Origin of the sequence: Bacillus thermozeamaize (assembly GCA_002159075.1) — a bacterium.
Taxonomy (GTDB): Bacteria; Bacillota; Bacilli; order ZCTH02-B2; family ZCTH02-B2; genus Bacillus_BB; species Bacillus_BB thermozeamaize.
In genome coordinates this window covers 1-57,671 of record LZRT01000070.1, presented here as the reverse complement: position 1 = coordinate 57,671, position 57,671 = coordinate 1, and the positions used below count along the sequence as shown (strand labels likewise).

The 57,671-nt window shown below is 55.1% G+C and carries 57 protein-coding genes (1 of these 57 running past the window's edge); 54 read left to right on the top strand and 3 right to left on the bottom strand.

The genetic code is table 11. The features are described from left to right. From BAA01_13210 to BAA01_13095, 24 genes are all read left to right on the top strand, one after another. Window positions 1–1,291, top strand: partial view of a UDP-N-acetylmuramoylalanine--D-glutamate ligase gene (locus BAA01_13210; protein OUM87759.1) — the 3' portion only. 89 nt of this gene lie to the left of the window's left edge; only the last 1,291 of its 1,380 coding nucleotides appear in the window; the start codon falls outside the window, past its left edge; it ends in the stop codon at window positions 1,289–1,291. A gap of 44 nt (window positions 1,292–1,335) precedes the next feature. Next, window positions 1,336–2,451 carry a stage V sporulation protein E gene (locus BAA01_13205; GenBank protein OUM87758.1) on the top strand — a complete coding sequence of 372 codons (1,116 nt, stop codon included), beginning with the start codon at window positions 1,336–1,338 and terminating at the stop codon, window positions 2,449–2,451. Window positions 2,452–2,521: 70 nt separating this feature from the next. Next, window positions 2,522–3,637 carry an undecaprenyldiphospho-muramoylpentapeptide beta-N-acetylglucosaminyltransferase gene (locus BAA01_13200; GenBank protein OUM87757.1) on the top strand — a complete coding sequence of 372 codons (1,116 nt, stop codon included), beginning with the start codon at window positions 2,522–2,524 and terminating at the stop codon, window positions 3,635–3,637. A 116-nt stretch (window positions 3,638–3,753) separates the two neighbouring features. Further along, window positions 3,754–4,653 carry a UDP-N-acetylenolpyruvoylglucosamine reductase gene (locus tag BAA01_13195; GenBank protein ID OUM87756.1) on the top strand — a complete coding sequence of 300 codons (900 nt, stop codon included), beginning with the start codon at window positions 3,754–3,756 and terminating at the stop codon, window positions 4,651–4,653. A gap of 17 nt (window positions 4,654–4,670) precedes the next feature. Continuing rightward, on the top strand, window positions 4,671–5,927 hold the full coding sequence (locus BAA01_13190; protein ID OUM87755.1) for a UDP-N-acetylglucosamine 1-carboxyvinyltransferase: 1,257 nt from the start codon (window positions 4,671–4,673) through the stop codon (window positions 5,925–5,927). A gap of 130 nt (window positions 5,928–6,057) precedes the next feature. Beyond that, the gene (locus BAA01_13185) at window positions 6,058–6,852 is read left to right on the top strand and encodes a hypothetical protein (GenBank protein ID OUM87754.1); all 795 of its coding nucleotides are present in this window, start codon (window positions 6,058–6,060) and stop codon (window positions 6,850–6,852) included. Continuing rightward, on the top strand, window positions 6,800–7,624 hold the full coding sequence (locus BAA01_13180) for a hypothetical protein (protein OUM87753.1): 825 nt from the start codon (window positions 6,800–6,802) through the stop codon (window positions 7,622–7,624). Before BAA01_13185 ends, BAA01_13180 begins: the two co-directional genes overlap by 53 nt. A gap of 21 nt (window positions 7,625–7,645) precedes the next feature. Further along, window positions 7,646–8,383, top strand: a complete 738-nt coding sequence (locus BAA01_13175; protein ID OUM87752.1) for a hypothetical protein — start codon at window positions 7,646–7,648, stop codon at window positions 8,381–8,383. Between the two features lie 7 nt (window positions 8,384–8,390). Further along, window positions 8,391–8,765: a small basic protein gene (locus BAA01_13170; GenBank protein ID OUM87751.1), complete on the top strand. Its 375-nt coding sequence runs from the start codon at window positions 8,391–8,393 to the stop codon at window positions 8,763–8,765. Between the two features lie 114 nt (window positions 8,766–8,879). Beyond that, on the top strand, window positions 8,880–10,124 hold the full coding sequence (locus BAA01_13165) for a cell division protein FtsA (GenBank protein ID OUM87750.1): 1,245 nt from the start codon (window positions 8,880–8,882) through the stop codon (window positions 10,122–10,124). A 52-nt stretch (window positions 10,125–10,176) separates the two neighbouring features. Continuing rightward, the gene (locus BAA01_13160; GenBank protein OUM87749.1) at window positions 10,177–11,253 is read left to right on the top strand and encodes a cell division protein FtsZ; all 1,077 of its coding nucleotides are present in this window, start codon (window positions 10,177–10,179) and stop codon (window positions 11,251–11,253) included. Window positions 11,254–11,406: 153 nt separating this feature from the next. Further along, window positions 11,407–12,321: a sigma-E processing peptidase SpoIIGA gene (locus BAA01_13155; GenBank protein OUM87748.1), complete on the top strand. Its 915-nt coding sequence runs from the start codon at window positions 11,407–11,409 to the stop codon at window positions 12,319–12,321. A gap of 15 nt (window positions 12,322–12,336) precedes the next feature. Next, window positions 12,337–13,059, top strand: a complete 723-nt coding sequence (locus tag BAA01_13150; protein OUM87786.1) for a sporulation sigma factor SigE — start codon at window positions 12,337–12,339, stop codon at window positions 13,057–13,059. Window positions 13,060–13,135: 76 nt separating this feature from the next. Continuing rightward, window positions 13,136–13,915 (top strand): sporulation sigma factor SigG, encoded by a 780-nt coding sequence (locus tag BAA01_13145; protein ID OUM87747.1) that lies wholly within the window; start codon window positions 13,136–13,138, stop codon window positions 13,913–13,915. 102 nt (window positions 13,916–14,017) lie between these two features. Continuing rightward, a complete protein-coding gene (locus BAA01_13140) occupies window positions 14,018–14,305 on the top strand; it encodes a YlmC/YmxH family sporulation protein (GenBank protein OUM87746.1) in 288 nt (95 codons plus the stop codon). Between the two features lie 68 nt (window positions 14,306–14,373). After that, window positions 14,374–15,186 (top strand): hypothetical protein, encoded by an 813-nt coding sequence (locus BAA01_13135; GenBank protein ID OUM87745.1) that lies wholly within the window; start codon window positions 14,374–14,376, stop codon window positions 15,184–15,186. Then, window positions 15,183–15,890 carry a YggS family pyridoxal phosphate enzyme gene (locus tag BAA01_13130; protein OUM87744.1) on the top strand — a complete coding sequence of 236 codons (708 nt, stop codon included), beginning with the start codon at window positions 15,183–15,185 and terminating at the stop codon, window positions 15,888–15,890. Before BAA01_13135 ends, BAA01_13130 begins: the two co-directional genes overlap by 4 nt. A 4-nt stretch (window positions 15,891–15,894) precedes the next feature. Next, a complete protein-coding gene (locus BAA01_13125; protein OUM87743.1) occupies window positions 15,895–16,296 on the top strand; it encodes a cell division protein SepF in 402 nt (133 codons plus the stop codon). A 30-nt stretch (window positions 16,297–16,326) separates the two neighbouring features. Then, entirely contained in the window at window positions 16,327–16,590 is a 264-nt protein-coding gene (locus BAA01_13120) for a cell division protein (GenBank protein ID OUM87742.1), read from the top strand. 46 nt (window positions 16,591–16,636) lie between these two features. After that, entirely contained in the window at window positions 16,637–17,434 is a 798-nt protein-coding gene (locus BAA01_13115) for a hypothetical protein (GenBank protein OUM87785.1), read from the top strand. Between the two features lie 149 nt (window positions 17,435–17,583). Further along, window positions 17,584–18,075: a hypothetical protein gene (locus BAA01_13110; protein ID OUM87741.1), complete on the top strand. Its 492-nt coding sequence runs from the start codon at window positions 17,584–17,586 to the stop codon at window positions 18,073–18,075. 114 nt (window positions 18,076–18,189) lie between these two features. Further along, window positions 18,190–20,967 (top strand): isoleucine--tRNA ligase, encoded by a 2,778-nt coding sequence (locus BAA01_13105; protein OUM87740.1) that lies wholly within the window; start codon window positions 18,190–18,192, stop codon window positions 20,965–20,967. A 107-nt stretch (window positions 20,968–21,074) separates the two neighbouring features. Beyond that, a complete protein-coding gene (locus BAA01_13100; GenBank protein OUM87739.1) occupies window positions 21,075–21,581 on the top strand; it encodes a signal peptidase II in 507 nt (168 codons plus the stop codon). Next, window positions 21,578–22,513 (top strand): pseudouridine synthase, encoded by a 936-nt coding sequence (locus tag BAA01_13095; protein ID OUM87738.1) that lies wholly within the window; start codon window positions 21,578–21,580, stop codon window positions 22,511–22,513. The genes BAA01_13100 and BAA01_13095 overlap by 4 nt, the downstream gene beginning before the upstream one ends. 15 nt (window positions 22,514–22,528) lie before the next feature. Here the strand turns inward: BAA01_13095 and BAA01_13090 are convergent, their stop codons facing one another. Further along, window positions 22,529–23,296: a hypothetical protein gene (locus BAA01_13090; protein ID OUM87737.1), complete on the bottom strand. Its 768-nt coding sequence runs from the start codon at window positions 23,294–23,296 to the stop codon at window positions 22,529–22,531. Between the two features lie 212 nt (window positions 23,297–23,508). Here BAA01_13090 and BAA01_13085 point away from each other — a divergent pair, with 212 nt between their 5' ends. From BAA01_13085 to BAA01_13030, 12 genes are all read left to right on the top strand, one after another. Continuing rightward, entirely contained in the window at window positions 23,509–23,949 is a 441-nt protein-coding gene (locus tag BAA01_13085) for a transcriptional regulator (protein ID OUM87736.1), read from the top strand. A gap of 320 nt (window positions 23,950–24,269) precedes the next feature. After that, window positions 24,270–24,815 carry a bifunctional pyr operon transcriptional regulator/uracil phosphoribosyltransferase gene (locus BAA01_13080; GenBank protein OUM87784.1) on the top strand — a complete coding sequence of 182 codons (546 nt, stop codon included), beginning with the start codon at window positions 24,270–24,272 and terminating at the stop codon, window positions 24,813–24,815. 186 nt (window positions 24,816–25,001) lie between these two features. Further along, a complete protein-coding gene (locus tag BAA01_13075; GenBank protein ID OUM87735.1) occupies window positions 25,002–25,922 on the top strand; it encodes an aspartate carbamoyltransferase in 921 nt (306 codons plus the stop codon). 82 nt (window positions 25,923–26,004) lie between these two features. Continuing rightward, a complete protein-coding gene (locus BAA01_13070; protein OUM87734.1) occupies window positions 26,005–27,105 on the top strand; it encodes a carbamoyl phosphate synthase small subunit in 1,101 nt (366 codons plus the stop codon). Next, window positions 27,105–30,338: a carbamoyl phosphate synthase large subunit gene (locus BAA01_13065; protein ID OUM87733.1), complete on the top strand. Its 3,234-nt coding sequence runs from the start codon at window positions 27,105–27,107 to the stop codon at window positions 30,336–30,338. Before BAA01_13070 ends, BAA01_13065 begins: the two co-directional genes overlap by 1 nt. 53 nt (window positions 30,339–30,391) lie before the next feature. Continuing rightward, complete coding sequence (locus BAA01_13060) at window positions 30,392–31,228, top strand: hypothetical protein (GenBank protein ID OUM87732.1); 837 nt, start codon at window positions 30,392–30,394, stop codon at window positions 31,226–31,228. Window positions 31,229–31,263: 35 nt separating this feature from the next. Next, a complete protein-coding gene (locus BAA01_13055) occupies window positions 31,264–32,223 on the top strand; it encodes a dihydroorotate dehydrogenase B catalytic subunit (GenBank protein OUM87783.1) in 960 nt (319 codons plus the stop codon). Beyond that, complete coding sequence (locus tag BAA01_13050; GenBank protein OUM87731.1) at window positions 32,223–32,963, top strand: orotidine 5'-phosphate decarboxylase; 741 nt, start codon at window positions 32,223–32,225, stop codon at window positions 32,961–32,963. Before BAA01_13055 ends, BAA01_13050 begins: the two co-directional genes overlap by 1 nt. Window positions 32,964–33,148: 185 nt before the next feature. Beyond that, window positions 33,149–33,718 (top strand): orotate phosphoribosyltransferase, encoded by a 570-nt coding sequence (locus BAA01_13045; GenBank protein ID OUM87782.1) that lies wholly within the window; start codon window positions 33,149–33,151, stop codon window positions 33,716–33,718. Window positions 33,719–33,733: 15 nt separating this feature from the next. Further along, window positions 33,734–35,014, top strand: coding sequence for a dihydroorotase (locus BAA01_13040; GenBank protein OUM87730.1), 1,281 nt, complete (start codon window positions 33,734–33,736; stop codon window positions 35,012–35,014). 246 nt (window positions 35,015–35,260) lie between these two features. Next, complete coding sequence (locus BAA01_13035; protein OUM87729.1) at window positions 35,261–36,247, top strand: sporulation integral membrane protein YtvI; 987 nt, start codon at window positions 35,261–35,263, stop codon at window positions 36,245–36,247. Between the two features lie 78 nt (window positions 36,248–36,325). Further along, window positions 36,326–37,171: a hypothetical protein gene (locus BAA01_13030; GenBank protein ID OUM87781.1), complete on the top strand. Its 846-nt coding sequence runs from the start codon at window positions 36,326–36,328 to the stop codon at window positions 37,169–37,171. Here BAA01_13030 and BAA01_13025 read toward each other — a convergent pair. Further along, complete coding sequence (locus tag BAA01_13025) at window positions 37,162–38,877, bottom strand: hypothetical protein (GenBank protein OUM87728.1); 1,716 nt, start codon at window positions 38,875–38,877, stop codon at window positions 37,162–37,164. The two genes, BAA01_13030 and BAA01_13025, sit on opposite strands and share 10 nt — an antisense overlap. Before the next feature lie 129 nt (window positions 38,878–39,006). Here BAA01_13025 and BAA01_13020 point away from each other — a divergent pair, with 129 nt between their 5' ends. From BAA01_13020 to BAA01_12935, 18 genes are all read left to right on the top strand, one after another. Further along, a complete protein-coding gene (locus BAA01_13020; GenBank protein OUM87727.1) occupies window positions 39,007–41,778 on the top strand; it encodes an ATPase in 2,772 nt (923 codons plus the stop codon). 65 nt (window positions 41,779–41,843) lie between these two features. After that, on the top strand, window positions 41,844–42,704 hold the full coding sequence (locus BAA01_13015; GenBank protein OUM87726.1) for a YicC family protein: 861 nt from the start codon (window positions 41,844–41,846) through the stop codon (window positions 42,702–42,704). Between the two features lie 64 nt (window positions 42,705–42,768). Further along, a complete protein-coding gene (locus tag BAA01_13010; GenBank protein OUM87725.1) occupies window positions 42,769–43,038 on the top strand; it encodes a hypothetical protein in 270 nt (89 codons plus the stop codon). Between the two features lies 1 nt (window position 43,039). Continuing rightward, window positions 43,040–43,666 carry a guanylate kinase gene (locus BAA01_13005; GenBank protein ID OUM87780.1) on the top strand — a complete coding sequence of 209 codons (627 nt, stop codon included), beginning with the start codon at window positions 43,040–43,042 and terminating at the stop codon, window positions 43,664–43,666. Then, the gene (locus BAA01_13000; GenBank protein OUM87724.1) at window positions 43,666–43,890 is read left to right on the top strand and encodes a DNA-directed RNA polymerase subunit omega; all 225 of its coding nucleotides are present in this window, start codon (window positions 43,666–43,668) and stop codon (window positions 43,888–43,890) included. Before BAA01_13005 ends, BAA01_13000 begins: the two co-directional genes overlap by 1 nt. A 32-nt stretch (window positions 43,891–43,922) precedes the next feature. Then, window positions 43,923–45,134, top strand: a complete 1,212-nt coding sequence (locus BAA01_12995; GenBank protein OUM87723.1) for a phosphopantothenoylcysteine decarboxylase — start codon at window positions 43,923–43,925, stop codon at window positions 45,132–45,134. Further along, on the top strand, window positions 45,131–47,587 hold the full coding sequence (locus BAA01_12990) for a primosomal protein N' (GenBank protein ID OUM87722.1): 2,457 nt from the start codon (window positions 45,131–45,133) through the stop codon (window positions 47,585–47,587). The genes BAA01_12995 and BAA01_12990 overlap by 4 nt, the downstream gene beginning before the upstream one ends. A 29-nt stretch (window positions 47,588–47,616) precedes the next feature. After that, window positions 47,617–48,084, top strand: coding sequence for a peptide deformylase (locus BAA01_12985; protein ID OUM87721.1), 468 nt, complete (start codon window positions 47,617–47,619; stop codon window positions 48,082–48,084). Next, window positions 48,084–49,028 (top strand): methionyl-tRNA formyltransferase, encoded by a 945-nt coding sequence (locus BAA01_12980; protein OUM87720.1) that lies wholly within the window; start codon window positions 48,084–48,086, stop codon window positions 49,026–49,028. Before BAA01_12985 ends, BAA01_12980 begins: the two co-directional genes overlap by 1 nt. 41 nt (window positions 49,029–49,069) lie before the next feature. Further along, window positions 49,070–50,392, top strand: a complete 1,323-nt coding sequence (locus BAA01_12975; protein OUM87779.1) for a 16S rRNA (cytosine(967)-C(5))-methyltransferase — start codon at window positions 49,070–49,072, stop codon at window positions 50,390–50,392. Between the two features lie 60 nt (window positions 50,393–50,452). Then, entirely contained in the window at window positions 50,453–51,217 is a 765-nt protein-coding gene (locus tag BAA01_12970; protein ID OUM87719.1) for a hypothetical protein, read from the top strand. A 14-nt stretch (window positions 51,218–51,231) separates the two neighbouring features. After that, complete coding sequence (locus BAA01_12965; protein OUM87718.1) at window positions 51,232–52,935, top strand: hypothetical protein; 1,704 nt, start codon at window positions 51,232–51,234, stop codon at window positions 52,933–52,935. A gap of 75 nt (window positions 52,936–53,010) precedes the next feature. Next, entirely contained in the window at window positions 53,011–53,913 is a 903-nt protein-coding gene (locus BAA01_12960; protein OUM87717.1) for a ribosome small subunit-dependent GTPase A, read from the top strand. Between the two features lie 17 nt (window positions 53,914–53,930). Continuing rightward, the gene (locus BAA01_12955; protein OUM87716.1) at window positions 53,931–55,256 is read left to right on the top strand and encodes a glucose-6-phosphate isomerase; all 1,326 of its coding nucleotides are present in this window, start codon (window positions 53,931–53,933) and stop codon (window positions 55,254–55,256) included. A gap of 5 nt (window positions 55,257–55,261) precedes the next feature. Next, window positions 55,262–56,218, top strand: a complete 957-nt coding sequence (locus tag BAA01_12950) for a hypothetical protein (GenBank protein OUM87778.1) — start codon at window positions 55,262–55,264, stop codon at window positions 56,216–56,218. Further along, on the top strand, window positions 56,215–56,862 hold the full coding sequence (locus BAA01_12945) for a ribulose-phosphate 3-epimerase (protein ID OUM87715.1): 648 nt from the start codon (window positions 56,215–56,217) through the stop codon (window positions 56,860–56,862). The genes BAA01_12950 and BAA01_12945 overlap by 4 nt, the downstream gene beginning before the upstream one ends. A 76-nt stretch (window positions 56,863–56,938) precedes the next feature. Next, window positions 56,939–57,124: a hypothetical protein gene (locus tag BAA01_12940; GenBank protein OUM87714.1), complete on the top strand. Its 186-nt coding sequence runs from the start codon at window positions 56,939–56,941 to the stop codon at window positions 57,122–57,124. Between the two features lie 35 nt (window positions 57,125–57,159). After that, window positions 57,160–57,243: a stage V sporulation protein M gene (locus tag BAA01_12935; GenBank protein ID OUM87713.1), complete on the top strand. Its 84-nt coding sequence runs from the start codon at window positions 57,160–57,162 to the stop codon at window positions 57,241–57,243. Window positions 57,244–57,279: 36 nt separating this feature from the next. On the opposite strand, the gene BAA01_12930 is transcribed toward BAA01_12935, so the two are convergent. Continuing rightward, window positions 57,280–57,468, bottom strand: a complete 189-nt coding sequence (locus BAA01_12930; protein OUM87712.1) for a 50S ribosomal protein L28 — start codon at window positions 57,466–57,468, stop codon at window positions 57,280–57,282. Window positions 57,469–57,671: the final 203 nt, after the last annotated feature.

Genomic DNA, 57,671 nt, shown 5'->3' with positions numbered 1-57,671 from the left:
TTGGGAACTGGGCGCACAAGTGACGGTGAATGACCGGCAAGAGGCCTGGCAAATTCCGCCGGAAGCCAAGCGGAAGTTGGAAGAGCGGGGAATCGTTTGTCGGTGGGGCGGCCATCCTGACGATTTGATCGATCCGGGCGTCGATTTGGTGGTCAAAAATCCGGGCATCCCGTACCGGATTCTTCCAATCCAGCAGGCGATAAAGTATCAGATTCCTGTCATCACCGAAGTAGAGCTGGGATGGCAGTGGACGGTTTCGCCGATGATCGGCATCACCGGTTCGAACGGGAAAACCACAACCACTTCGTTGATTGGCGAGATGTTTCGTCAAGCGGAACGAAAGGCTCATGTTGTGGGAAATATCGGGATGGTGATGTCCGAAGTTGCGTTTCATTCCCGGCCAGACGAGACGCTGGTGGTGGAACTGAGCAGTTTCCAATTGCTGGGGACGCTGGATTTTCGGCCTGATGTCGCTGTTTTGACCAATATTTATCCCGCTCACTTGGATTATCACGGGACGCTGGAAGAATACACGCGTGCCAAGTTGAAGTTGTTTGCCAATCAAAGGGCGGATGATGTGGCTGTATTGAACGCCGATCAGGAGGTCAGTGTTCGTCTGGCGCCGGAAATTGGCGCCCAAATTTGGTGGTTCAGCATCCGATCTGCGGTCTCACCCGGCGTGTATTTGGAAGACGGGGAGGTTTATTGGCAGCCGCCCGACGGACAACGCAGGCGCCTGTTTTCCCGGAGTGACGTGGCGCTGAAAGGGGATCATAACCTCGAAAATCTGCTGGCCGCCTCTTGTGCCGCTGTGGCTTACGGGCTGCCGGTTGAGGCTGTTCGACGCGTCGCAAGCACCTTTACAGGCGTTGAACACCGGTTGGAATTTGTCCGGAAGGTGAACGGTGTCGCCTATTACAACGATTCAAAGGCGACCAATACCACCGCGGCCATCACCGCTTTGCGTTCTTTCAAGGAAGGGATTACCTGGATTGCAGGCGGATTGGATCGCGGCCATTCCTTTGATGAGATGATCCCGATTGTGCAAAAACATGTCAAAAGGGTCATCGCTTATGGAGAAACCTCGGAGCGGATCATTGAGATGTGCCGGCGGGCAGGTGTCAGTCTTTGTTCAACGGTTGGCAGTGTTGAGGAAGCGGTCGATTTGGCAGCCGTGATCACCCCTCCGGGCGACGTGGTGCTGCTTTCACCGGCATGCGCAAGTTGGGATATGTACCGTTCCTTTGAAGAACGCGGGAATATCTTCAAACAAGCCGTGCATAAGCTCTAGTAGTTTCCCAGGCGGGACATGTCTGTGAAAGCGGGGTGGGGATCATGGCAGGCCGCAAAAAAGCACCTGATTTTTTGTTAATGGCCAGCGTATTGGGCCTTCTGGCTATCGGCGTGATCATGGTGTACAGTTCCAGCGCCATCTTGTCGGAATACCAGTTTGGCGACTCTTTTTATTACGTCAAGCGACAATTATTGTTTGCGATTTTAGGGGTCGCGGCCATGTATACGATGATGAACATCGATTACTGGGTCTGGAAGCGCTGGGCCGGCTGGCTTTTGTTGATTTGTTTCTTGCTGCTTCTTGTGGTTTTGGTTCCTGGGGTTGGCCTGGTTCGCGGAGGAGCGCGAAGCTGGCTGGGGGTGGGAGCCTTTAGCATTCAGCCGGCGGAGTTTGTCAAGCTGGGCCTGATCCTGTTCCTGGCCAAGATGTTGTCGGATAGACCGGAATGGATTCCCAGTTTTTTTCGCGGCATGGTTCCCGCATTGCTCTTGTCGGGATTGGCTTTTGCTTTGGTGATGATGCAGCCCGATCTGGGCACGGGGACGGTCTTGATGGGGACAACCGTGGTGATCCTGTTTGCTGCCGGAAGCCGGCTCGCGCATCTTGGCGGACTGGCGGTTTTGGGCGTTGCTGCCTTTATCGCCTTAATTGCTGCGGCGCCATATCGCATGCAACGGATCATCGCCTTTCTGGACCCGTGGCAGGATCCGCTCGGTTCAGGCTATCAGCTGCTTCAATCGCTTTATGCGATTGGCCCAGGCGGACTGATGGGACTGGGTCTGGGGAAGAGCATTCAAAAATTTGGCTATCTGCCAGAGCCGCAAACCGATTTCATTTTCTCCATCCTGGCCGAAGAACTCGGTTTTATTGGCGGAGCGCTGGTTCTCCTGTTGTTTGCCGTTTTAGCCTGGCGGGGGATTCGCGTGGCGATGTATGCGCCCGATTTTTTCGGGAGCTTGGTGGCGATTGGGATCATTTCGATGATCATGATTCAGGTGGTGATCAACATCGGCGTCGTGACCGGTCTTTTTCCTGTGACCGGAATTACACTGCCATTCTTGAGTTACGGCGGTTCTTCCTTGACGATTGTGTTGACGGCGGTCGGACTTCTCTTGAATATTTCCCGGCATGCGCAGCCTTTTCCAATCCGCAAGTAATGGCTTTTTTAACGCGGCTGTTCAGAGAAAAATCGCTTGCCGGGTGGAAGGGTAAAGGTGTGATGTTGTGATGAAGCTGGTCTTATCCGGGGGCGGGACGGGTGGACATGTCTACCCTGCCCTGGCAGTGGCGCAAGAATGGCTGCGGCAATCTCCCGAGAATCAAATCCTGTACATCGGAACGGAAAAGGGCTTGGAGAACGCCATTGTCAAAAAGGCGGGCTTGCCCTTCGAAACAATTGATGTTCAAGGGTTCAAACGTTCACTCAGTCTATATAATCTGCAAACCATCCAGCGCTTCGTGCGGGGTGTGCGTGATGCGAAGCGTCTTTTGCGTTCGTTCCGTCCTGATGTGGTACTCGGAACAGGTGGATATGTGGCTGGCCCGGTCTTGTACGCAGCCCACCGGTTGAAGATCCCGATCGCCATTCATGAACAAAATGTGGTACCAGGCTTGACCAACCGCTTTTTGTCGCGGTATGCCGATCTCATTGCGCTCAGTTTTGCCGAAACGGAGCGACATTTTCGCAAGTCGGCCAACCTCTTATTGACCGGGAATCCACGAGCCTCTGAGGTGGTGCAAGCTGATCCCCGGAAAGGATGGGCTTCTTTATCACTGCCCCCCGGAACCAGACTGGTTCTGGTGGTCGGCGGCAGCCGTGGGGCCAAAGCGATCAATGAGACTTTTTTGGCCATGATTCCGCAACTGGCCGCCTTGCCCGACGTTCATTTTGTGTATGTGACAGGGGAAGTGCATTATGAGACCATTCGCCGGCAGGCGGAGCAGCAATTGTCCCTGAACCCTTCTGTCCGCAAGAAACTGACCATCCTTCCGTTTCTCGACAATATGCCTGAAGTGCTGGCGGCCGCGATTTTGGTTGTCAGCCGCGCCGGTGCCACGATGCTGTCCGAGATTACGGCGTTGGGGCTGCCGTCGATCCTCATTCCCTCGCCCTATGTGACCAACAATCACCAGGAGAAAAATGCACGCTGGCTGACGGACTCTGGCGCCTCTGTCATGATCCGGGAAAAGGACCTATCTGCCCAGCTGCTCTTTGAGGAACTGGCCGGATTGCTTCATCACCCGGAACGCCTTCAGGCGATGGGGCGTTCGGCGAAAAAACTGGGACATCCCGATGCTTGTCAAAAGCTCTGCCGTACCCTGATCGAGATCGCCCGGCGGTAGGCAGGTGTCACAGATTTCCGCTCCCGCATACTATAACTCAGCACGATGCCTCTGACCTTGTGTGTGACCTGTCCGTTGCACTCCTATAATAACCACCGGCAGGAGGTAAGTGTTCCATGCACGAATTGGCGATGCAACTGAAAAAAGCGGAGATAGGCCTCGTGTTGGAAAAGGAACCGATGGCCAACCATACGACCTGGAAGGTGGGCGGTCCAGCAGACATTTACGTCGTCCCAACCAGTCAGGCAAAGCTGGCCGAGGCCATGAAGTATATTCGCGAGGCGGCTGTCCCCTGGTTTGTGATTGGCCGGGGTTCCAACTTGCTGGTTCGTGATGGAGGGATTCGAGGGGTTGTTGTCTCTCTTGACCAGCTCAACAAGATCCGGTTTGAGGGCCATCGGGTGATTGCGGAAGGGGGATGCTCCCTGGTCCGGCTGTCCGTCCTTTCGGCACAGAAAGGCCTGAGCGGTTTGGAGTTTGCCGGTGGGATACCTGGCAGTGTGGGTGGGGCTGTCTTTATGAATGCCGGCGCTCACGGGTCAGATGTATCGCGGGTGTTGGAGGCAGTTACAGTGCTGTACGAGGATGGCCAAGTGCGTTATACCCGGGAAGAGATGGGGTTTGCCTATCGCACATCCCGCCTGCAAAAGGAACGGGGTATTGTCAGTGAAGCCATCTTCCACCTTCAGCCCCTTGATCGCACCGTCATCATGGAAAAGATGCGGAAATACCGTCAGAAACGGCTTGCCACCCAACCATTGAACATGCCGTGCGCAGGCAGTGTTTTCCGCAACCCGGAAGGGGATTATGCTGCCCGCTTGATTGAGGCGGCTGGCCTCAAAGGGGCGACCATGGGTGGGGCCAAGATTTCCAATGTTCACGCCAACTTTATCGTAAATACAGGAAACGCCACCGCAAAGGATGTACTTTCGTTGATTGCTTATTGCCAGGAAGTGGTGTACGAACAATTTGGGGTTCGCTTGAAGACGGAGGTGCAGATCGCGGGGGAGGATTGAGGAGCGGGGGTGAGACATTGGAGTTTGTCATTCACGGGGGAACACCTCTCAGCGGTTCGGTGCGCGTTCACGGCGCAAAAAACGCAGCATTGCCGATTCTGGCAGCCTCTGTATTGGCCAGTGGCGAATACGTTCTGCATGATTTTCCTCAGTTGACAGATATCGCCACGATGTTGCAGATTTTGGAATCTTTGGGTATCCGTAACAAACAGGAAGGCAGGCACGTCATTCTGGATACGCGCTCGCTCTCCTCATCGGTCGTGCCGGAATCCCTGATGAGCCAAATGCGTTCCTCGATTTTTCTCATGGGACCGCTCTTGGCGCGGTTTGGCGAGGTGACCGTTTCCCGGCCTGGAGGATGTGCCATTGGGGAACGCCGCATTGACCTGCATTTGGACGGTTTGGAAAGGATGGGAGCTGAAATCAGGCAGCAAAACGGCCGTCTGGTTTGCCGTGCGCCGCGCCTGTATGGCACAACCATTTACCTGGATTATCCGAGCGTGGGCGCCACGGAAAACCTGATGATGGCTGCGGCGCTGGCAGAAGGTGAAACGGTGATCCACCATGCCGCCAAAGAGCCTGAGATCGTGGACTTGCAAAATTTTCTCAATGCGATGGGGGCCAGGATCAGGGGGGCAGGGACGGATACCATCTTCATACAGGGGGTCAAAAAGCTTAGAACGGCTGAATACACGGTGATGCCGGATCGGATCGTTGCCGGCACGTTGATGGTGGCTGGCGCCATGACCTGTGGAGAAGTGGTTCTGGAAAATGTCATCCCTGATCACGTGCGGATTCTGATCGAGCTGCTGCAGCAGGCCGGGTGCCAGGTCAGAGAGGGGAATGACGCGTTATACGTCAAAGGGGCTGGAAGACCGAAGGCGATCAAGAAAGTCACCACCTCTCCGTTTCCCGGTTTCCCGACCGACATGCAGGCACAAATGATGGCCTTTCTAAGCATCGCCGACGGCGTCAGCATTCTCAAGGAAACGGTATTTGACGCCCGTTTTCGGCATGTCAACGAACTGAACCGGATGGGCGCCTCGATCTATGTGGACTTGAACACAGCTTTCATACGCGGCGTCAAACAACTGACCGGAGCGGTGGTGGAAGCCTCCGATTTGCGGGCCGGAGCCGCATTGGTTCTGGCAGGACTGGTGGCTGAAGGAGTCACCAGGGTACAACAGATTCATCACATTGACCGTGGTTATGAACGGATAGAAGAGATGCTGCAGCCGTTGGGAGCAAAGATTTCGCGAAAAACGGTAGATTGAAAGAAAAGAAGCGGTGTATAATAAAATAGATGTACATCGCTTCTTTGCGTATTGTGGTGTCGTGCTTTTATGGTTTCTCTGGCATTGAAACGGAGTACAAGGATAATTCAAGGAGTTTAAAAGAACGATCATGAATGAATTGTTGCCCTATCGGCCGAAGCGACCCCGAATGACATCTAATCGAGGGATGATCCTGTTCATCATTCTTTTTTTTATTCTCCTGTTGTGCATTCTTTACTTCCAATCGCCGATCTCCCGGATACAGGCCGTTGAGGTGGTCGGCAACCAACTGCTGAAAGCGGAAGAAGTGGTTGAAGCCAGCGGCCTTTACCAAGCCTCGACGATAACCTTGCTGCACAAGCGACAGATCGAAAAACAAATCAAGTCCTTGCCGGAAGTGGCTCATGTTGAGCTGACGTACAAGTTTCCCAATGCGGTGCGCATCCAAATCAAGGAATGGCAACGGATTGGAAACTGGGAGACGCCCGAGGGGCCCTTGGTGGTCCTTGAAAACGGGGCCGTTCTTCAGCATCGTACCTGGCAGGAAAGTTTCAAAGACAAGCCATTTATCCGCGATTGGAAAAATGCCCAACTTCTGCCCAAACTGATCACAGAGTTAAAAAAATTGCCTCCATCCATCCTGGCCCAGATTCATTCCATTCAGCCCCATCCCGATAAAAGCGAGACGGAACAGGTCATCTTGAACATGAAAGACGGATTTGAGGTACATACAACTCTTTCTGAACTGGGAAAGCAACTTCCTTTGTATCCGCAAATTGCCAGATACCTGCGGCAGCAACAGTTGAAGGACGGTGTCCTGCACCTCGATGGAGCGGCCTGGTATCAACTATCTGGAAAGGATGAGATTGCGGATGGAAATGCAGAAAGGGGAAAGGAGCACAACCCAAGAAAAGATCAGCAGTAAAAAGGGGCAGGTTCTCCTGACGTTTGTTTTTTTGCTGCTTGGGGTGCTTTTGGCTTTTCAATATAACCAGGTGACGCTTTCCGAAAAACAACAGGCGCGGCAGGGAGAGCACCGATACGACAATGAGACGGAAATGCAGCTTCAGGAGGAGCTTTTGGCCATCCGTGATGAGAATCGCAAGATGGAAGAGCAGCTTGCTCTCCTGCAGGCGGAGACGGCCAAGATGGAAGAAAATCTTTCCACACATAAAGGAAACATTCAGCTGCTTTATGACGAGTTGGAAAAGATGCGGATGATGGCGGCGTTGGTCCCGGTGACAGGACCCGGTCTGGTGATTGTCCTGAATGACAGTCCCATAGCAAAAGAGGCGGCCCCGGAAGAAAAGGACAATTACCTGGTCCATGTCGAGGATCTGCGTGCCGTCGTCAATGATCTGTTTCTGGCAGGGGCAGAAGCGGTCGCGATCAACGGACAACGGCTCGGCCCCGTATCTTCTTTGCGGTGCATCGGGCCTGTCATTTATGTCAACGGGAAGCAGATGGCGCCGCCGTTTCGGATTGAGGCGATCGGCCCGTCCGATGTGCTGGAGAAGGCGATGAATCTTCCGGGAGGCATCCTTGATGTCCTGAGAACCTGGAACATTGAGGTGAATATGAAAAAGTCCGACAAGCTGGAGCTTCCGGCGATGATCAACGAAGAGCGGGTCACCCCCAACCTGCTCAAAAAGGCCACTTCTGAACGTGAACTTCCTTCAACGAACGCCCCAGAATAGGGAAAAAAGGAGCATCGCAACATGAAATCCAATCAGCGGCTTGCGAATTGGTTGATCTTTTTGATCACGGTCATCGCCGGGATGATGCTGGCCATTCAATTTCAAAGCCATGCTGAGCCGGGAACTGGTGAATCCAGGGACATGATCCTCACATTGCGGAACCAGATACAGGATGAGCGCAGGAAACACCAGGAGTTGCGCAATGAAATCTTTAAATATCAAATGTTGAAAAACCAGTATGAACGAGCAAGCAATGATGAAGAAGAGATCAGTGATGTGATGTATCGGGAGATGGAAGAAGCCCGGCGCCAGGCCGGTTTGACGACGATGGAGGGTCCTGGCCTGATTCTCCTCATCGATGTGCCCCAGTATCGGCGGGAAATCAACGCTTCGCAAGCGAGGCAGGAAGTGTATCAGAAACTGCTGGACAATGATGTCCGGGCGTTGGTTGACGAACTGTATGGCAATGGGGCCAAAGCCATTTCCATTAATGACTATCGCCTTCTCGTCTACTCCACCATCCGGAAAGTAGGAAACAGCATCCAGGTCAATACCCATCCGGTCGCTCTCCCTTTTGAGATTCGCATCATCGGCGATGCAGATACCTTGCTCGCCGCACTCCAGGTGTCAGATATTCCCAATGTTTTCAGAGAAATCGGGCTGGAAATCACCCCTGAGAAAAAAGAGAGGGTGATTGTCCCTCCCTACCAGGAAAAGCAGAATATTCAATACATGAAACGATTGAAAGAGAGTGAGTGATTAAACCATGTGGTTACCCCTTGCTGGGTTGCTGATTGGCATTTTGCTCGGCTTGAGCTCAGATATTCACATTCCGCCCGCATGGAGCCACTATCTGGCGGTGGCGGTGCTTGCCGCTTTGGATACGGTTTTTGGGGGGATGCGGGCCAACCTGGAGGGCACGTTTGATGTCCGCGTGTTTGCCAGCGGCTTTTTCTCTAACACGCTGCTGGCGGCCGGCTTGGCGTTTTTGGGCGAACGGCTTGGGATCGATTTGTATTTGGCGGCGATCTTTGTCTTTGGCGTTCGCCTGTTTAACAATCTTGCGATGATCCGCCGGATCTTGCTCAACCGTTTGTCTGATTGGCGGCCCCATGAAAAAGACAGGAAAAAAATAGTATGAAAAAACGTTTTGGAAAAAAAGGAAATCACCGCGTGTTGTTGAAATAGATCTGGAAGGAGTTTTTCTCCCGCACCTTTGGGTGGCGGTTGGTAGACTTTAGGGAGGTGCCACTGTTTGAACAGCTTGGATTATATTATCTCGCTGGATATCGGTACATCCAAGATACGTGTCATGATCGGCGAGTACCATTCAAATACAGTGCAGGTGATCGGTGTCGGTTCGGCCGAAGCAAATGGGATCAAAAAAGGGGCCATTGTAGATATTGACCAGACGGTTGAATCCATTAAGCAGGCCGTGGCGCAGGCGGAACAGATGGTGGATCTGCGAATCCATGAGGTGTATGTCGGCATTTCCGGCAATCACATCGAATTGCTTCCCGGCCATGGCGTGGTTGCCGTCTCGAACGAAGACCGGGAAATCGGCGAAGCGGACATTGAGCGGGTCCTGCAAGCTTCCAGGGTGATTGCATTGCCGCCGGATCGGGAAATTATTGACATCGTGCCTAATGAATTTATCGTCGATGGTCTGCGGGATATTCGCGATCCACGGGGCATGATCGGCGTTCGTCTGGAAGTGGAAGCCACGATCATCACGGGTTCCAAAACCTGGTTACATAATCTCCATCGCTGTATCGAACGTGCCGGGCTGCAGGTCGGCGGATATGTGTTGATGCCGTTGGCCGCAGCAGAGATTGCACTTTCTGCGGATGAAAAAAAGCTGGGCGTGATTCTGCTGGATTTGGGCGCTGGCTCAACGGATATTGCCGTTTTCGAAAACGGCGGTTTGACCAGGACCAGTGTGCTGCCCATCGGCGGGGAGTATATTACCAACGATATCGCCATCGGACTGCGCACGCAGACGGAGGTTGCCGAACGCATCAAACTGACGCATGGACATGCCCTGATCGCTGCCGCCAGCGATGCGGAGGTGTTCCAAGTTCCGCGCATCGGCAGCCAATCCGAAGAAGAATTCAATCAAACCGACCTGGCCCATATCATCGAACCGCGTGTTGAAGAAATTTTTTACCTGATTCGGCAGGAGGTTCAACGGCTCACGGAAAAGGAGCCGGCAGGCGGCTATGTCCTGATCGGGGGTGTGGTATCGCTTCCGGGATTACGGGAAGTGGCGGAAGCTGTCTTAAAAAATACGGTGCGGATTGCCCAGCCGCAATTTGTTGGCCTCCGGGATCCGGCATACGTGAATGGAGCCGGGATGATCCTTTACGTGGCAAAACGTCATTACCGGACTTCCGGGGTCGTTCCTGTGGAGAGCAAGACCAAACCGAACAGCAAGAAGAAGGGGGCTCGAAAGGGGTCGCCCTTTGAAAGAGTAAAGAATTGGCTGAGTGAATTTATCTGATCTTTATGCGACAAATGAGAGGGATTACGACAAAGGAGAGGGAGGCGCAAAGATGCTGGAGTTTGAGATGGATTTCCAATCGCTGGCCCAGATAAAAGTCATTGGCGTCGGCGGCGGCGGGAGCAATGCCGTCAACCGGATGATCGAGGCCGGGGTGAAAGGGGTCGAATTTATTACGGTAAATACGGATGCGCAGGCACTCAACCTTTCCAAGGCAGAACATAAAATTCAAATCGGAGAAAAGCTGACCCGGGGTCTTGGGGCAGGCGCCAACCCGGAAATAGGCAAAAAGGCGGCCGAAGAGAGCCGAGAGATGCTGGAAAACATTCTGAAAGGGGCTGACATGGTTTTTGTCACGGCCGGCATGGGTGGCGGCACTGGAACCGGTGCAGCTCCCGTCATCGCGGAAGTGGCCAAGTCCCTTGGAGCCCTGACGGTTGGTGTCGTCACGCGTCCCTTTAGTTTTGAAGGACGGCGTCGGGCCATGCAGGCGGAGAACGGCATCGCCATGCTCAAGGAAAAAGTGGATACCCTGATCGTGATTCCCAATGACCGCCTGCTGGAGATTGTGGATAAGAACACGCCAATGCTGCAGGCGTTCCGGGAGGCGGACAATGTGCTCCGCCAGGGCGTTCAGGGAATTTCCGATCTGATTGCCGTTCCGGGGCTGATCAATCTGGATTTTGCAGATGTCAAGACCATCATGACGGAACGGGGGTCGGCCCTGATGGGGATCGGTGTTTCCTCGGGAGAGAACCGGGCGACGGAGGCAGCAAAAAAAGCCATCTGCAGCCCCCTCTTGGAAACTTCGATCGACGGAGCGCGAGGGGTATTGATGAACATCACTGGAGGCGCAAACCTCAGCCTTTATGAGGTGAACGAAGCTGCCGACATTGTCGCATCCGCGGCAGACCAGGATGTGAACATGATCTTCGGTGCTGTGATCAAGGAAGATCTGGAAGACGAGATTTATGTCACCGTGATTGCGACTGGATTTGAACACCGTCAGGAACCCAAGCGGCCGAGCAGCAAACTGGAAAAAGAGGATGTCAAGTTGGATCTTCGTCCCTTTCATTCGAACGACAATCTTGACATTCCCACCTTTTTGCGCAATCGGAACCGTCGTTAAGAAACATAAGGTCCCGCGCCAGGATGAGGGCGCGGGATTTTTTTTATGCACAAAAATCCGTCAAAAAAAGTGCCCTCAGACTGTCAAGATCAGACAGACTTTAAAATATAGATAGCTTATACTGGCCTTACTCATGGTGTTGGGGGCTCGTCTATGGTTTACCTCGATCTGCTGTTTGTCCAAAATGTGTTGATGGACTATCTGCTTCTGTCGTTGACCAGCACCTGGAGGCACAGACCGGTACGAAAGTGGCGTTTATGGCTGGCGGCCTTTTTAGGCGGTTTGTATGTTCTCTTTTTCTTTTTCCTGGCATTTGGTTTCTTGTATACGTTTATCACCAAGATCCTGTTTTCATGCATCATGCTGATGATCGCTTTCGGATTTGGTGACTGGCGGGAATTTTTGCGACTGGTTTCCACATTTTACATGACCGCCTTTGCCGTCGGCGGTGGCGTTTTCGCGTTTTATTGGCTGTTGCAGTCGCAGGTGGATGTGCTTTACCATTTTCACGTTCTGCGGACGATGGATATGACCCAATTAAGTGTCGTGTTCGTTCTGGCAGCGGGATATCCTCTGTCGTGGGTTTTTGCCAAGTCTGCCTATCGTTCATTGCAAAACCAAAAACTGAAATGGGACCATCTGATCCGAGTGGAAGGAGCAATATCTGGGCAATTCTTTCACTGCATCGGACTTGTCGACACTGGAAACCAACTTTATGACCCGCTCAGCCGCATACCGGTCATGATGGCCGAGATATCCGTTTTTCCGTTTCTGCCGCAGCAAATCCGGCGCTTGGTTGAAGAATCAAACCAGCCCCACTTCCTGCCGGAATTGGACGGCTTGGATGATCTCTGGGCCAGTCGGCTGCGCCTCATTCCTTACCGGACGATTGGACAGCAACAGTCATGGTTAATCGCCTTGCGACCGGATCGGCTTTCTCTGTGGACATCAGAAAAAGTGTGCGAAACGAAAAAGGTGCTGATCGGTCTGACGTCAACCCCATTGTCTTCAGATGGTGCCTACCAGGCCATTGTTCATCCATCCCTTTTGCAATATCAAGCGAGCTGAGGAGGTCGACTAGTGTTGCTCATCAGATGGCGTCTGCAGATCCGTCTTTGGTGGTACCGCATCCTTTTTCGGCTGGGGTTAAAATCGGAAGAGGTTTACTACATCGGCGGCAGCGAGGCGTTGCCTCCTCCTTTGACCAAGGAAGAGGAACAGGTGTTGTTGAAGAAGTTGCCGGCAGGGGATCCGGCTGTCCGTGCGATGCTGATCGAACGAAACTTGCGGCTGGTCGTATACATTGCCCGCAAGTTTGAAAATACGCGTGTCAACATTGAAGATTTGATCTCGATCGGTACGATTGGCCTGATCAAGGCGGTGAACACCTTTGATCCGGAAAAAAAGATCAAGCTGGCCACCTATGCCTCGCGGTGCATTGAAAACGAGATTTTGATGTATTTGCGCCGAAACAACAAGACGCGCTCGGAAGTATCATTCGACGAACCTTTGAATGTCGACTGGGATGGAAACGAGCTGTTGTTGTCAGATGTCTTGGGCACGGACAGTGACATGATTTACCGGAATTTGGATGAAGAGATCGATCGGGCACTGCTACATAAGGCTCTGGATAAACTCTCGGAGCGTGAAAGGATGATTATGGAACTCCGATTCGGCCTGGATGGCGGCGAGGAACGCACACAGAAGGACGTGGCTGAGCTCTTGGGCATCTCGCAATCCTATATTTCCCGTCTGGAAAAGCGAATCATCAATCGATTGCGAAAGGAATTCAGCAAGATGATGTGAAGAATATTTTTCCCTCCTCAGGAGATAATGTACATCGACAAGCTGACGAGCCTCTCCGGCTTGAGGAGGGAGAAGTTTGGCCAGGAACAAGGTGGAAATCTGCGGTGTAGACACTTCCAAACTTCCTGTACTGACCAACGAGGAAATGCGTTTGTTATTCAAACAGTATCAGGATGGCGATCGCTCTGCCCGGCAAAAACTGGTCAACGGCAATCTCCGTCTGGTGCTCAGTGTCATTCAGCGGTTTAACAACCGGGGCGAATATGTGGATGATCTGTTTCAAGTAGGATGTATCGGTTTGATGAAGGCCATTGACAATTTTGATTTGGGACAGAATGTCAAGTTTTCAACCTATGCCGTTCCGATGATCATCGGCGAGATCCGCCGTTATCTCCGTGACAATAACCCGATCCGGGTATCCCGGTCTTTGCGGGATATTGCCTACAAGGCGCTGCAGGTCAGGGATGAGCTGACCAATCAGCACTCGCGCGAGCCGACCGTCATCGAGATCTCCGAGAAACTGGGATTGCCCAAAGAGGATGTGGTGTTTGCGCTGGATGCCATCCAGGATCCCGTCTCTCTGTTTGAGCCGATTTACCATGATGCCGGGGATCCGATCTACGTCATGGATCAAATCAGCGATGAGCGGCAAAAGGACTCGCATTGGATTGAGGAGCTCGCCCTGAAAGAGGCGATGAAAAAGTTGAATGAACGGGAAAAGTTGATTCTCTCCATGCGTTTTTTTGAAGGGAAAACCCAGGTTGAGGTGGCAGAAGAAATCGGCATCTCGCAAGCACAGGTTTCGCGCTTGGAAAAGGCGGCGATTCAGCAAATGCAAAAAGATGTGAAAAGCTAGGAGCTCCGTTTGGAGAGCTCCTTTTTTATTTAGATACATAAACCCCTCCGCAAACATATACATAAACTTAGAAAGGAGTAAGATGGGGACGCAAGAAGGCGGGTGAAACGGGTGAAAATTTCCGATCTGCAATCCAGAATCGTCATCAATATCCATGACGGCAAACGATTGGGGTATATTTCTGATGTGGAGATCGATACGGGACATGGCCGGATCACTGCGGTGGTCCTGCCCGGAGAAGGAAAATTTTTTGGCGTGTTCGGGAACGGAAAGGAAACCGTGATTCCCTGGGGGAATATTGTCAAAATCGGCATCGACTGTGTGCTCGTGCGGATTGACGGAGATTCCGGCCACGCGGCACCAGGAGCGTCACGTGGCAGTGTACAGTAGAAAAAGGTATAATCTGTAGAAAAGGGTTTTCGTGGTCAAACCGGAGATCCTGACGGGACAGGATGGTGATGGACGCTGTGGAACCGTTTATTCTGGCTGAGGCAGGGCTTTTGCGCCTTGCCGACTGGGAGGAACAAATTCCTGGTTTATCTGCCGGTTTTACTACGCGGAGATGGGGGAATATGTCCTTCCAGGGGGCAGAAGAGCCGGATCAGGTCGTCCGGCGCAGGCGACAAGCGGCAGAACGGCTGGGATTGCCTTTTTCCGGGTGGACGTTTGCCGAACAGGTTCATCACGCCCATGTCGTCAGGATAGATGCCGATCTGCGGGGGAGTGGCCGCAAAAATCTGCAGGAAGCGATTGCCGGTGCCGACGGACTGAGTACGGAATCAGCGAATACCGTGTTGGCTCTCCTTTTTGCAGACTGTGTCCCGCTTTATTTTTGTGTGCCGGAGCGGGGAGTGCTCGCCCTGGCGCATGCCGGCTGGCGCGGCACGACGAAAAATATGGCCGCAAGCATGCTCCATCATTTGCAAGCGCACTGGAACATCTCCCCGCAAGAGGTTTGGGTGGCCATCGGACCGTCGATAGGCAAGTGTTGCTATCAGGTGGATCAGCCTGTCATGGATGCCGTGGCCAAGCTTCTGCCTCACTGCCTGGATCAGGTAAGCATGCCGCAGGCCGGAGAAAGGTGGCTGCTGGATCTCAAGGCGGTAAATCGTCTGTTGTTGCTGATGGCCGGTGTCAGGGAAGAAAACATCTGGCTCTCCCGTTACTGCACGGCGTGTCATCCTGAACTCTTTTATTCGTATCGCAAGGAACGACAGCATGCGGGCCGGATGATGGCCTGGATCGGAAGGAGAGAGGAGGAGCCGAGATGAACGCATGGGAGAGTATGGTGAGAAGCAACCTGGAACGGGTGTTGGAGCGAATCGAAGCCGCCTGCCTGCGCAGTGGCCGCTCGCCGCAGGAGGTGAAACTGGTGGCCGTGACCAAGTACCTCGGTTTGGATGAGATGCGCCGGCTGTTTCAGCTGAATGTAGAGCATGTGGGGGAGAACCGGGTCCAGTCGGCCCTGCCGAAATGGCAGCAGCTGGGCGATCAGGGCACGTGGCATTTTGTCGGCCATCTGCAGACCAACAAGGTGCGGGATGTCATCGGCCGTTTTCAATACATCCATTCTCTGGACAGGATTTCTTTGGCCCAGGAGTTGGACAAGCGTGCGGCGAGCACGGGAGTGCCCGTATCCTGCTTCGTGCAAGTCAACGTATCCGGAGAAGCTTCCAAATACGGCTTGGATCCGCAGGAGGTCCTGAATTTTGTTGAAAAAATAGGAAATATGAAGTATATTCGGGTCGTAGGGTTGATGACGATGGCGCCAATCGTGGAAAATCCGGAAGAGGCAAGGCCTGTTTTTCGCCGGCTGCGGGAAATTCGCGACCAGGTTCGGGAAATGCAAATTGCCAATGTCCCGGCGGAGCACCTGTCCATGGGGATGTCGGGGGATTTTGAAGTGGCGGTAGAAGAAGGCGCGACGTTTGTAAGATTGGGGAGAATCCTGTACCAACCGATGGGGGGAGGGTGATCTGATGGGCATGTTGACGAGGATCATGCATTTTTTCGGCTTGCAGGATGAAGTGGAAGAGGTTTACGAGGAGGTTGCAGAAGAACAGGTTGTCCTGCCGAACAAAAGGCAGCAGAAAGTGGTCAGCATTCACTCCCAGCCGACCGTTCGGGTGATCCTCTGCGAACCCCAATCCTACGAAGAAGCGCAGGTAATTGCAGATCATCTGAGAAATCGCCGTCCGGTTGTCGTCAACTTGCAACGGATGCGCAAGGAACAGGCGCGGCGGATTGTCGACTTTTTGAGCGGCACGGTTTACGCGCTCAGTGGGCAAATCCAGAAGGTGGGAGCGGACATTTTCATGTGTACCCCGGACAACGTCGAGATGGAGGGAAGCATTACCGATCTGCTGACGCAGGATACATAAGAGATAGAAGGCAACTAAAGAGGTGAAGAGATGAGTGTTCTGGTTCCCATTATCAACATTGCCTTTCAGGTTTACTTTTGGCTGATCTTTTTTTATGTTTTGAGTTCGTGGATTCCGGGACTGCGGGAGAGCAGCGTCGGCGTGGCCATCGGGCGGCTGGTTGAACCATACCTCTCGATTTTTCGACGGTTCATTCCGCCGATTGGTTTTATTGATATCTCGCCGATTGTGGCGCTCATCGCATTGCAGTTTATTCAGCAGGGGCTTTTTGCCGTCTTGAGGGTGATTTTTTAACCACGCAACGCAGTGCAGGCCGGAAAACGGAGTGATGCTGGATTTGATGGACCGGGTTGACAAGCGTTATGTTCACTTTTTGCCGGAAGAACGTCCCTTTTTGGCGCGTGTGGAAGACTGGTTGAACGCTGTGGAGAAAAATCGGCAGGTATGCACTCCGTTCCTCGACCCAAGACAAGTGTACATCCTGGAATCCCTGGCTCGCGCCAGAGGAGTGGAGGTGTTTTTCAGCGGGGGGCATGAGCATGCGGAACGAAAAAGGGCCATTCTCGCGCCATGGCCGCTTGGCGAGCTGACCGAAGAAGACTTTGGCATGGTGTTGGTTGAAGCCAGGTTGCCCCTTCGGCATGCCGGTGCCGTGTCTCACCGCCACTTTTTAGGGTCCCTCCTGAATCTGGGCTTGAAACGGGAGAAGTTCGGCGATTTGTGGATCGTCTGCCGTGGAGATCAAAAGGGCGCGCAGGTGATCATGGCAGAAGAGGTGACCGATTACGTTCTCATGCATTGGCTGAAGGTGGGCAATCATCCGATCCGGGCGGATAAGGTTCCTTGGACCGACTTATTGCCCCCCAAGGTGCAAATGGAAGAGCTGACCATCACCCTTCCTTCACTCCGGTTGGATGCCTTTGTTTCCGAGGTTTGCCGTATTTCCAGGGCCAAAGCCGCACAGCTTGTCCGTGAAAAGGAAGTCAAGGTGAACTGGAAAGTGGAAGCGGAGGCATCCGCGACGTTGCAAGCAGGGGATCTGGTTTCCGTCCGCAGATACGGCCGTTTCACGCTGCTGTCCATCGCCGGAGAGAACAGACGCGGACGCTTGCGCTTGGTCGTGGGAAAAACCGTCTGAGACGTTGTTCAGGCAATCTTGCAAGATGAGGAAGGAAAGACAAGGAATTTGTCGAATATAAACTCATAATCATTTCCACAATACGAGCGCGTTTCAGATTTGAGGCGACGCCAACCAAAAGCGTTGCAGTTTAAAGTGGAGGTGCGAACATGCCGTTAACCCCATTGGATATACACAACAAAGAGTTCAGCAGAAGTTTTCGCGGATACGATGAAGATGAAGTGAACGAGTTTCTCGATCAGATTATTAAGGATTACGAAGCCGTCATCCGTGAGAAGAAACGCCTGGAAGAAGAGAATGCCGAACTCAGGGAAAAACTGGAACATTATGCCAACCTTGAAGAAACCTTACATAAATCGATTGTGGTGGCGCAGGAGGCTGCCGAGGAGCTAAAGGGCAATGCCCGCAAAGAGTCTCAGTTGATCATCCGCGAAGCGGAGAAAAATGCGGATCGAATCATCAACGAGGCCCTCATGAAATCCCGTTCTGTCGCCTCGGAAATTGATGAATTGAAAAAACGTTTGACCGTTTACCGCACCCGGTTCCGGACCTTGTTGGAAGCGCAACTGGAGATGCTGGAGAGCGAAGAGTGGGATATCTTCGATGAGGATGAGGACGTTAAAATGCGAGAAAATGCTTGACGGACAGGTATTTTTTTGACCGTCTTGTAAATGATGGATATAATGTATAGAAGTTGTCGGGATGGCTTGAACACCCGATATATAGAGCCGGATCTATGGAAAAGAGGGTTCAGCATGGATTACAGCAAGACGATTAACTTGCCGCAGACCGACTTTCCCATGCGTGGAAATCTCCCGAAACGGGAACCGGAAATTCAGGCATGGTGGGAAGAGGTAGACATCTACCGCAAGGTACAGGAGAGGCAAAAGGGAAAGCCCAAATTCATCCTTCATGACGGTCCTCCCTATGCCAACGGAGATATCCACATCGGTCATGCCATGAACAAAATCTTGAAAGACATCATTGTCCGCTTCAAGACGATGAGCGGATTTGACGCACCGTACGTGCCCGGCTGGGATACCCATGGCCTGCCCATTGAGCAGGCAATCATCAAAAGCCAGAAGCTCGACCGGCACAAAATGGATGTCCTGGAGTTTCGTGAAAAATGCAAGGAATACGCCTTGTCGTATGTGGAGCGCCAACGGGAGCAATTCAAGCGCCTGGGCGTGCGCGGCGACTGGAAAAATCCGTATCTGACGTTGGACCCTGCTTATGAGGCGGAGCAGATCCGCCTTTTTGGCCAGATGGCCAAGAAAGGGTATATCTACAAGGGGCTCAAGCCGGTTTATTGGTCTCCTTCGTCAGAAACCGCGCTGGCAGAGGCGGAAATCGAGTACTACGACAAACGCTCCCCTTCGATTTATGTCAAATTTCCGGTCAAGGATGGAAAAGGCCTTTTGCCGACTGAACGCACCTTTGTCGTCATCTGGACGACCACGCCATGGACGCTGCCGGCCAACCTGGCCGTGGCGGTTCACCCGGATTTTACCTACGTTCTCGTGCAGGCGGGCGAAGAGCAGTATGTGATCGCCGAAGGCTTGTTATCGCAGGTTCAGGCGGCGATCGGCTGGGAACAGGTGGAAGTGAAAAGGAAATTTCCCGGCAAGCAGCTGGAAGGCGTGGTTTGCCGGCATCCATTTGCCGATTACCAGCGGGATTCCCTGGTCATCCTCGGGGAACATGTGACGCTGGATGCAGGCACAGGTTGCGTTCATACCGCACCCGGGCACGGGGAGGATGACTTTTACGTCGGTCAAAAATACGGGTTGGGCGTCTTGTCGCCCGTCGATGACAAGGGCTATTTCACCGAAGATGCGCCGGGGTTTGCGGGAATGTTTTACGAAGAAGGGAACAAGGCGATTACGGCCAAGCTGGAAGCAGAAGGCATGCTTTTGAAGCTGGATTTCATTACGCACCAGTATCCGCATGACTGGCGGACGAAAAAGCCGGTGATCTTCCGGGCCACGGAGCAGTGGTTTGCCTCCATTGACGGGTTTCGCGAGCAGATGCTGGAGGAGATCAGGAATGTCCGATTTACGCCCCGCTGGGGTGAACAGCGTCTGTATAACATGATCCACGATCGGCGTGACTGGTGTATTTCCCGTCAGCGCGTCTGGGGTGTGCCGATTCCGATTTTTTATTGCGCCGATTGCGGGGAGATCATCATCGATGATGCGACGATTGAGCACATCGCCCAGTTGTTTGAGCGGGAGGGATCTTCCGCCTGGTTTGCCCGCTCAGCCGAGGAACTCATCCCCCCTGGTTTTGCGTGTCCGTCCTGTTCCGGAAGTTCGTTTACCAAAGAAACCGACATCATGGATGTCTGGTTTGACTCCGGCTCAAGCCATGCCGCGGTGCTGAAAAAACGGGAGGAACTGGCGTGGCCGGCGGATATGTATTTGGAAGGATCAGATCAATATCGGGGATGGTTTAATTCTTCCATTTCGACGTCGGTGGCCACGACGGGGCAGGCCCCTTATCGGCAGGTGCTCAGCCACGGGTTTACGCTGGATGGCGAGGGGCGGAAAATGTCCAAGTCCTTGGGCAACGTCATCGTTCCCCAGAAGGTAATGGAACAGCTGGGGGCGGATATCCTGCGTTTGTGGGTGGCGTCGGTGGATTATACGGGCGATGTGCGGATTTCAGACAACATTCTCAAGCAGATTGCAGAAGTGTACCGCAAAATCCGCAACACGTTCCGCTTTTTGCTCGGGAACCTCTATGATTTTGACCCGCAGGCCCATCGCGTGCCTTTGACAGATCTTCCGGAGCTGGAACAATACATGCTGCACCGGCTCCAGGAAGTGGAAAAGCGGACCTTCCAGGCGTACGAAGCATACGAATTTCACCTTGTCTATCACACGATCAACAACTTTTGTACCGTTGATCTGAGTCAGTTTTATTTTGACATTTCAAAGGATGTGCTCTACACCCAGGGTACGGATGCGCCTGAGCGGCGAGCCGTTCAGACGGTTCTATTCGAGGTTCTCCACTCCCTGGTGCGGCTGGTTGCGCCGATTCTTCCCCATACGGCGGAAGAGGTCTGGCGGCATGCTCCCGGGACAGAGGCGATCAGCGTCCAGTTGACGGATATGCCGCGGGAAAACCGCATTACTTTGGGACAGGAAGTTGTCCAGCGTTGGCAACAATTCATGGAGCTTCGGGATGTGGTCCTGAAGGCGCTCGAAGATGCGCGGAAGGAGAAGGTGATTGGCACGTCTCTGGCTGCCTCTGTGGATCTCTATCCGGATGAGGAAACGCATCAGTTGTTAAGCCATTTCCAAAACCTGGAGAAGCTGTTTATCGTTTCTCACGTCACGCTTCATCCGCCAGGTGCGGAGATCCGGGCCCATCAGACCGTTCCCTTGCTGGTTGCGGTGAAGCATGCGGACGGCGAGAAGTGCGAACGCTGTTGGACGATTACGCCGGAAGTGGGAACCCATCCTGTTCACCGGGCGCTTTGCCGGCGCTGCGCGGAGGCCGTGGAGAAGTACTACAGTGATGTCGTTTAACCGATGATGGCGGTTCACCAGTGTGGTCGCATAACGAGGCGGTACATCCGCCTCGTTTGCCGCTTTATAAGCCCTACGGATGGTGTGCGAAATGAAGGGGGAAGGGAATGAAATATTATCTCGTGGCTTTGGTGATTTTGCTGTTCGACCAGTGGAGCAAATGGCTGGTCAGGGAGAAAATGGATTTGGGGGAGTCGATCCCCCTGGTCGACAACTGGCTGTATCTGACCTCCCACCGCAATGCCGGAGCGGCCTTCGGGATTCTGCAGGGACAAAAATGGTTCTTTATTGCCATGACGATCGTGGTGGTGGGAGTTATCCTTTATGCCTTGAAAAAAGTGCGTCAAGAGCGGGTGCTTGCCTTGTCGCTCAGCTTGATCCTGGGAGGGGCGATTGGCAACTTTATCGACCGGGTGAGATTTGGCGAAGTGGTGGATTTTGTCGATGTGAGGATCTTTACATACCATTATCCGATTTTTAACGTTGCCGATTCGGCCGTCGTGATCGGCGGGATTCTGCTTGCCATTTCCATGTTGCGCACCCGTTCCCCTGTTTCCGAAGAAGATGCCGCGTCCAAAGGAGACCCTGCAGGCGTAAAAGGTGACACCGAATGAGCGGTCGGGGACTGGAGAGGTATCTGTGGGAGATCGATGCGGAGGATATGGGAGAGCGGGTCGACAAGTTTTTGTCCCGGCAATTGTCCGATGTCTCCCGCTCACAAATCCAGCAGTGGATCAAGGCCGGACATGTGACGGTCAATGGTGTATCCGTCAAGGCCAGTTACCGTCTGACTGCGGAAGACGAGGTGGAGCTGGTCGTCCCGCCGCTCATTCGGTTGCAGATCGCCCCGGAACCGATTCCCCTGGATATCGTTTACGAAGATGGGGACCTCCTGGTTGTGAACAAGCCACGGGGTATGGTGGTGCACCCGGCGCCGGGCCATTTTTCAGGAACGCTGGTCAATGCGTTGCTCCACCATTGCCGTGACTTGTCCGGGATCAATGGCGTCTTGCGCCCGGGGATCGTACATCGGATCGACAAGGACACTTCCGGCCTGCTGGTTGTGGCCAAACACGACCAGGCGCACGAATCGCTGGCACGCCAATTGGCCGAACACACCGTCCAGCGGGAATACGTGGCCTTGGTTCACGGGAACATGTCGGTTGATCGTGGGACAGTGGATGCGCCGATCGGGCGGGATCCAGCCAACCGTCAAAGGATGGCGGTGGTGGCCAAGGGCGGCAAGCCAGCGATCACCCATTTTGTCGTTGAAAGGCGCTTTGGCGCCTATACATTGCTTCGCCTGCGGCTGGAGACGGGGAGGACCCATCAGATCAGGGTGCACATGAAGTACATCGGCCACCCGCTGGTTGGTGATCCCAAGTACGGGCCGCGCCGCACCCTGGCCATCAACGGTCAGGCGCTGCACGCGGCCGTTTTGGGTTTTATTCATCCCCGCACGGAAGAGCAGCTGGTCTTTGAGGCCCCGTTGCCGGCGGACATGCAGGCGCTGCTGGATGCTTTGTCGTCCGGGCAGAGGGAATGAACATCCTTGAATCACCTATACTTCCAGCTTCTCTCCAGGTTCCAACAACGCTACATGAACGGCGCGTTCCTGGGCCCTCTTGGTTAACCGTTCGATGAGGTTTGGCGTTTCTATATAAAACGGAGGGTGGTGGAAGGTGTGATAGTGGATCGGGACGAGCCGGCCGGCACCTAAAAGACGAGCTGCCTCCACCGCCTCTTCCGGGGTCATGCAGGCCGGCAAGCTGCTCTGTTCAGGCAAACCGGGAATGTGAAGCACAGCTCCGTTGACCGGCAAAAAAGCGGCTTCAATGGGGCCGTGTTGCCGCGCAATCCGCCACCAGTATCCGTGCCATAGCGTGTCGCCGCAGTGAATCACATTCCGTCCGCCGCCGGACACGATCCAGGCAACCTGAGGAGCGCCAAATCCGTCCACAGAGGGGGCAGCCGTTACGCGCAAGGTTCCAACGTTTACCTTTTCGCCCGCCGACAGGCCGACAACGTTTCGCAGGCCGGTTTTTCGGGCTGATTCGACCGATTCCTCCGGCACATGGACCGGGATGTCTGAACCAAAGACCGCGCTGATGGCATCCGGGTCAAAGTGATCGGGGTGAAGATGGGTGACAAAAATAGACGAAACATTCGTAATATGAGTCAAAGGAAATATTGTTTCACGAGGCTTGCCCATCCTGGCTGCAAGCGGTTTTTCTGGATGATCGCTTGTATTGCCTATCGGATCGATTAAAATCGTGGTTCCTTCACAGGAGATCGCCACACCCGCCCATGTCAACTTTTGCATGATCATGCGTCTTTCTCCTCCCAGCTCATCTTGGTTTGAAATATTTGCTTTCTTTCATACATTCTAGACCCAATCCCCATCATAAACGATAAAGTATAAAATAGCAAGTAAGTTGTTTATTTATACTTATCTTTCGTTCAACAAACCCATTTGTATCAACGGATGTTGATTGCTATATTGTTGTTTAAAAGCAAACTGCGTATGGAAAGGAGGTCTTTATGCAAAAAACGTACAATCTTGCTTGCAACATCGCACGTACGCTGGATTTGGTGGGCGATCGATGGACGTTGTTGATCATTCGCGATTTATTGGCGGGCCTTTCAAGGTTTAACGAAATCAGGGAGTCGCTCAAAGGGATTGCGCCCAACATTTTGTCCGAAAGGTTGCAGACGTTGGAATCAGCCGGTATTGTTCGTTCCGTTCTGTATTCCCAGCACCCTCCCCGTTATGAGTATCGGTTGACGGAACAAGGACGTGCCCTTCAGCATGTGATCAACGCCCTGGCCATTTGGGGAAATCACTTTTTTGAACCAAAGTATCAAAAGCTTGTGCACCAGGAGTGCGGCAGCGAGGTGACGATCACGTACTACTGCCCGCATTGTGATTCCACGGTAAAAGAGATCGCTTATCAACCCCACCGGGGAGACGATGATCCATAACCAATTCCCGGCGGATGTCGGGTTGCCGCAAAAAAGCGGTCCATTCATCATTGACTTCAGCCACTCCGGATGCGATAATGTGATAGAACCATGGAACCTTTAAACCAGACCCCGAGAGGCTGGAAAGGTGACGGCATGCATCCACCCTTTTCCTGCCTGAAAATCGGTCAGGATTTTTTTATGGCCTTTGAGTTGAAAACCTTTCACTGCGAATCTTCAAGCATGAGTATGTCATTGAAATGAGGTGTACTGTGGTGCAAAACGGAAATGTCACCACAGAAAAGGCGGCCCAGGCTGCAAAGGCCAATGCCGCAAAAACGATGCGGCAAAAGGCGGTCATCATGGATCGAACCGCCATCCGGCGGGCACTCATCCGGATCTCGCATGAGATCATCGAGAAAAACAAGGGTGTGGAGCAGGTGGTCCTGGTCGGGATACGGACGAGGGGAATTTTCCTCGCCGAGCGATTGTCGCAGTTTATCGACCAATTTGAAGGTGTCCGGCTGCCTGTGGGAGAATTGGACATCACATTGTACCGGGACGATCTGCGGGCCAAAAAGCAGCAGCCAGAAGTGGTGGGTACGCGTATTCCGTTTGATGTGACGGGAAAAAAAGTGATTCTCGTCGATGACGTTCTCTTTACAGGACGGACGATTCGCGCAGCCATGGATGCCGTGATGGATCTCGGCAGGCCGCAACTGATCCAGCTGGCTGTGTTGATCGACCGCGGCCATCGGGAGCTGCCGATACGCCCCGACTATGTGGGAAAAAATGTCCCGACCTCCCGCCATGAGGTGGTCGCCGTGGAGTTGGAAGAGCCAGATGAACAGGAGCGGGTTTTGCTTCTGGAACCGGATGCCAACTGAATATTGCCTGGGGAGAGACCGTTCCTTTAAGCAGGTCCCGTGAGGCCGGCAAGGAGTGTGCAAGCCCTGTTGCCCAGGTGCTGGTGTGCCTGTGCGCGTGCGTTTGACGAGCTCTTTACCGGTTGGTAAAGAGCTTTTTTGTGGAAAAAAGAGGAGACGGGTCAATGATTTGAGGAGGGAACGTTTATGAAACGCTTGATTTCGGTGTCCGAGCTGACGAAGGATGAGGTGGAAGCCATTCTTGAGCGCGCTGCGTATCGTCTGGAACATCCTGTCGGTCAGTCACTGGCGCAGACGGTGGTGGCCAATCTGTTTTTTGAGCCGAGCACACGGACCCGTTTCTCCTTTGAGATGGCGGTCAAACGGCTGGGTGGGGAGACGCTGAACTTTCAACCTGCGACCTCCAGCCTGGAAAAAGGGGAGAGCCTGGAGGATACGGTGCGCACCCTGGAGGCGATGGGCGTCGATGCCATGGTCATCCGGCATGCCGAAAATGGGATCATGCGTCGCCTGTCGGAAGTGGTTCAGGTTCCGCTCATCAATGCAGGAGAGGGTACCAGCGAGCATCCAACGCAATGTCTGTTGGATCTTCTGACGATCCAGCGGGCGTTTGGCAGACTGAACGGCATCCAGGTTGCCCTGATTGGTGATGTGCTTCACAGTCGCGTGGCCGGTTCCCATCTCAACCTGTTGCCTCAACTGGGGATGGAGATCATGCTGGCCGGGCCGTCAGCCTGGATGCCCGAGAGGTTGCCCGCGGGTGTGCGGCTGGTTTCGATGGAGCGGGCGTTGCAAGCCGACGTGGTGATGATGCTCCGGGTACAGAAAGAACGGATGTCGGAGGCTGAGCTTCCGGATTACAGCGCGTACCGTGAGGCTTACGGGTTGACGGTGGAACGGGCAAGCCGTCTGAAGCCGCATGCGATCATCATGCATCCCTCGCCGGTCAACCGCGGGGTGGAAATTGACGGTGAAGTGGTGGATCATCCACAATCCAGGATTTTTGAACAGGTACGAAATGGTGTAGCGGTCCGGATGGCGGTGTTGGAATTCGTCATCAAGCGCGGTTTGTCTACCAATGTCTGCCATGAGGCAGCTGGCGTTTAGCCCGGAATGGCGCAATGGATGTGGAATGGTAACTGAAAGGCAATCGCATGCTATTCTAAAGCGTTTAGGAAGGATGTGGCGGATGAAAGCGGTACTTCACCTGGAAGATGGAACGTGTTTTGAGGGAGAAGCGTTTGGCGCAACGGGACAGGTTGTGGGTGAAGTGGTTTTGCAGACCAGCATGTCAGGTCTGGAGGAGATTCTCGTCGATCCGACATACTGCGATCAAATCGTGCTGATGACCTATCCCCTCGTCGGAAATGGCGGTCTTTCCCGGCAGAAGATGGAGGGACGCGCGCCTGCGCTGCGTGCGCTCATTGTCAGCGAGCCTGACTGGATTGCGGAGGATGCAGAGCGGCTCAGCCTGGATGCCTGGTTGCGCGCGCATGGCGTTGTCGGTTTATACGGGATGGATACCCGCAAGCTGGCCAGACACCTTCGTGACCGCGGAATGATGAAGGGGGTCTTGGTCAGTGGCCAGGACAGCCTGTCGGAGGAAGCCGTTCGTTCATTGCTTGCCGCACCGCAGGCAACGGATCAAGTGCACCGGGTATCATCCCGCGAGGTGCTGACGTGGAAGACGGAAAAGCCCCGGGCAGGCTGGCGGCCTACGGTTGTGCTGATGGATTTTGGCGTCAAGCGGAGTTTTCGGGAGCTGTTGTTACGTTCCGGATGTGACGTGATTCAGGTTCCTTACGACACGGACTTTTTGGCGATTTCGGCCTATTCACCGGATGGCGTATTTCTGTCCAACGGGCCAGGGGATCCGCATTCGCTGGCGCAGGTGTTGCCGACCATTTCCGCTTTGGTGAAGAAATACCCGCTTTTTGCAGTCGGGCTGGGACACCAGCTGTTCGCGCTGGCCTGTGGCGCTAAAGTGGCCAAGATGCCGTTGGGCCATCGTGGAACCAACTATCCGGTGCAAGAGGTACAGACGGGAAAAGGGTGGATTACGGCGCAGCATCACGGATATGATGTGCTGGAATCTTCACTGGAGGGGACGAGGCTGGAGGTGACCTACCGACTGCTTCATGATGGTTCGGTGGAAGGTTTGAGACATCGGGATTATCCGGCGTTTTCAGTACAGTTTCATCCCGATGCCCATCCCGGACCCACAGATACCTTATTCCTCTTTGAGCAGTTCGTGCAGTTGATGGCCAACCATCGGGGAGGGAATGCGTAATGCCGAAAAATCCAGATTTGAAAAAAGTGATGGTGATCGGGTCAGGCCCCATTGTGATCGGACAGGCGGCCGAGTTTGACTATGCGGGCACGCAAGCCTGCCGGGCGTTGAAAGAGGAAGGGGTGGAAGTGGTTCTCGTCAACAGCAATCCGGCCACCATCATGACGGATCCGGGCATTGCCGACCAAATCTATGTGGAGCCGCTGACATTGCCCTTTGTGACGCGAATTATCCGCAAGGAGCGTCCGGACGGTCTTTTGGCCACCCTCGGCGGCCAGACGGCTTTGAACCTGGCGATGCAGCTGGAGCGGCAGGGGATCCTCCAGCAGTACGGTGTGCGTCTGCTTGGGACCGATATCGATTCGATTCAAAAGGCGGAGGATCGAGAGGCCTTCCGTCAACTGATGCAGGAGCTGAAGCAGCCGATTCCGGAGAGTGTCACGGTGCACAAGGTGGAGGAGGCGCTTGACTTTGCGGAAAAGGTGGGTTATCCAGTGGTGGTCCGGCCGGCCTACACGCTGGGCGGAACAGGCGGCGGGATTGCCGAGGATCGCGCTTCCTTGGAAGAGATTGTGAAGAACGGACTGCAACTGAGCCCGATTGGCCAGTGCCTGATCGAAGAGAGCATCCGCGGCTGGAAGGAAATTGAGTTCGAGGTGATCCGGGACGCAGCCGATCATTGTATGGCCATCTGCAACATGGAAAACGTGGATCCGGTCGGCGTGCACACAGGAGACAGCATTGTGGTGGCTCCCTGCCAGACGCTTTCGGACGATCAGGTGCAGATGCTCCGGGAAGTCGCCATCACCATCGTCCGGGCCTTGGGCATCGAAGGAGGATGCAATGTCCAGGTGGCGCTTGAGCCGGGCAGCGATCGGTACGCCGTCATTGAGGTGAACCCGCGCCTGAGCCGTTCCAGTGCCCTGGCTTCCAAGGCGACCGGCTACCCGATCGCCAAGATGGCGACAAAAATCGCTCTCGGCTACACCCTGGATGAACTGAAGAATCCGGTGACCGGCCAGACCTACGCCTTCTTTGAGCCGACGCTGGATTATGTAGTGACCAAGATTCCGCGCTGGCCCTTTGACAAATTTACGCGGGCCAACCGCAAGCTGGGGACGCAGATGAAAGCGACGGGAGAAGTGATGGCCATTGGCCGCAGCTTCGAAGAGTCCTTGCAAAAGGCTGTCCGATCCTTGGAAATCGGCGTGGACGGCTTGTTGCTTGACGAGCATGCGGATCTGGAGGATGAGGTGCTGATCCGGCGCCTGCAAGAACCGGACGATGAACGCCTCTTTCTGCTGGCTGAGGCATTCAACCGGGGACGGAGCGTGGAAGAGGTTGCCCAGTGGACTGCGATTGACAGCTTTTTCCTGAGAAAGATTGCCGGCTTGGTCCGGTTTGAACAGGAATTGCGCGAAAAAAGACAGGTGCCGGAGCGGGAAATCTTGTGGAAAGCCAAGCGTCTGGGCTTTACGGATGCCCGCTTGGCCCGCCTGTGCGGGACCGAGGAGCAGGAGATCCGTAAGCTCCGCCAGGAGTTGGGGATCAGGCCAGTATACAAAATGGTGGATACCTGTGCGGCGGAGTTCCCTGCCCAAACTCCCTATTACTATTCCACCTACGAACAGGAGGATGAAGGGAAAAAGGGCAATCGGCCGGTGGTCGTGGTGCTGGGCTCCGGTCCAATCCGCATCGGCCAGGGCATTGAGTTTGACTACGCCACGGTCCATGCGGTGCAGGCCATCCGCGATGCCGGCCTGGAGGCGGTGATGATCAACAACAACCCGGAGACCGTGTCCACCGACTTCGACCATTCGGATCGCCTCTACTTCGAGCCGCTGCACCGCGAAGACGTGCTCCATATCCTTGAGAAAGAGCAGCCCGTCGGCGTGGTGGTGCAGTTTGGCGGCCAGACGGCCCTGAACCTGGCGGCCGATCTGGAAGCGGCCGGTTACCGGGTGTTGGGCACCTCACTGGACAGTATCGATACCGCCGAGGATCGCAAACGATTTGAACAACTGTTGCGTTCGCTGGGCATTCCACAACCTCCCGGGCGGACAGTTTACGCGGTGGAGGAGGCGATTCCGGTCGCCCGCGAGCTGGGATACCCGGTTTTGGTGCGGCCTTCCTATGTGCTGGGGGGACGGGCCATGGAGATCGTGGACAGCGAGGAGGAATTGCGCGCTTATATGGCGGAGGCGGTTCGGGCCAGCCGGGAACATCCGGTGCTGATCGATCGGTATATGCAGGGGAAAGAGGTGGAGGTGGACGCCCTGTCTGACGGGGAGGAGATCCTGATCCCGGGGATGATAGAGCACATTGAACGGGCAGGGGTCCATTCTGGGGACTCGATTGCCGTCTACCCCTTGCAGAGGATTTCTGCTGCGGCCAGGGAAAAGCTGGTGGACTACACCGTTCGGATTGCCCGCGCGCTGCAGGTCAAGGGATTGCTAAACATCCAGTTTGTCGTGGTGGAGGACGAAGTGTACGTGATTGAAGTCAATCCCCGGGCATCCCGGACGGTTCCCTTCTTGAGCAAGGTGACCGGTGTACCCATGGCCCGCCTGGCGACGCAATTGATGTTGGGCAAGCGGCTTTCCGATCTGGGATATCCCACAGGGCTGCTTCCGGAATTGAACACAGTGGCCGTTAAGGTTCCGGTCTTCTCCTTTGCGAAGTTGCGGCGAGTGGAACCCACGCTGGGCCCGGAGATGAAATCGACCGGTGAGGTGATGGGACGCGACAGCGATCTGGCCAAGGCGCTGTACAAAGGCCTTTTGGCGGCCGGAATGCGCATTCCCGAGGAAGGCCGCGTATTGGCCACCATCGCCGACAAGGACAAACCGGAGGCGCTGCCGCTGTTGCGCCGATTTGCCAGCCTGGGCTTTCAGATCAGCGCGACCCGAGGAACGGCGGAGTTTCTGGCGAAGCACGGCTTGCACGTCACTCGTGTGAACAAATTGTCTGAAGGATCACCGAATATCATTGATGAAATCCGCAGAGGTGAGGTGCAGTTGGTGATCAATACCCTGACCCGCGGCAAGGAACCGAAGCGGGACGGTTTCCGAATCCGGCGTGAGGCGGTAGAAAACGGGGTGCCGTGCCTGACCTCCCTCGATACGGTGGAAGCTTTCCTGACAGTGATTGGACGGATGGCGATGATGGTGGAACCGTTGGGTAAGGAACCGGTGCCTGAATGCAGTCTGAGCGGCGGCATGAGGGTGAAGTGAGGTGGTGCCTTGTGGCTTGTAAACATTCCCCGCTATCGAACCGACTGCAGGAGATGGTCGTGTCGCGGCAGGAGGCATTGCGGCCGGGGATCTACCGCTTGACGTTGCGCGTACCGTTCCCTTTCAAGGCGCAACCGGGACAGTTCTTTCATGTGCGTTGCGGCGACACGGCTTACCCTTTGTTGCGCCGTCCCTTGAGTCTATGCGACTATGATGAACGTACAGGAGAGTTAACCCTGCTTTATCGCGTCGAAGGAGTTGGAACCGACTGGTTGAGCCGCCGCCTCGCCGGCGATCGGGTGGATGTGATGGGGCCGTTGGGAAGAGGATTTCCGCTTCCCTCATCCCCTGCAACCTGTACGCTGATCGGGGGCGGGATCGGTGTGCCTCCCCTCTACTATCTGGCGAAACAATTATCCGCGCAGGGCCATGCGCTGAAAGTGGTCCTGGGATTTGCATCGGAGCGGGTCAGCTTTCTCGTTGATGAGTTTCGCCAGTTTGGCGAAGTTTTTGTGGCGACAGAAGACGGCAGTGCAGGCCAGAAAGGGCGCGTGACTGATCTGTTGGCCCGCTTGCCGGGAGTGGAAAGGGAGAAGGAGCAGAGAGATTTTTCTGCAAGGCCTGAGGTGTATTATGCCTGTGGTCCGATGCCGATGCTCAGGGCAGTGAAGGCTTTTTACGGTTCATTCCGGGCAAGCGGGCCACGAGAGACGACGGGAGACGGCGCGACAGGTCCGGTGGGGTATCTGTCCCTGGAGGAGCGCATGGGCTGCGGTGTGGGGGCCTGCCTCGCCTGTGTTGTGCCTGCGACAAGACGCCAGGACGGCAAGGATTACCGCAAAATTTGTTCCGATGGTCCTGTGTTTGATGCCCGGGAGATCCGGATTTGAGGAGGGGAGTTATGATGGAAAAGGAGCAAACCCTCATGCACGATCTTCAACCGGGGGATGGGGAACCGGCTTCCTGTTTGGAAGTGGACCTGGCTGGCCTGAAGCTGCGCAACCCCGTCATGCCGGCTTCGGGGTGTTTCGGGTTTGGCCGTGAATATGCCCAGTTTTACGATCTGTCGCTTTTGGGCGCGATAGCCGTCAAGGCAACGACGCTGGAGCCGCGGATGGGCAATCCGACGCCGCGCGTGGCCGAGACGCCGGCCGGCATGTTGAACGCGATCGGATTGCAAAACCCTGGCCTGGAGAAAGTTGTGACGGAAGAGCTGCCCTGGCTGGCCCAATACGATGTCCCTGTGATTGCCAATATTGCCGGGAACACGGAGGAAGAATACGTACAGTTGGCCGAAGTTTTGTCGAGGCAGCCCAACGTCAAGGCCTTGGAGCTGAATATTTCCTGTCCGAATGTCAAGGTCGGCGGGATCGCCTTTGGGGTCGATCCCGGAATGGCTGCCCGCCTGACGGCCGCAGTGGTTCAAGTCAGCGCGGTGCCTGTCTTCGTCAAGTTGTCGCCGAATGTCACAGACATTGTGGAGATCGCCAAGCGAGTGGAGGAGGCAGGGGCGCATGGCCTGTCCCTGATAAACACGCTCCTGGGGATGCGCATCGACATCCGAAAAAGAGGGCCGATTTTGGCCAACGTCACCGGAGGACTTTCCGGGCCCGCCATCAAACCGATCGCTTTGCGAATGATCTGGGAAGTGAGCCAGCAGGTGAAGATTCCGATTATCGGCATGGGCGGCATAAGCACGGTGGATGACGTGATTGAATTTTATTTGGCGGGTGCCTCGGCGGTCGCCATCGGTACGGCCAATTTCGTCAACCCGCTGGTCTGCCCCGAGATTATCCAGGCGCTCCCTGGCCGCCTTGCGGAATTGGGCGTGAAACATATTTCCGAATTGACGGGCATGGGATGGAAGGGAAGGGGGAGCGGTTGATGGGCAATCACGGCATGGCGGAGCGATTGATCGTGGCGCTGGATTTTTCGACCGCGGATGAGGTGTTCTCCTTTCTCGAGCGGGTTCCTCAGGTCCGGTATGTCAAGGTGGGCATGGAATTGTTTTATGCAGCGGGAAGCCCGTTGCTTGAGGCGCTGAAAAACCGGGGATACCGGATCTTCCTCGATTTGAAGCTGCATGACATCCCCAATACCGTGGGCCGGGCCATCGCCGTCCTGGCCCGGTTTGGCGTGGATATGATCAATGTCCATGCCGCCGGTGGCAGAGAGATGATGATGCGTGCCCGTGAAGGCGTCGAACGGGGATTGCCCCCCGGGCAGAAGGCACCTCTTTTGATCGCCGTCACGCAGCTGACCAGCACCGATCAGCGGATGCTCAATGAGGAGATCGGGATCCCGGGATCCGTCGATGAGGCTGTATTGCGTTACGCCCGGCTGGCGCAGCAGGCAGGAATGGACGGGGTGGTCGCCTCGGCCCGCGAGGTGCGGCCGGTAAAACGGGCATGCGGCAGGGAATGGCTGTGCGTGACGCCAGGCATTCGGCCTGCTGGTTCACAGGACGATCAACGGCGGGTCATGACACCAGGTGAAGCGATCCAGGCCGGCAGCGACTACCTGGTGATTGGCCGGCCGATCACCCGTGCGGCCGATCCTGCCCGGGTGTTTGATGTCATCCTTGCGGAGATGAACAGGGCCCGCCAGAATCTGGATGAAACGTGAAGATGCGAAGTGAACCAGATGGGGAAGGAAACCACCAGATGGGGAAAGAAACCAAATGGAGAAATAAATGTAATAACTTTAATGAAGGAATAAAATGAATCCAGTCTGCACTGCAAAGGAAAACATGATATCGACCTGGAGGTGTTCGGGTGAGTACAGTGCAACCAATCTCTGTCGAGGAAGGCATGAACATCCTGGAAAAAACCGGGGTTCTGAGGAAAGGGCACTTTTTGTTGACGTCAGGGCTGCACAGCGACCAGTATTTGCAGTGTGCGCTGCTGTTGCAATATCCCCAGTATGCCGAACCGGTCTGCCGGGCGCTGGCGGCGCCGTTTGCGGATCAGCGGGTGGATGTGGTGATCGGCCCGGCGTTGGGCGGCATTGTTGTCGCTTATGAGACGGCTCGTGCACTGGGTGCCAGGTATATTCACGCGGAACGGGAAGAGGGCGTGATGACGTTGCGCAGGGGATTTGCGATTCAGCCTGGCGAGCGGGTGCTGGTGGTGGAGGATGTGGTCACCACGGGCGGTTCGGTGAAAGAGGTGATTCACCTCGTCAAACAGGCGGGCGGCGAGCTGGTCGGTGTGGCTTCCATCGTCGATCGAAGCGGCGGCCGGGCGGATTTTGGCGTTCCCTTTCGCCCGTTTATCCGTCTGAATGTAGCGACCTATACACCGGAAGATTGCCCATTGTGCCGAACCGGACTGCCTGCCGAAAAGCCAGGCAGCCGAAAATCTCCGGGGAAGCAGCACTAGCGAGGAGGCAACGGAATGAAGCGGTTGTTGAAAAACGGGCGGTTGATCGATCCGGCATCAGGAACAGAGGAAACGCTGGATCTGTTGATTGCAGACGGCAAGGTGGCTCAAATCAAGAAAAACCTGGAGATTTCAGGGGTTGACGTGATCGATCTGAGCGGCTGCCTGGTGACCCCCGGGCTGATCGATATTCACGTGCACCTGCGCGATCCCGGCTTTCCGGAGAAAGAGACCATTGAGACGGGAACCCGCGCGGCAGCGGCGGGTGGATTTACGGCGGTGGTCTGCATGCCGAATACTTCACCCGTGCTGGATTCGCCTGAACAAATCCGCTACGTTGTGGAAACGAGCCGAAAAAAAGCAGCCGTACGCGTCTATCCGGCTGCCAGCATGACTTATGGTTTAAAAGGCGAGCGGATGACCGATTTTCCCGCGCTGAAGGAGGCGGGAGCGGTGACGTTTACGGAGGACGGCAAAAGCGTGATGGATCCGCGCATCCTCTACGAGGCTTTTCGTCTGGCGCGGGAGCTGGATATTCCGATCAGCAGCCACTGTGAAGAACATTGCCTGGTCGCAGGAATTGGGGCCATCAATCGGGGCAAGGTCAGCCGGCAGCTGGGGGATCCGGGCATTCCCTCACTGGCGGAGGATTTGGTCGTCGCCCGTGACATTCTTTTTGCGGAAGATACGGGCGCCCGGGTTCACATTCAGCATGTCAGCACAGCCCGGGCTGTCCAGCTGATTCGGGAAGCCAAGCAACGGGGAGTCCGGGTGACCGCAGAAGCGGCGCCGCACCATTTTACCCTTACCGACGAGGCGGTGCTGGAATGGGGGACGTTGGCCAAGGTCAATCCGCCTCTTCGCACGGCGGCTGACGTGGAAGCGGTCATCACCGGCCTGCAAGACGGAACCATTGACGTCATCGCCACCGATCACGCGCCCCATACCGAACGCGAAAAGGCCGCTTCCCTGGCCGAAGCCCCGTTCGGCCTGCTGGGCCTGGAGACAGCGGTCGGCTTGGTTTGGACGAAATTGGTGCACACGGGAAAACTGAGCCAGCTTGAGGCCGTCCGCAAGCTGAGCCTGCATCCGGCTAAGGTGATGAACTTGCCGGGCGGGCGGTTGGCGGAGGGTGAGGTGGCCGATTTGACGGTGATCGATCCGCAGGAAGAGTGGACGGTGGATCCCGATAAATTTTTCTCGGCCAGCCGAAACACGCCATTTGCCGGCATGCGCCTGAAGGGAAAAGTCAAAATGACGCTTTTGGCCGGGGAGATCGTCTATCGTTCCGTGTAGGCACCACTCCATGCGTCTCGCGCGCAAGACGGGCTGCTCCGGATGGCGGGTCGTTCGCCTTCGGGGCGGCCTGGATGATTTTTCTTGACTTGTCCCGTCGCCTTCGATATAAACAGAATAGCTCTGAGACAAACGGGGCAGCTTGTCTGTAATCACTGATTTTGCTTGTTTAGGGGGAAAACGGGATTGAGTGGGAATGGTGTCTGGAACCCATCTTGGACGCGATGGGTATGGGGGCTTGCGCTGGTGATCGGAGGCTATTTTCTCTTTCCGTACTTTTTGCCGTTTTTAATTGCACTTTTGCTGGCTGTCTTAATAGAGCCCCTGATCCAGGCGATTCAGAAAATGGGCGTCAAAAGCAGGGTGGTTGCGGCCTGGATCGCAATTGGCGGGCTGGCGCTGCTGCTGGGTGCGGTCACTTATTTTGTGGTGGCGCGTATTTTTGTTGAATTGGTTGAAATTTATCAGAAGGCCCCCCAGTACATATCGGATCTGGAAACCTGGATTTCCGGCTGGATTCAGGCCATCCCGCCAGAGACCCTAAACGCGGTTCAGGAAAACTTTACGAGAAGCCTTTCCGGGTGGCTCACGAATTCCAACGGTTTGGTCGGGCGGTCCGCCTCAGCCTTTGTCAATTTTGCTTCGGCTGTTCCCGGGATGATTATTCTCAGTCTCCTGACCATTTTGGCGTTTGTCCTGATCAGTTTGCACTTGCCTCAGCTCAAGGCGCAATTTTACCGCTGGTTTGCACCGGAATCCCATGAAAAACTGGACATCATCATCAGTGAGTTGAATAAGGGACTTATCGGATATATCCGTGGACAGGTTTTGATCAGCTTTATTATTTTCGTCCTCACGCTGATCGGGTTGTTATTGTTGCGGGTGCCTTACGCATTGGCGCTCGCTGCTGTGATCGCCGTCTTGGATTTCTTGCCTTTTCTCGGCTCGGGGCTGATCCTCATTCCCTGGGCGATCTGGGTTCTGGTCAAGGAGCAGATTTTTTTTGGGATTGGCTTGATTGTGCTGTATGTCGCGATCACGTTGCTGAGGCGGATTATTGAACCGAAAGTGCTGGGAGACAGTCTGGGCATGAGTACCCTGACGATCCTGATCAGCATGGTCCTTGGTTTTTCATTTATGGGGGTTTTGGGCCTGCTGGTCGGCCCTGCCTTGGTCGTGGTTTACAAGGCGTTTCGGAAAGCCGGATTTTTTCAATTTCAGATTCGACTCTAAAGAAATTAGGGTGATGTTGTGTCGACTGGGCTAACGCAGCTTTTGCAAGTGCTTGTCGAGCCGGATGAAGAAGGGTTGATGATCCGGGAGGTGATCAGAAGGCGTTGGCCGGTTTCGAATGGTTTTCTCAGGCGATTAAAGCGGGATGAGATGATTTGGCGCAACGGGGAGCCCGCTTTTTTGACGGAGCGCGTGTTAAGGGGCGATCGGATCCAGCTGGCCGTGCCTGCCGCTTTTCCGGAACACATTTTGCCCGAGCCGATCCCGCTCCACATTTTGTATGAAGACGATTGGCTGATGGTCGTGGACAAGCCACCGGGGATTGTGGTTCACCCGACCAAAGGACATCCTTCCGGAACACTGGCCAACGGCATTGTTCACCATTGGCTAAGCCGTAAAGAGAGGCCCGGATTTCACCTTGTCCAGCGTCTCGACCGTGACACATCGGGGCTTTTGGTCATCGCCAAGAACGCATTTGCCCATCAACAGCTGGCGTTGCAGATGAGTCGTGGACGGCTGAAAAAAGGGTACATGGCGGTCGTGGAAGGGAGAGTCAGCAGTCCAAAGGGTGTCATTGAGGCGCCGATCTGGCGCGAGCCTGGTTGCGTTCGCCGGCTGGTGGACCCGAGGGGCAAGCCGGCGCGAACCGCCTACCAGGTAGAGCGGCTTTTACAGAATGCCACGCTGCTCCGCTTGAAACTGTTGACCGGCCGTACGCACCAGATTCGCGTTCACCTGGCGCATCTGGGCCACCCCTTATTTGGCGATGCGCTGTATGGCGGAAATACGGAATGGATTCAGCGGCAGGCGCTCCATGCCGCAGAGCTTAGGTTTGAGCATCCGGCCGGGAGATATCCGATGTCATTCCGGAGCCCTCTGCCCGAGGATATCCAACAGTTGCTCCACAGCCTTGCTCATGCCTGATGTTGGGTTTTCAAAAGGGGTTCCAGCGCTTCCTCGGTAGGCGTCACATAAATCGTTTTCTGTTTTTCGTAAATCACGAATCCCGGTTTGGCCCCACTCGGTTTATGGACGTGCCGGATCAAGGTATAGTCTACCGGGACCTGTGAGGAACGTTGTGCCTTGCTGAACCAGGCGGCAAGCAAGGCCGCCTCTTTCAACGTTTGTTCGGTGAAGTGTTGCCCGCGGATGACCACATGGGAGCCCGGAATGTCCTTGGCGTGCAGCCAGGTGTCGTTGCGGTTGGCCAGTTTTCCGGTAAGGTAATCATTCTGCCGGTTGTTTTTGCCGACGAGAATTTCGAACCCTTCGGAAGACCGGAACTGCTGCGGACGCGGCGGTTCGGTCTTCCGTTTTTTCCGGACCGTTTTGCGGCTGCGCAGATATCCTTGCTCGATCAGCTCTTCACGGATTTCCTCCAGTTCTCTGTCGCTGGCCAAGGCCAATTGCGCCAGGATCGTCTCAAAATAGCGGTTTTCCTCTTCTGCAAGCTCCAGTTGCTGTCGGGCCATCCGCAGGCTGTTTTTGGCCTTGTTGTATTTTTTGAAATAGGCCTGTGCGTTTTCGCTGGGCGAGAGGGCGGGGTCCAGTGGAACACGAATCTGCGGCATGGATTCTTCGTAAAAGTTTTCCGCGATGAGCTCCGTATCACCCGGCTGGATGCGGTAGAGGTTTGCCGTCACCAGTTCCCCGAACAGGCGAAAATCCTCTGCTTGCTTGGCTTCCTCCAAAGTGGCCCGGAGTTTCTCCATTTTTTTCAGGTTTTTTTTCATCTCGTTTTCAAGCCAGTTTTTGAGGTCATGGGCCTGCTGCCTGATTCTCTCCTTCTGTGCTTGCTCTTTATAAAATGATTCCAGGCATTGGCTGACGGTCGGACAGGTTTTTTTCTTTCCATCCAGGCTGTGTAAGGGGATGACATGGAAATCATCTTTTTCCCCGTTGATCACGGTTGGTTCGTAATGATGCTGTTTCAATTGATTGATGATTTCGGAAAAGGCATGCCAAACGTTGTCTCTGGTTGGCAGGCCTGCCCGATGGAGGATTTCCCTGGCGAGCGTCGGGCCAATCCCGAAGTAGCGTTCCACCAGCTGTTTCTCCAGCTTGCCGCGGTTCCAATCGATGGCCGCAAAAAAAGATTCCCGGTCCATTTCCCAAGGGACGGCTTTTTCCTGCGGGGGTGGAGGAGTATAGGTCCTTCCGGGGAGCACCTGCCGGTATTGGCTTAATGCCGCGGGCACGTGGTGAATCGCTTCCAGGATCCGCTGGGAATCCAGATCGATCAGGATGAGGTTGCTGTGCTTTCCCATCACTTCCAGCACCAACCGTTTGATTCCCCAATCCCCGAGTTCATTCCGGCTGCGGATGTCCAGCCAGCATACGCGATCCAACCCCATTTGACCGATACCTGCGATCAATCCGCCTTCCAGGTGTTTGCGCAGCACCATGCAAAACAGGGGAGGCTCAGGCGGGTTGGACAGTTGTTCCTGAACCTGATAGATGCGCGGAATGGTATGGCTGGCCGAAAGGAAAAGACGGTGGTTTTCGCCATGAGCGCGGACGAGCAGGATCACGTCTGTTTCGCTCGGCTGATAAATTTTCGTCACCCGTCCGCCTACGAGCGGCTGCAGTTCATGGACGATGGCTCGCATGACAAAACCGTCAAAACCCATTGCCCACCCTCCTGTCCCAAAATGTTCCCATTTTCGTACCAGACAAGTATAGCATGTTTTCCTGTTGCCCTGAATAGAGTAAAGCAGAGCAAGGGCCGGCCAAGCAGATAGGGGGGCAGCAGAAGCGCAATGAAGGAAAAGAAAGCATACCAACAATCGGTTGAAGATGTGCTCCGCCAATACGAGACGGATGTGAATGCCGGATTGACATGGAAAGAAGCGGAGAAAAGATTGGCGCGATATGGCGAAAATCTCCTTGCAGGGGGAGAACGGATCAATCCTCTTTTCTTGTTTTTCAGTCAGTTCAAGGATTTTATGGTGTTCATCCTTCTGGTCGCCACATTGTTGTCAGGATGGCTTGGTGAATATACGGATGCATTGACGATTGTGGCCATTGTCCTGCTGAATGCCGTCCTGGGTTTTGTTCAGGAGTATCGTGCGGAAAATTCCTTGCAGGCGCTCAAGCAGATGACGGCGCCAGAGTGCCGGGTCTTGCGGGACAGGCAATTGCAAAAGATACCGGCTAAAACAGTGGTGCCGGGCGACATCGTCTATTTGGAAAGCGGCGATCGGATTCCAGCCGATTTGCGGTTGGCGGTTGCCGAAGGACTGCGCATCGAGGAAGCCGCGTTGACCGGGGAATCGTTGCCGGTCGCCAAATTCGCCGATCCGCTTCCGGATGAAGATTTGTCTCTGGGCGATCGGCAAAACATGGCCTATATGGGTACCAGTGTGGTACAGGGAAAAGGGATCGGCATTGTGGTAGCCACCGGGATGCAGACGGAAATGGGGAAAATCGCCCATCTGATGCACATTGAAGACGAGGAGGTTACTCCGTTGCAGCACCGCCTGGCCCATTTGGGACAGGTGTTGGTTGTCGCCTGCCTGCTTTTGACCGGTCTGGTGGTGGGTCTTGGAATCTGGCATGGGCAAGAATTGTATCAAATGTTTCTTGCTGGTGTCAGTCTCGCCGTGGCGGCCATTCCGGAAGGCCTGCCGGCGATTGTGACGGTGTCCCTGGCACTGGGCGTGCAACGGATGATCAAGCGGCAGGCCATCATTCGCAAGTTGCCGGCGGTGGAAACGCTGGGGACGGCGACCGTTGTCTGTTCCGACAAAACGGGAACCCTGACGCAAAACCGGATGACGGTGACCCACATCTGGATTGCGGGGCGCAAGATTGAGGTAAAAGGAGAACAGGAACCTTCATCAGGTCCCTTTGTCTCCGCAGGCCTGCCGCTTGCGTCGCAACGGCACCGGGAACTGCAGTGGCTTTTGGAGATCGGCTGCCTTTGCAACAATGCACAACTGATCGAAAACGGCAGGAAAAGAATTTTTGGAAAGAAAAAGCACCCTGACAAGATTCCGGCTGCAGGCCCGGAAGGGGACTGGTTGCTGCAGGGCGATCCGACTGAAGGAGCGGTTCTTTTTGCCGGATTGAAGGCCGGCCTGAACCCCGCTGAGCTGCGCGGTCGCTGGCGGCGGATCAAGGAATTTCCGTTTGATCCGTCAAGAAAGATGATGTCGGTTGTCGTGGAGGACACATCCCGCAACCGCTGGGTGCTGGTGAAGGGAGCGCCGGATGTCCTGTTGGAACGTTGCACGCAGATTGTATACGGCGAGAAGGAGCAGCTCCTGTCGCCCGCCTTTAGGAAGAACGTCATGCAAGCAAATGAATCGCTGGCGCAAATGGCTTTGCGAAACTTGGGATTTGCATACCGGCGCCTGCGTCCGGGAGAAATTCCCCAAAATGAGGCGGAAGCCGAACAAGGTCTGGTCTTTCTCGGGTTGATGGGCATGATCGACCCGCCTCGCCCAGAGGTCAAGCAGGCCATTGCCCTTTGCAGGCGGGCCGGTATCCGGACCGTGATGATCACCGGCGATCATCAGACGACGGCGGAGGCCATTGCCCGGCAACTGGGGATCCTTCCGCCGGGGGGACGGGTGCTGACCGGCAGTCAGCTGTCCCGGATGGGCCAATCGGAACTGGCGGAAAACATCGATCAGATATACGTTTACGCACGTGTTGCGCCGGAACACAAGCTGCGGATTGTCAAGACCTTGCAAGCCAAAGGTGAAGTGGTGGCGATGACCGGGGACGGGGTCAATGACGCACCGGCTGTTAAAGCGGCGGACATTGGCATTGCGATGGGCAGAACCGGTACCGACGTGACCAAGGAAGCAGCCTCCCTCGTCCTTGCCAATGACAACTTTGCGACCATTGTGGCTGCCGTCGAAGAGGGACGAGGCATTTATGAGAACATCCGGAAATTTATCCGTTACATGATGGCCAGCAATGTGGGAGAAATTTTTACCATGCTCATTGCGATGCTGTTGGCGATGCCTTTGCCGCTGCTTCCCATTCACATCCTCTGGGTCAACTTGGTGACGGACGGGTTGCCGGCCATGGCGCTGGGAGTGGACACCAGCGAAGAGAATGTGATGCACCGTCCGCCGCGGGATGCGCGTGAAAGCGTCTTTGCGCGCGGGATGGGATGGAAAATCATCAGCCGGGGGCTTTTGATCGGACTGGTCACGGTGGGCAGTTTTTGGCTGACGCTGGCAGAAAACCCGGACGACCTGTTACGGGCTCAGACGGTGGCTTTTGCGACGCTGGTGATGGCCCAGTTGATTCACGTTTTTGACTGCCGGTGTGAGCGTTCCGTCTTTGATCGCAATCCATTTGAAAACCGCTGGCTGGTCCTTTCGGTGATCATGTCTGTGTTGATGCTGCTGGCTGTCATCTACGTCGGTGTTCTGCAACCGGTTTTTCACACCACGGCGCTTCATTTGCGCGAATGGGCCTTGATTTTGTTCGCCGCAGCCATTCCTACGTTCATCGCCGGCATTCCGGCCCTGTTGTCAGGCAAACCGGCGCAGGCGCTCCATCCGATGCGCTAAAAGGTCGTGATACTTGTTCAGATCACCTAAATTGTTTAGAATAAATGAATGGAAGTGAAACCAACATGAAAAGCATGACAGGTTATGGGCGGGCTGAAGTATCGGCTCATGGACAACGGCTTGTGTTGCAGATTCGGTCTGTCAACCACCGATATCGGGAAATTTCAGTTCACTTGCCAAAAAACTGGTTATCCTATGAAGAGCTTCTCAGAAAAGAGCTCCAGTCACATCTGTCCCGGGGAAAAGTGGACCTGTATGTGCAGCTGGAGCCTGTGGACGGAACCTTGCAGACGCTGAATTGGCAACGTGTCGAGGACTGGATAAGGCTGTTGCGGACGCTCAAGGAACGCTTCCAATTGCCAGGGGAAGTTGACATCCGCACGATTTTGGAAATTCCCGAAATCTTCCACACACAAGTCGATGATGAATTTGATTGGAGTGAGCCGCTCAGGGAGGCCGCTGCCCTGGCATGTCAGCAGCTGAACCAGATGCGACGGCGGGAAGGTCAAGTCATACAGGAAGACCTCCGGCGGCGCAACCGGCTGGTCCTTGAACAGGTGGAAGAGATGCAGCGACACGCGGAACAGATGCTGGAGATCTACCGCGGTCGTCTGCTGCAGCGGCTGGAAGCGCTCGGGGTGGAGAAGATAGCGGAAGAAAAATTGTACACGGAGCTGCTGATCTTTGCGGAGAAGGCGAATATTGATGAAGAGCTGACACGTTTGCGCAGCCATTGTCAGCAATTTGCCCGGATCGTCGAAGAGCCGGGGCCGGTCGGGAAAAAGCTGGATTTCCTGTTGCAGGAAATGAGCAGGGAAATCCATACCATTTCGGCGAAAGTGCCCGATCCTACCCTCAATCAGCACATTCTCACGACGAAAAGCGAGATTGACAAGATGCGGGAACAAATTCAAAATGTGGAGTAACTTTTGCGGTCGTCATGTACCTGCAAGCTTTTCAAACTTAGGATGGGAGGGCAGGCTCAATCTGATGTCTATCAAACTGATCAATATCGGATTTGGCAATATTGTGTCGGCTAACCGCATCATTTCGATTGTCAGCCCCGAATCAGCGCCGATCAAGCGGATCATCACCGAAGCGCGGGCCAACAGCCGTCTGATCGACGCCACCTACGGAAGGCGAACCAGGGCTGTGATTGTGATGGACAGTGACCACGTGATCCTCTCAGCGGTGCAACCGGAAACGGTTGCGAATCGGTTGAACACCAAAGAGGATCCTGCGGTTGATCCGGAGGATTGAGATGGCAGACCATCAGCAGGGATTGCTTATTGTATTATCCGGGCCTTCCGGTGTGGGAAAGGGAACCGTCTGTTCCGCCTTGCGCAGCTTGATGCCTGAGCTGGTGTATTCCGTATCGGTAACGACACGCAAGCCTCGCGCCGGGGAAAAGGACGGGGTGAACTATTTTTTCAGGACCCAGGAAGAATTTCAGCGGATGATTGAACAGGGACAGCTGCTGGAATGGGCCAGATACGCCGATCATTATTACGGCACGCCAAGGGAATTTGTTGAACAAACTCTTGCCCAGGGCAAGGACGTCATATTGGAAATCGAAGTTCAGGGAGCGCTTCAGGTGAAGGAAAAGTTCCCCGAAGGCATTTTTATTTTTCTCCTGCCCCCCAGTTTGAACGCGTTGAAGGAACGGATCGAACATCGGGGGACGGAAGACGAGGAGGATATTCTCCGCCGCTTGGGCGTGGCCAGGGAAGAGTTGAAGATGTTGCATCATTATGATTACGCGGTGGTAAACGACGTGGTTGAGAAAGCGGCGGACAAGATCCGGGCGATTATCGCGGCTGAACACCTGAGGACGAAACGGATCTGGGATCGGTTTGCCAAACAGTTGGAGGAGGTTGAGTTTCGCTGATGCTGTTTCCCGAAGTGGACAAGATGATCGAAGCGGTTGGAAGCAAGTATTTGCTTGTCACAGCAGCCGCAAAAAGGGCGAGACAGATTAAGGACGGTTCACCGCTGACGATCGATTCGGCTTCGTCGCACAAAGAGGTAGGAATGGCATTGGAAGAAATCGTCGCCGGCAAGATTGTCCTCCAGGAAAAACAGGATGAAGAGCAGGAGGAGAAGGAATCCTGAAAGCTCTTCCGCCGCCGTGCGTGAGGAGGGGAATGATGGAAGGAAAGCGCATTGTCCTGGGCGTGACAGGTGGGATTGCCGCTTACAAGGCGGCGGATTTATGCAGCCGCTTGAACAAACTGGGCGCAAAGGTCCAGGTGATCATGACCGCAGGGGCTACCCGGTTCATCACTCCGTTGACCTTTCAAACCTTATCGCGCCACCATGTGTTTGTGGATGTTTTCGAGGAACAAGATCCATCTGTGGTTTCGCATATTGATGTTGCCGATCACGCCGATCTGATGGTGATTGCGCCGGCGACGGCAAACCTGATTGCCAAAATGGCCCATGGCATTGCCGATGACATGCTGACCACGACGGCGCTGGCGACACGGGCGCCGATTCTGGTCGCGCCGGCGATGAATGTCCATATGTACCAGCATTGGACCGTTCAGGAAAATATTGCGCGCCTGAAGGCGCGCGGCGTTGAATTCATCGACCCGGTCGAGGGGTTGCTGGCTTGCGGTTATGAAGGCCAGGGCAAGTTGGCGGAGCCGGCGGATATTGTGGCGAAAATTCAGTCGATGCTTGCGAAAAAACGGGATTGGTCCGGACGTACCGTTCTCGTCACAGCAGGCCCCACACGCGAACCGTTGGATCCGGTTCGTTTTTTTAGCAATCGTTCATCCGGAAAGATGGGCTATGCCATTGCCGAAGCGGCGCAAAAACGGGGGGCGCGCGTTCTTTTGGTCACCGGGCCGACCCGTCTGTTGCCTCCTGCCGGTGTCGAGGTGTTTGCTGTGGAGACGGCAGACCAAATGTATGAGACGGTTCTATCCCTTTTGCCCGATGCGGATGTCGTCTTCAAGTCGGCTGCCGTGGCTGATTATGCGCCGGTCCAGGTCGCGGAGCAAAAGATCAAAAAGGTGTCTGACCAGATCCAGGTACAGCTGCGGCGTACTCCTGATATTCTGGCTGAGATTTGCAAACGCAGGCGACCGGACCAGTGCATCGTCGGTTTTGCGGCTGAGACGGAACAGGTGAGCCGTTATGCGTTGGACAAGCTGGAACGGAAAGGGGCCGACTTTATCGTCGCCAACGACGTTTCCCAGGGGGATATCGGCTTTGATACGGACGCCAATCGAGTGGAGGTATACGGGAGGAACGGCTTTTTTCATACTTGGCCAAAGATGAGCAAGCGGGAAGTGGCGGACCGGCTTCTGGATCTCATTTTGAAACATGTGCTTGAGAAGGAGACGCGATGAGACTGCGGGTGCAGGTTGTGGTGGATGTTCCCGGGCAGGCCGGTGATCAGAGTTACACCTATTTGGTCCCGGAAGAATGGGCCGCTGAGGTCCGAATCGGTTCACGCGTGGTGGTGCCGTTCGGTTCACGCCGAGTGGATGGCATTGTCATCGACGTGAAGGATGAACCGCTGGCAGCCAAACGGGGGACGGAACAGGCGCAAGAGGACATCGTGCTCCGTGAGATTGAAGAAGTGGTGCCACCGCCTTTGACCGCAGAGCTGGTCAATCTGGCGCACTGGCTCAGCCAGAAAACCCTGTGTTCATGGATGACCGCTCTTAAGGTGATGATTCCTGCCGGCGTTCGTGGCAGGTATACCACCGAAGTGGAGATTAAGGATGACGGATGGCTGAAGACGGACGAGGAACAGGAGATTTTGTCCTATGTAAAGGATCATCCCGCCATTGCCTGGAAAGATCTGTTGCAAGCATTTCCGGCGTACAAACGCATCCTGAACCAATGGAGACGTGAGGGGCGGCTTGTGGTCCGCCCTGTCCTGAAAAGGGATGTCCGGGGCAAGAAGGCGGCCTTCATCCGCCTGAACATCGATCCGGGGAAGCTGGACGTTTTCTTGCAACAGCTTCCCCGCCAGGCGGTCAAGCAACGGGAGATCCTCGAGCAATTTCGCCGCCATCCGGACGAGGAATGGCTGCAATCTGACCTGCTGAAACGGGTTCAGGCTTCCTCCTCGACGATTCAATCGCTCATTCGTCAGGGAGTATTGGCGCGGGTGGAAAAAGAGGTGCCACGGCATCCTTTTTCTGGTCGGCCGCCAGAACGGGACGTCCCCAAACCGTTGACCGAAGAACAACAATCCGTGTTGAATCCGATTTTGGCGGCAATATCAAAGCGGGAGTACCAGGCCTTTTTGCTGCATGGCGTAACCGGAAGCGGCAAGACGGAAGTTTATCTGCAGGCGATTGCCCATTGCCGGCATCTGGGACGTGCAGCAATCGTCCTTGTGCCGGAAATTTCCCTCACCCCTCAGATGGTGGACCGGTTTCGTCGGCGATTCGGCGAGGAAGTGGCGGTATTTCACAGCGGCTTGTCACAAGGGGAACGTTTTGATGAATGGCGAAGAATTCAGGAAGGCCGTGCCGGTGTCGTTGTTGGAGCCCGTTCGGCCATTTTTTCTCCCTTTGAAAACATAGGGCTCATCATCGTGGACGAAGAGCATGAAGGAACCTACAAGCAGGAGGAGGCCCCCCGCTACCATGCGCGGGATGTCGCCTTGCGACGCGCCCGGTACCATCGGGCGGCCGTCGTCTTTGGCAGTGCCACGCCCTCCCTCGAAGCCTATACAGCAGCCCTGCAGGGAGGCTTTACGCTGCTGAGCATGAGACACCGGGTTCACGGCCGTCCCTATCCTCGCGTCCACCTCGTCGATTTGCGGAAGGAGTTGCAAGAGGGAAACCGCAGCCTGTTCAGCCGTCTTCTTTATGAAAAAATGCTGGAACGGTTTGCCCGCAAGGAGCAGGTGATTCTCTTCCAACACCGTCGTGGCTTTGCCCATTTTGTGATGTGTCGCGTATGCGGGACGGCGATCACCTGTCCCCACTGCGATATCACCTTGACGTACCACCGAGTAGGCAACCACCTGCGCTGCCATTATTGCGGGTTTACAGCGTTGGAACCGTCTGCCTGTCCGGAGTGCGGAAGCCAGCACATCCGCCATTTGGGTGTTGGTACCCAGCGGGTGGAGGAGGAGCTGAACCGCCTCTTTCCCCAGGTTCGCGTGTTGCGAATGGATGCGGATACGACCGCTCAAAAAGGGGCCCACCAGCGCCTGCTTGATCTTTTTCAAAGACACGAAGCGGATGTCCTGCTGGGGACGCAGATGATCACCAAGGGATTGGATTTTCCAAATGTCACACTGGTAGGCGTGATCCTTGCCGATTCACTGCTTTTTCTGCCCGACTTTCGCGCCAGTGAGCGGACGTTTCAACTGTTGACACAGGTGAGCGGCCGTGCCGGCCGTCACGAGAGGCCGGGAGAAGTGGTGATCCAGAGTTTCAACCCGGAACACGAAAGCATCCAGGCGGCTGCCACGCATGACTATGTCCGGTTTTACCAGAGGGAAATGCTGCTGCGCAAGCAGTCCGGCTATCCGCCATACTGCCGCCTGGCGCAGCTGGTCTTCGCGCATGAAACGGCCGCCGTTGCCTTGTCCTGGGCGACGCAGGTGACACACTGGCTCAACGGGGAGCTAAAGGATCATGCCCACATCTTGGGGCCGGTTGCTTCACCGATCGCGAGACTAAAAAATAGATATCGATTTCAGAGCATGATAAAATATACAAATGAAACCATTGTCCGTACGGTCTTGCGAGCGGCGCTGACCCATTGGGAGCCCCGGCTGAAGAAGGAACAGGTCAGCTGGCACATCGACATGGAACCGCGTATGCTGGGTTAGATGAACACAAGCGGAAAGGAGGGGAGCAAATGGCTGTACGGGTCATTGTCAAGGAGCCGGATCCGATCTTGCGCCAGGTCAGTCAAGAGGTTCGACGGATTACGCCGAACATCCACAAGCTCCTGGATGATATGGCGGAGACGATGTACGATGCGGGTGGCGTAGGGCTTGCGGCGGTCCAGGTAGGCGTTTTGAAAAGGGTCGTGGTTATTGATGTGGGCGAAGGGTTGATTGAGCTGATCAATCCGGTGATCACCTCACGCGAAGGCGAACAGATTGGCCCTGAAGGTTGCCTGAGCATTCCCGGGCTCGTGGGTGAAGTGAAACGGGCCATGCGGTGTACTGTCGAGGCTTTGAACCGCCATGGAGAACCGATTGTGGTCGAGGGCGAGGGTTATTTGGCGCGCGCCCTGCAACACGAAATTGACCATCTCAACGGGATCTTGTTTACCGATCTGACCTCCGTTTTCTACCAGTCTGAGAAGGAGCCTGATTGATGTCGGTACGTGTTTTATTTATGGGAACACCAGACTTTGCGGTGCCCGTGCTCGAGGCGCTGGTGCATTCTCCCTATGAAGTGATTGGGGTCGTCACGCAGCCGGACAGGCCGAAAGGTCGCAAGAAGGCATTGACGCCACCGCCGGTCAAGCAGGCAGCGGTGCGGTATGGTCTACCCGTCTTGCAACCGGAAAGAATCAGAGGGGAGGAGGCTTGCCAGTCGATCCTCGACATGCAGCCGGATCTCATCGTCACGGCGGCATACGGGCAATTGCTTCCGACCCCCATTTTACATGCGCCGCGCTATGGCTGCATCAATGTTCATGCCTCGTTGCTGCCCAAATACCGGGGCGGCGCCCCGATTCACTGGGCGATTATCAATGGCGAACGGGAAACGGGGATCACGCTCATGTACATGGTTGAGGAGCTGGACGCAGGAGACATCATCGCCCAGCATGCGGTACCGATTCACCCTCAGGACACCGTAGGCTCTTTGCATGACCGGCTGAAGGAGCTGGGTGCCCGCCTGCTGATGGATACGATGCCGGCGTTGTTGGCGGGCCAGATTCGGCCAACGCCGCAAGATGACAGCAAGGCCACGTACGCGCCAAATCTGCGGCGTGAAGATGAGCGGATCGATTGGCACCGTACCGCCGAAGAGGTATATAACCGCATTCGCGGGTTAAACCCATGGCCCGTCGCTTACTCCACTTTTCGAGGGGAAACCTGGAAGATATGGTGGGGCCGGCCGGTGCGGCGGGAACACCAAGCGCCGCCTGGGACGATTCTCGAAGTGACGCAAGAGGCTGTGATCGTCGCATGTGGCCGGGACGCGCTCGAAATTTTGCAGATTCAGCCTTCCGGGAAGACCAGGATGACGGTGGCCGATTATCTCCGCGGCAGAACAATCCAACCCGGCGAATGTTTCGAGAGCGGAGGTTAAAGCGTGTGAAAAACAGGCCGGCGAGACAGCCCAAACCATCCATTGACAACGCCAGGGCAGCAGCCTTGGCGGTTTTAACATCGGTAGAGCAGGGAGCCTTCAGCAACCTGAAGTTGAATCATGTGTTGAAAAAGGCACACCTTCCCCGCCTGGAGGCAGCCTTGGCCACTGAATTAACCTATGGCACCTTGCAGCGCCGCAACACCATCGACTGGATGCTGACGCCTTATCTGAAGCGGGATCTGGGGAGACTTGACGCCTGGGTGAGAAATCTGTTGCGCATGAGCGTCTACCAGCTCGTCTACCTGGATCGGATCCCCGATCACGCCGTGGTCCATGAAGCGGTTGAGTTGGCCAAATCGTGGGGGAATCCAGGGATCAGCGGTTTTGTCAACGGGACATTGCGAAATTTTCTGCGTTTCCCCGACAGACGGCAAATCCCCGCCGGCCTTTCCCCCGTTGCCCGGCTGTCCTTGCAGCATTCTCACCCGGAGTGGCTGGTCCGGCGGTGGCTTGAGCAATACGGCGAGGCGGCAACAGAGGCGATGTGCCGGGAGAACAATCGGCCACCGGCGCAATCCATCCGCGTCAATCGCCTGAAAACGTCGCGCGACGGGTTGCTCCAGCTACTCCGGGACAATTGTCCGGGGAATGTTCAGCCCTCACCGGTGTCGGTCAGCGGCATTCGCTATGAAGGAACGCTTTCGCTGGCCCAAACTCGCTGGCATGAGGAAGGATGGTTTACGATTCAGGATGAGAGCGCCCAATTGGTGACAGAAATCCTGGATCCACAGCCAGGGATGCGGATTCTGGACGCCTGTGCGGCGCCGGGCGGCAAGACCACCCACCTGGCAGAATGGATGTGCGATCAGGGTCGGATTGTCGCCTGGGACGTTCGCCTACATAAAGTGAAGTTGATTCGCCAAGCGGCAAGAAGGCTGGGCTTGACATCCATTGAGGTCCGGCAGCAGGATGCCCGCCTTGGCGCCCAATCGGGAGAGGCACCCTTTGATGCGGTGTTGCTGGATGCGCCCTGCAGCGGCTTGGGTGTCATTCGCCGCAGGCCTGACCTCAAATGGTCCCGCAAGGAAAGCGACATTCAACAACTGGTGCAGCTGCAGCGGGAACTGTTGGCCGGCGTCGCCCCTTTGGTCCGGCCTGGCGGTCTGCTGGTCTACAGCACCTGCACCATTGAACAGGCAGAAAATGAGGAGAATGTCGCCTGGTTTCTCGCCAACCATCGCCAGTTTGAACTGGATCAGGATTGTCCCCATCCGCTGTGTGAAAACGGTCAGGTCCGGATACTTCCGCATCAGTTCCACAGCGACGGTTTTTTTATCGCGCGAATGAGAAAGAAAGCTTAATCGTCTTTGCATGATGATGACGGATACAGAAGCGAGCTGTCGCCACAAAGGGGGATTGGCATGAGCGGTGCGTGGAGGACAGACGTTGGCAAGGTGCGTTTTGTCAACGAAGATGCGGTTTATTATGATGAGCGTGCGGGTGAAATGATACTCGCCATGGTGGCTGATGGAATGGGGGGGCATCAGGCGGGCGATGTGGCCAGTCGAACCGCCATTGACGTAATCCAACGCGAACTCCGCGAAGTGACCTCCCGTACCCTGGCAATGGATGCGCGAAATTATCTGGAAGAGGCCATTCTCAAGGCCAACCAGGTCATCTACCGGCGAGCACAGGAGGATCCGCAGCTGTCCGGCATGGGGACAACCATTGTCGTGGCACTGATCTCCGTGGATTGGGGGTGGATCGCCCACATCGGCGACAGCCGTGCTTACGCTTGGGATTCATCACGCCTGCTGCCGATTACCGCCGATCACTCATTGGTCAATGAGCTCGTCAAAAGCGGACAGATTCGCGCCGATGAAGCCATCCGCCATCCGCAGCGGAACATCCTGGTTCGCGCGCTGGGAACCGACTTGAAGGTAGAAGTGGAGTTCAACAGCTACCAGCCACAGCCCGACCAGCTGCTCCTACTGTGCAGCGATGGCCTGACGACCATGCTGAGCGATGAACAAATCAGCCAGATCTTGCGCGGCGACGGCACGTTGCAGGATAAGGCCGACCGGCTTCTCAACCAGGCTTTGGAACAGGGGGGCGAAGACAACATCTCTCTCATCCTGTTCACCCCTCCCTCAACCTCTCCAGACGGCAGATCTGTTTGTCGCTAGTTGGGGGTGGGAACGTGATTGGAAAAGTGTTAAACCAAAGATACCAGGTGATCAAACGGCTGGGCAGCGGCGGCATGGCTACGGTATACCAGGGGCTTGATTTGGAGGAGTTGCGGTTTGTTTCGCTAAAGGTCCTCAAGGAACAGTTTGTGCATGATGAGGCCTTTACCCGCCGGTTTCAGCGTGAGGCGGAGGCCGTCTCCCGGTTGTCCCACCCCAACATTGTCCGATTTTACGGTGTGGGCAAGGATCATGGGATCCCGTACATCGTCATGGAATATGTGGAAGGAGAAACGCTTAAGGAAAAAATATCCCGGCAGGCTCCCCTTCCTGTTGACGAGGCGGTTCGCATCGCCATGGAAATCTGTGACGCGTTGGAATACGCGCACCGGCACCAGATTGTACACCGTGATATCAAGCCGCACAATGTTCTCATTTCCACGGATGGAAAGGTCAAGGTCACTGACTTTGGCATTGCCCAGGCATCCAGTGAGGCGACGATTACGCATGGAACTGTCATCGGCAGCGTCCATTACTGTTCGCCTGAACAGGCTAAGGGAACAGTCGTCAGCGGGCAATCCGATTTATATTCGCTCGGCGTTGTTTTGTATGAGATGCTGACCGGCGAGTTGCCTTTTTCGGGAGACACGCCGGTTACGGTGGCCTTGAAGCATCTGCAGGAACCTTATCCCCCTGCCTATGAAAAGAACCAGTACATTCCGCAAAGCCTGGAAAATGTGCTGGCGCGGGCGCTTGCCAAAGATCCCAGGCAAAGGTATCAGTCAGCCGCCGAAATGCGTGCAGATTTGGCAATCGTCCTTCAATCCGGAGGAGTGATTGAGCCCCCGCAGGAGTATCCAGAGGATGAACAGGCAACACGGCTTCTTACGCCTCTGCCATCTGAGCACCGTGCGGTGAATGCGAGTGAATTTCAGCCGGCCGATGAATTTCAACCGGATGATGAATCGGCTCCATCGTCCGTGCCGAAACGTCGCCTTCGATGGTGGATGTCCCTTGCGCTGGTCATGCTGACGGCCGTTCTGGTGGTTGCAGGCTGGATGGCGCTGGACAGGTTGCAGGCCAAATGGAATGTGCCCGAGGTGGTGACCCCGAATGTGGTGGGTTTGCCGGAGGATGAAGCCGTTCGTTTATTGAAAAATGCCGGCCTGGAGGTGGAGCGTTTTGAAGTGGAAAACGAGGGGATGTCGCCGCATCATGTCGTGCGGCAAGATCCGCCGGGGGATTTGAAAGTAAAAGTCAACCGAACGGTGCGCATCTGGGTCAATACAGGCCCGGCATCTTTGACGCTTCCTTCCTTGGCGGGGCGCACACGCCAGGAAGCGGTGGCGGAGCTGGAGAACCTTGGTCTTTCGTACAGCCTCGAGGAGGAATACAGCCATCGCGTCCCAAAAGGAGAGATTATCCGCCATGACCCGCCATCCCAATCCACGGTCATCCCTGGAAGGACGACAGTAAAGCTGGTGGTCAGCGCGGGTCCAGAGATGCTTACCATGATTGATTTGCGTGGTTTGTCCCTCAAGGAGGCAGAGACCCGGCTGCTGGAGAAGGAGCTTTCTCTCGGAAGGGTTTATACCCAGCCGAGCGATGAACAAAAAGGCACGGTGCTGCGGCAATTTCCTTATGAACCGGGACAACCGGTCCCGATCGGTTCGGAGGTGGATCTCTGGGTCAGCAGCGGACGGCCTGAGGAGGATTAACGGCTTAGTGGGCGGGTTAGGGCTCTGGCGATTTCTTAGCTGGATAGAGGAAAGCTGACTGACTGGGGGAATACAATGGAATTGGAGGGACGGATTGTCAAGATCATCAGCAATTTTTGTTATGTGGATACCGAAAAGGGCCTGGTTCCATGCAAGGCGCGCGGGGTGTTCAAGAAAAAGGCGCTTACACCCCTTGTCGGCGATCGGGTCAGTTTGTCTTGGGATGGCGGTGAATACGGGATCATTCAGGCCATCCACCCAAGAAGCAACCAATTGTTTCGCCCGCCAGTGGCCAATATGGATCAGGTGTGCCTGGTTTTTTCTGTCGCCGAACCTCCCTTGAGCCTGGTTTTATTGGATCGCTTTCTGGTGCATGTGGAAGCGCACCGGTTTCCGGCGCTGCTTTGTTTTTCCAAGATGGACCTGTTGCCGTTGCAGGAATCGGAAACGGCTGAACAGTTTTACCAGACCTGCGAGATATACAAAAAAATCGGTTATCCTGTCATTCCCATCAGCGTCCGGACCGGGGAGGGACTGGACCAACTCATCGAACGGTTGCAGGGAAAGACCACCGTTCTGGCTGGCCAGTCCGGCGTAGGGAAATCCTCCCTGTTGAATGCGCTCATTCCCGGCAGCAACATGGAGACGGCGGAGATCAGCAAAAAATTGGGGAGAGGACGACATACCACGCGCCATGTAGAGCTGTTGTCCCTTCCCCAAGGAGGGTACCTGGTCGACACACCCGGCTTCAGCCAGCTGGATTTTCAGGGCATCTCTTCCGGAAAACTGGCGGATGCCTTTCCTGAGTTTGCCGCTTATTCCATGCACTGTCGCTTCCGAAGCTGCCTGCACTGGAAGGAACCCGATTGCGGGGTTCGCGAGGCGGTGGCTGAAGGTGCGATTGCCCCCACCCGCTATGAGCATTACCTGCACTTTTTACAGGATCGATTGGCGGAGGAGAAGCATAAAAAACTGTAAAGAGGGGAACGGAGAAAATGGGCCAGCTGATACTGGACGATGCGATGGCGCTGCCATTTGTGGATGGTTCCCAACTGGAGAGGCTTCAGCCGCAAGTTTCCGTGATTCATCGCGCGCTTCACGAACGGCAGGAGTCTGGCCTGGGTTGGGTGGATTATCCCCTGCGTGAAGAAAACGCGTACATTTCGCGGATTCTGGAGACGGCTGATATGGTTCGTCGGCAAGCCGACGTGTTGCTGGTCATCGGCATCGGCGGTTCCTATATCGGTTCGCGCGCGGCCATCGAAATGCTGCCGACGGACGGACCGGCCATTCTTTATGCCGGATACCAGCTCAGTTCCTTGCATCTCGTCCAGGTCATGGGTGCGTTACAGGGAAAAGATGTGTTCGTCAACGTGATCTCCAAGTCTGGAGCCACATTGGAACCTTCTCTCGTTTTCCGGATCATCTGGCCGCACTTGGTTGAGCGGTATGGGGAGGCTGAGGCTGCCCGGCGGATTCTCGTAACCACCGGCTCTTGCGGACCGTTGCGGAAGCAGGCAGAGCAGGCAGGGTTCCCGATTTTCAGCCTGCCTGAGGATATCGGCGGACGCTATTCGGTGCTGACGGCAGTTGGACTGTTGCCGATGGCGGTTGCCGGCATCGATATCAACGCGGTGATGCGGGGAGCAAGGGACGCGGCCCTGCGTTTCCAGGAACCCGATCTTAGTGTCAACCCTGCTTATCGTTATGCGGTATACCGCAACCTCTTCTATCGTCAGGGGAAAATCATCGAATTGTTGATCACGTATGAACCCAGCCTGTATGCCTTGTCCGAGTGGTGGAAACAGCTGTTTAGCGAAAGCGAAGGCAAGCACGGACAAGGGATTTTTCCGACGGCGGCGCAATTTACCACCGATCTTCATTCCCTTGGCCAATACATTCAGCAAGGCAGGCGTCTCTTGTTTGAAACGATCGTCGATATTCACAAGCTCCCTGTGTCGGTGAAGATTCCAAAAGGGAAAGGGAACGACGACGGACTGGATTTTTTGGCAGACCAGACGCTGGACTGGGTCAATCGCAAGGCCCTCGAGGCCACCCGGCTTGCGCACGCAGATGGCGGTGTGCCTAACCTGGTCGTCCGCCTTCCTGAGCTGAACGCGTATTGGTTCGGCCAGTTGATCTACTTTTTTCAGAAGGCCTGCGCCATGAGCGGGTATTTGGCGGGAGTCAATCCCTTTGATCAACCGGGCGTTGAGGCTTATAAGCAATATTTGTCGGCGATTCTCGGTCGCCCGGGATATGAAACACTGCAAAAAGACCTTGAACAGCGGTTGCAAAGAATGGGTCATAGGAATGGATGAAACCGATGGAAAAACGGTACGCGATCGGGGTGGATGTGGGTGGAAGTTTTACGAAGGTCGGCCTGGTGGAGCCCGGCGGCCGGTTGATGGCCCAGCGCGTCCTTCCCACTGAAAAGGAAAAGGGATTTCAGCATTTTATCCGGCTTTTGGAAGATGTGGTGGAGCAACTATTGCATGAGGCGCGCCTGTCCGAGCAGCAGATCAAGGGATTGGGGATCGGTCTTCCGGCTTTTTTGGATCGCGAAAAAGGGTGGATCCATCAAGCGATCAATCTCGGATGGCAAAACGTTGCGGTGAAAGAGGATTTGGAGCGGCGGTTTCCATGGCCTGTGCGGGCGGACAATGACGCCAATCTGGCCGCTCTGGCTGAAAGCTGGAGCGGGCGGGGGCGGGGAAAAAGTCCGCTTCTGTGTTTGACCATCGGCACCGGGGTAGGCGGCGGTGTGGTGATCGATGGCCGGCTTTTTCACGGTTTTTCCAACATGGCAGGTGAAATTGGCCACTTGCCGGTGTCGCAGAGAATGTGGCGCTGCCATTGCGGCAAAGAAGGCTGCCTGGAGACGGTCAGTTCGGCGACGGGAATGCTCCGCCTGGCGCGCGCCGGGCTGCAGGCGGGATTCTCCAGCAGCCTGCGGGAGGAGAGACTGACCATCCAGGAAATTTTTCGCGCGGCCGCTCAGGGTGACCCGCTTGCCAGAAGTGTGTTGGAGGAGGCGGGAGAGGCGCTTGCAGAGGCGCTGGCCATCGTCAGCCTGGTTCTCAACCCTGAGCGGATATTGTTGGGTGGCGGGGTGAGCCAATTGGCGGGAGATTGGCACCTGCGAATTCATCAAGTTTTTCAGGCAAAGGGGCTGCCCAGGGCGGTTGCCGGCGTGGAGGTGTTGCCGGCCTTTTGGGGCAACGATGCCGGGATGATCGGAGCAGCTGCGCTTTTTTTGAATGAGGAGGAGGCTGCAGGATGAAAATTGCGCCATCGATTCTTTCAGCAGATTTTGCCAACTTGGCTGCAGAATTGCGTTCGGTCGAAGCGGCCGATTGGATACATATTGATGTCATGGACGGCCATTTTGTTCCCAATATCACGATGGGCCCGATCATCCTTCAAGCGATCCGGCCGCTGACCGACAAGATATTGGATGTTCACCTGATGATTACGGATCCTGACCGGTATATTCCGGTTTTTGCGGAACATGGTGCCGATTTGATCACGGTACATCAGGAGGCAACCTGCCATTTGCAGCGGACGCTCGCGCTCATCCGTTCGCTCGGCAAACGTGCCGGCGTGGCGCTAAACCCGTCAACGCCGCTCCATGTCCTTGAGTATGTGTGGGAAGATCTGGACCTTGTCCTGCTGATGACGGTGAATCCCGGATTTGGTGGACAAGCCTTTTTGCCGCAAGTCCTGAGAAAAATATCGGCGTTGCGGCAGCTTCTTGATGAACGGGGCTACTCGCACATCGAGATTCAGGTGGATGGCGGCATTGACGATGTGACCGCGCCGCAAGTGCATGAAGCGGGCGCAACGGTAGCCGTCTCCGGCTCCTACATTTTTCGCCATCAAGACCGCGCGCAGGCGATCCAAAAGTTGCGCATGCTCAAAAAATAGGCACATTTGCCAAGCCGGTTGAATATACTCATATGGAACGCACCAGGCGTGGTGCCCTCTGTGGGGGTGTCGGTTCATGACAACCATCCGTAAAATGCGCTGGGCGGTCCGCCGTCATTCCAATTGGCTGTCCTGGCTGCTCATGTTGATTGGCCTCATACTGATCCTTATTTCGGTTCCCACCTGGGTGTGGATTGCCATCATCGGATTGGGTTTGATTTTTATCGGGATTCTCGTGAGAAGGCGGAAATATCTCGTTTAACGAAAGGGACGTTTAACGGAAAGGGAGGGGTCGGGATGCGGTTTTACGCGATAAAATTGCCGAAGTTCCTCAGCGGGATGGTCAAAATTGTGGTTCGGATGTTCAGCAGACAGCGTTAACAGTGAAGATAAAAAGCACCTGGTTCGGTGCTTTTTTTATACACGCTTTACTTTTCCGGATTTCAGGGCCTTCGCGCTCACATAAACGCGTTTTGGCTTTCCATCGACGAGGATGCGTACTTTCTGGACGTTGACGCCCCATGTACGTTTGGATTTTCGGTTGGAATGGCTGACTTTGTTCCCCCGTCCCGGAGATTTCCCGGTGATAAAACATTTGCGAGCCATGCTGCGCACCTCCTTGCTCGAGCAAACCTTTTGACCATGCCATTATACTATACCATGACAACAGAATACAAGAACACGCGATCACTCAGGTAAAATCTTACCGAAAGGATTGTGGATCGCTCACGTCAAAATCTTACTGAGGGGATGTGACGTGAGAATGTCTCTACAAAGCCGTCGCGAGTACTTACGCAAAATGCAGGAAC

What these genes read in the sequence shown, in the direction of transcription:
- BAA01_13075 (OUM87735.1), top strand. Translation starts at nt 25,002, where the DNA reads ATGAAACGCTTGATTTCGGTGTCCGAGCTGACGAAGGATGAGGTGGAA.
- BAA01_13180 (OUM87753.1), top strand. Translation starts at nt 6,800, where the DNA reads ATGGAAATGCAGAAAGGGGAAAGGAGCACAACCCAAGAAAAGATCAGC.
- BAA01_12990 (OUM87722.1), top strand. Translation starts at nt 45,131, where the DNA reads ATGAGACTGCGGGTGCAGGTTGTGGTGGATGTTCCCGGGCAGGCCGGT.
- BAA01_13020 (OUM87727.1), top strand. Translation starts at nt 39,007, where the DNA reads ATGAAGGAAAAGAAAGCATACCAACAATCGGTTGAAGATGTGCTCCGC.
- BAA01_13060 (OUM87732.1), top strand. Translation starts at nt 30,392, where the DNA reads ATGGTCGTGTCGCGGCAGGAGGCATTGCGGCCGGGGATCTACCGCTTG.
- BAA01_13120 (OUM87742.1), top strand. Translation starts at nt 16,327, where the DNA reads ATGAGTGTTCTGGTTCCCATTATCAACATTGCCTTTCAGGTTTACTTT.
- BAA01_13125 (OUM87743.1), top strand. Translation starts at nt 15,895, where the DNA reads ATGGGCATGTTGACGAGGATCATGCATTTTTTCGGCTTGCAGGATGAA.
- BAA01_13055 (OUM87783.1), top strand. Translation starts at nt 31,264, where the DNA reads ATGCACGATCTTCAACCGGGGGATGGGGAACCGGCTTCCTGTTTGGAA.
- BAA01_12945 (OUM87715.1), top strand. Translation starts at nt 56,215, where the DNA reads ATGAAAATTGCGCCATCGATTCTTTCAGCAGATTTTGCCAACTTGGCT.
- BAA01_13195 (OUM87756.1), top strand. Translation starts at nt 3,754, where the DNA reads ATGCACGAATTGGCGATGCAACTGAAAAAAGCGGAGATAGGCCTCGTG.
- BAA01_13070 (OUM87734.1), top strand. Translation starts at nt 26,005, where the DNA reads ATGAAAGCGGTACTTCACCTGGAAGATGGAACGTGTTTTGAGGGAGAA.
- BAA01_13105 (OUM87740.1), top strand. Translation starts at nt 18,190, where the DNA reads ATGGATTACAGCAAGACGATTAACTTGCCGCAGACCGACTTTCCCATG.
- BAA01_13100 (OUM87739.1), top strand. Translation starts at nt 21,075, where the DNA reads ATGAAATATTATCTCGTGGCTTTGGTGATTTTGCTGTTCGACCAGTGG.
- BAA01_13115 (OUM87785.1), top strand. Translation starts at nt 16,637, where the DNA reads ATGGACCGGGTTGACAAGCGTTATGTTCACTTTTTGCCGGAAGAACGT.
- BAA01_13095 (OUM87738.1), top strand. Translation starts at nt 21,578, where the DNA reads ATGAGCGGTCGGGGACTGGAGAGGTATCTGTGGGAGATCGATGCGGAG.
- BAA01_13085 (OUM87736.1), top strand. Translation starts at nt 23,509, where the DNA reads ATGCAAAAAACGTACAATCTTGCTTGCAACATCGCACGTACGCTGGAT.
- BAA01_12970 (OUM87719.1), top strand. Translation starts at nt 50,453, where the DNA reads ATGAGCGGTGCGTGGAGGACAGACGTTGGCAAGGTGCGTTTTGTCAAC.
- BAA01_13135 (OUM87745.1), top strand. Translation starts at nt 14,374, where the DNA reads ATGGACGCTGTGGAACCGTTTATTCTGGCTGAGGCAGGGCTTTTGCGC.
- BAA01_13040 (OUM87730.1), top strand. Translation starts at nt 33,734, where the DNA reads ATGAAGCGGTTGTTGAAAAACGGGCGGTTGATCGATCCGGCATCAGGA.
- BAA01_12930 (OUM87712.1), bottom strand. Translation starts at nt 57,468, where the DNA reads ATGGCTCGCAAATGTTTTATCACCGGGAAATCTCCGGGACGGGGGAAC.
- BAA01_12960 (OUM87717.1), top strand. Translation starts at nt 53,011, where the DNA reads ATGGAATTGGAGGGACGGATTGTCAAGATCATCAGCAATTTTTGTTAT.
- BAA01_12950 (OUM87778.1), top strand. Translation starts at nt 55,262, where the DNA reads ATGGAAAAACGGTACGCGATCGGGGTGGATGTGGGTGGAAGTTTTACG.
- BAA01_13030 (OUM87781.1), top strand. Translation starts at nt 36,326, where the DNA reads ATGATCCGGGAGGTGATCAGAAGGCGTTGGCCGGTTTCGAATGGTTTT.
- BAA01_13205 (OUM87758.1), top strand. Translation starts at nt 1,336, where the DNA reads ATGGCAGGCCGCAAAAAAGCACCTGATTTTTTGTTAATGGCCAGCGTA.
- BAA01_13045 (OUM87782.1), top strand. Translation starts at nt 33,149, where the DNA reads ATGAACATCCTGGAAAAAACCGGGGTTCTGAGGAAAGGGCACTTTTTG.
- BAA01_13200 (OUM87757.1), top strand. Translation starts at nt 2,522, where the DNA reads ATGAAGCTGGTCTTATCCGGGGGCGGGACGGGTGGACATGTCTACCCT.
- BAA01_13110 (OUM87741.1), top strand. Translation starts at nt 17,584, where the DNA reads ATGCCGTTAACCCCATTGGATATACACAACAAAGAGTTCAGCAGAAGT.
- BAA01_13170 (OUM87751.1), top strand. Translation starts at nt 8,391, where the DNA reads ATGTGGTTACCCCTTGCTGGGTTGCTGATTGGCATTTTGCTCGGCTTG.
- BAA01_12940 (OUM87714.1), top strand. Translation starts at nt 56,939, where the DNA reads ATGACAACCATCCGTAAAATGCGCTGGGCGGTCCGCCGTCATTCCAAT.
- BAA01_12985 (OUM87721.1), top strand. Translation starts at nt 47,617, where the DNA reads ATGGCTGTACGGGTCATTGTCAAGGAGCCGGATCCGATCTTGCGCCAG.
- BAA01_13050 (OUM87731.1), top strand. Translation starts at nt 32,223, where the DNA reads ATGGGCAATCACGGCATGGCGGAGCGATTGATCGTGGCGCTGGATTTT.
- BAA01_13160 (OUM87749.1), top strand. Translation starts at nt 10,177, where the DNA reads ATGCTGGAGTTTGAGATGGATTTCCAATCGCTGGCCCAGATAAAAGTC.
- BAA01_13130 (OUM87744.1), top strand. Translation starts at nt 15,183, where the DNA reads ATGAACGCATGGGAGAGTATGGTGAGAAGCAACCTGGAACGGGTGTTG.
- BAA01_13010 (OUM87725.1), top strand. Translation starts at nt 42,769, where the DNA reads ATGTCTATCAAACTGATCAATATCGGATTTGGCAATATTGTGTCGGCT.
- BAA01_12995 (OUM87723.1), top strand. Translation starts at nt 43,923, where the DNA reads ATGATGGAAGGAAAGCGCATTGTCCTGGGCGTGACAGGTGGGATTGCC.
- BAA01_13005 (OUM87780.1), top strand. Translation starts at nt 43,040, where the DNA reads ATGGCAGACCATCAGCAGGGATTGCTTATTGTATTATCCGGGCCTTCC.
- BAA01_13065 (OUM87733.1), top strand. Translation starts at nt 27,105, where the DNA reads ATGCCGAAAAATCCAGATTTGAAAAAAGTGATGGTGATCGGGTCAGGC.
- BAA01_13080 (OUM87784.1), top strand. Translation starts at nt 24,270, where the DNA reads ATGCGGCAAAAGGCGGTCATCATGGATCGAACCGCCATCCGGCGGGCA.
- BAA01_13015 (OUM87726.1), top strand. Translation starts at nt 41,844, where the DNA reads ATGAAAAGCATGACAGGTTATGGGCGGGCTGAAGTATCGGCTCATGGA.
- BAA01_13155 (OUM87748.1), top strand. Translation starts at nt 11,407, where the DNA reads ATGGTTTACCTCGATCTGCTGTTTGTCCAAAATGTGTTGATGGACTAT.
- BAA01_12980 (OUM87720.1), top strand. Translation starts at nt 48,084, where the DNA reads ATGTCGGTACGTGTTTTATTTATGGGAACACCAGACTTTGCGGTGCCC.
- BAA01_13090 (OUM87737.1), bottom strand. Translation starts at nt 23,296, where the DNA reads ATGATCATGCAAAAGTTGACATGGGCGGGTGTGGCGATCTCCTGTGAA.
- BAA01_13000 (OUM87724.1), top strand. Translation starts at nt 43,666, where the DNA reads ATGCTGTTTCCCGAAGTGGACAAGATGATCGAAGCGGTTGGAAGCAAG.
- BAA01_12935 (OUM87713.1), top strand. Translation starts at nt 57,160, where the DNA reads ATGCGGTTTTACGCGATAAAATTGCCGAAGTTCCTCAGCGGGATGGTC.
- BAA01_13025 (OUM87728.1), bottom strand. Translation starts at nt 38,877, where the DNA reads ATGGGTTTTGACGGTTTTGTCATGCGAGCCATCGTCCATGAACTGCAG.
- BAA01_12955 (OUM87716.1), top strand. Translation starts at nt 53,931, where the DNA reads ATGGGCCAGCTGATACTGGACGATGCGATGGCGCTGCCATTTGTGGAT.
- BAA01_13185 (OUM87754.1), top strand. Translation starts at nt 6,058, where the DNA reads ATGAATGAATTGTTGCCCTATCGGCCGAAGCGACCCCGAATGACATCT.
- BAA01_13175 (OUM87752.1), top strand. Translation starts at nt 7,646, where the DNA reads ATGAAATCCAATCAGCGGCTTGCGAATTGGTTGATCTTTTTGATCACG.